Annotated in this window: 63 protein-coding genes; 10 read left to right on the forward strand and 53 right to left on the reverse strand. The window is 72.3% G+C overall.

What is annotated here, in order from left to right:
• Window positions 1-1,485 precede the first annotated feature (1,485 nt).
• The 3 genes from ACFU7Y_RS02790 to ACFU7Y_RS02800 all read right to left on the reverse strand — a co-directional run bounded on the left by ACFU7Y_RS02790 (window position 1,486) and on the right by ACFU7Y_RS02800 (window position 4,866).
• Window positions 1,486-1,626: a hypothetical protein gene (locus ACFU7Y_RS02790; protein ID WP_153471551.1), complete on the reverse strand. Its 141-nt coding sequence runs from the start codon at window positions 1,624-1,626 to the stop codon at window positions 1,486-1,488.
• 485 nt (window positions 1,627-2,111) lie between these two features.
• A complete protein-coding gene (locus ACFU7Y_RS02795; protein WP_380766233.1) occupies window positions 2,112-3,269 on the reverse strand; it encodes a replication-relaxation family protein in 1,158 nt (385 codons plus the stop codon).
• Between the two features lie 34 nt (window positions 3,270-3,303).
• The gene (locus tag ACFU7Y_RS02800; protein ID WP_380766235.1) at window positions 3,304-4,866 is read right to left on the reverse strand and encodes a hypothetical protein; all 1,563 of its coding nucleotides are present in this window, start codon (window positions 4,864-4,866) and stop codon (window positions 3,304-3,306) included.
• Between the two features lie 140 nt (window positions 4,867-5,006).
• On the opposite strand from ACFU7Y_RS02800, the gene ACFU7Y_RS02805 reads away from it, so the two are divergent.
• Window positions 5,007-5,324 carry a hypothetical protein gene (locus tag ACFU7Y_RS02805; protein ID WP_380766237.1) on the forward strand — a complete coding sequence of 106 codons (318 nt, stop codon included), beginning with the start codon at window positions 5,007-5,009 and terminating at the stop codon, window positions 5,322-5,324.
• Window positions 5,325-5,398: 74 nt separating this feature from the next.
• On the opposite strand, the gene ACFU7Y_RS02810 is transcribed toward ACFU7Y_RS02805, so the two are convergent.
• The 7 genes from ACFU7Y_RS02810 to ACFU7Y_RS02840 all read right to left on the reverse strand — a co-directional run bounded on the left by ACFU7Y_RS02810 (window position 5,399) and on the right by ACFU7Y_RS02840 (window position 13,350).
• Window positions 5,399-6,322 (reverse strand): hypothetical protein, encoded by a 924-nt coding sequence (locus ACFU7Y_RS02810; RefSeq protein ID WP_380766238.1) that lies wholly within the window; start codon window positions 6,320-6,322, stop codon window positions 5,399-5,401.
• A 76-nt stretch (window positions 6,323-6,398) separates the two neighbouring features.
• Window positions 6,399-6,893, reverse strand: coding sequence for a hypothetical protein (locus ACFU7Y_RS02815; RefSeq protein WP_380766240.1), 495 nt, complete (start codon window positions 6,891-6,893; stop codon window positions 6,399-6,401).
• Complete coding sequence (locus tag ACFU7Y_RS02820) at window positions 6,890-7,312, reverse strand: hypothetical protein (protein WP_380766241.1); 423 nt, start codon at window positions 7,310-7,312, stop codon at window positions 6,890-6,892. The genes ACFU7Y_RS02815 and ACFU7Y_RS02820 overlap by 4 nt, the downstream gene beginning before the upstream one ends.
• A gap of 59 nt (window positions 7,313-7,371) precedes the next feature.
• On the reverse strand, window positions 7,372-9,735 hold the full coding sequence (locus ACFU7Y_RS02825) for a Helicase associated domain protein (protein WP_380766242.1): 2,364 nt from the start codon (window positions 9,733-9,735) through the stop codon (window positions 7,372-7,374).
• 123 nt (window positions 9,736-9,858) lie between these two features.
• Window positions 9,859-10,557 (reverse strand): helix-turn-helix domain containing protein, encoded by a 699-nt coding sequence (locus ACFU7Y_RS02830; protein ID WP_380766243.1) that lies wholly within the window; start codon window positions 10,555-10,557, stop codon window positions 9,859-9,861.
• Window positions 10,554-12,764 (reverse strand): hypothetical protein, encoded by a 2,211-nt coding sequence (locus tag ACFU7Y_RS02835; RefSeq protein WP_380766244.1) that lies wholly within the window; start codon window positions 12,762-12,764, stop codon window positions 10,554-10,556. The genes ACFU7Y_RS02830 and ACFU7Y_RS02835 overlap by 4 nt, the downstream gene beginning before the upstream one ends.
• A gap of 7 nt (window positions 12,765-12,771) precedes the next feature.
• Complete coding sequence (locus ACFU7Y_RS02840) at window positions 12,772-13,350, reverse strand: DNA-binding protein (protein ID WP_380766245.1); 579 nt, start codon at window positions 13,348-13,350, stop codon at window positions 12,772-12,774.
• Window positions 13,351-13,610: 260 nt separating this feature from the next.
• Between ACFU7Y_RS02840 and ACFU7Y_RS02845 the strand changes: the two genes are divergently transcribed.
• Entirely contained in the window at window positions 13,611-13,751 is a 141-nt protein-coding gene (locus ACFU7Y_RS02845; RefSeq protein WP_380766246.1) for a hypothetical protein, read from the forward strand.
• A 75-nt stretch (window positions 13,752-13,826) separates the two neighbouring features.
• Window positions 13,827-14,456, forward strand: coding sequence for a hypothetical protein (locus ACFU7Y_RS02850; RefSeq protein WP_380766247.1), 630 nt, complete (start codon window positions 13,827-13,829; stop codon window positions 14,454-14,456).
• A gap of 73 nt (window positions 14,457-14,529) precedes the next feature.
• On the opposite strand, the gene ACFU7Y_RS02855 is transcribed toward ACFU7Y_RS02850, so the two are convergent.
• A complete protein-coding gene (locus ACFU7Y_RS02855; RefSeq protein ID WP_380766248.1) occupies window positions 14,530-14,706 on the reverse strand; it encodes a hypothetical protein in 177 nt (58 codons plus the stop codon).
• Between the two features lie 320 nt (window positions 14,707-15,026).
• Between ACFU7Y_RS02855 and ACFU7Y_RS02860 the strand changes: the two genes are divergently transcribed.
• Entirely contained in the window at window positions 15,027-15,548 is a 522-nt protein-coding gene (locus ACFU7Y_RS02860) for a hypothetical protein (RefSeq protein WP_380766249.1), read from the forward strand.
• A gap of 6 nt (window positions 15,549-15,554) precedes the next feature.
• On the opposite strand, the gene ACFU7Y_RS02865 is transcribed toward ACFU7Y_RS02860, so the two are convergent.
• The gene (locus ACFU7Y_RS02865; RefSeq protein WP_380766250.1) at window positions 15,555-16,256 is read right to left on the reverse strand and encodes a hypothetical protein; all 702 of its coding nucleotides are present in this window, start codon (window positions 16,254-16,256) and stop codon (window positions 15,555-15,557) included.
• Between the two features lie 87 nt (window positions 16,257-16,343).
• On the reverse strand, window positions 16,344-17,018 hold the full coding sequence (locus ACFU7Y_RS02870) for a hypothetical protein (protein ID WP_380766252.1): 675 nt from the start codon (window positions 17,016-17,018) through the stop codon (window positions 16,344-16,346).
• A 161-nt stretch (window positions 17,019-17,179) separates the two neighbouring features.
• Between ACFU7Y_RS02870 and ACFU7Y_RS02875 the strand changes: the two genes are divergently transcribed.
• Window positions 17,180-18,010 carry a hypothetical protein gene (locus ACFU7Y_RS02875; RefSeq protein ID WP_380766253.1) on the forward strand — a complete coding sequence of 277 codons (831 nt, stop codon included), beginning with the start codon at window positions 17,180-17,182 and terminating at the stop codon, window positions 18,008-18,010.
• A 147-nt stretch (window positions 18,011-18,157) separates the two neighbouring features.
• On the opposite strand, the gene ACFU7Y_RS02880 is transcribed toward ACFU7Y_RS02875, so the two are convergent.
• Both ACFU7Y_RS02880 and ACFU7Y_RS02885 read right to left on the reverse strand, forming a co-directional pair.
• Window positions 18,158-18,904 carry a hypothetical protein gene (locus ACFU7Y_RS02880; protein WP_380766255.1) on the reverse strand — a complete coding sequence of 249 codons (747 nt, stop codon included), beginning with the start codon at window positions 18,902-18,904 and terminating at the stop codon, window positions 18,158-18,160.
• Window positions 18,901-19,557, reverse strand: a complete 657-nt coding sequence (locus ACFU7Y_RS02885) for a hypothetical protein (protein WP_380766256.1) — start codon at window positions 19,555-19,557, stop codon at window positions 18,901-18,903. The genes ACFU7Y_RS02880 and ACFU7Y_RS02885 overlap by 4 nt, the downstream gene beginning before the upstream one ends.
• Window positions 19,558-19,704: 147 nt before the next feature.
• Here ACFU7Y_RS02885 and ACFU7Y_RS02890 point away from each other — a divergent pair, with 147 nt between their 5' ends.
• From ACFU7Y_RS02890 to ACFU7Y_RS02900, 3 genes are all read left to right on the forward strand, one after another.
• Window positions 19,705-20,628 (forward strand): Ku protein, encoded by a 924-nt coding sequence (locus ACFU7Y_RS02890; protein WP_380766258.1) that lies wholly within the window; start codon window positions 19,705-19,707, stop codon window positions 20,626-20,628.
• A 135-nt stretch (window positions 20,629-20,763) separates the two neighbouring features.
• Window positions 20,764-21,150, forward strand: coding sequence for a hypothetical protein (locus tag ACFU7Y_RS02895; RefSeq protein ID WP_380766259.1), 387 nt, complete (start codon window positions 20,764-20,766; stop codon window positions 21,148-21,150).
• A 189-nt stretch (window positions 21,151-21,339) separates the two neighbouring features.
• Window positions 21,340-22,590 (forward strand): MFS transporter, encoded by a 1,251-nt coding sequence (locus ACFU7Y_RS02900; protein ID WP_380766260.1) that lies wholly within the window; start codon window positions 21,340-21,342, stop codon window positions 22,588-22,590.
• A 67-nt stretch (window positions 22,591-22,657) separates the two neighbouring features.
• Here ACFU7Y_RS02900 and ACFU7Y_RS02905 read toward each other — a convergent pair whose 3' ends face one another.
• The 6 genes from ACFU7Y_RS02905 to ACFU7Y_RS02930 form a co-directional block, all read right to left on the reverse strand.
• Entirely contained in the window at window positions 22,658-23,083 is a 426-nt protein-coding gene (locus ACFU7Y_RS02905) for a hypothetical protein (RefSeq protein ID WP_380766262.1), read from the reverse strand.
• A 32-nt stretch (window positions 23,084-23,115) separates the two neighbouring features.
• Window positions 23,116-23,802 carry a phytanoyl-CoA dioxygenase family protein gene (locus ACFU7Y_RS02910; protein ID WP_380766263.1) on the reverse strand — a complete coding sequence of 229 codons (687 nt, stop codon included), beginning with the start codon at window positions 23,800-23,802 and terminating at the stop codon, window positions 23,116-23,118.
• Window positions 23,803-24,293: 491 nt separating this feature from the next.
• Window positions 24,294-25,145, reverse strand: a complete 852-nt coding sequence (locus ACFU7Y_RS02915; protein ID WP_380766264.1) for a helix-turn-helix domain-containing protein — start codon at window positions 25,143-25,145, stop codon at window positions 24,294-24,296.
• A gap of 30 nt (window positions 25,146-25,175) precedes the next feature.
• On the reverse strand, window positions 25,176-25,691 hold the full coding sequence (locus ACFU7Y_RS02920) for a DUF6879 family protein (protein ID WP_380766265.1): 516 nt from the start codon (window positions 25,689-25,691) through the stop codon (window positions 25,176-25,178).
• On the reverse strand, window positions 25,672-25,938 hold the full coding sequence (locus ACFU7Y_RS02925; RefSeq protein ID WP_380766267.1) for a hypothetical protein: 267 nt from the start codon (window positions 25,936-25,938) through the stop codon (window positions 25,672-25,674). Before ACFU7Y_RS02925 ends, ACFU7Y_RS02920 begins: the two co-directional genes overlap by 20 nt.
• A 175-nt stretch (window positions 25,939-26,113) precedes the next feature.
• Window positions 26,114-26,854, reverse strand: a complete 741-nt coding sequence (locus ACFU7Y_RS02930) for a hypothetical protein (protein WP_380766268.1) — start codon at window positions 26,852-26,854, stop codon at window positions 26,114-26,116.
• A gap of 679 nt (window positions 26,855-27,533) precedes the next feature.
• Here ACFU7Y_RS02930 and ACFU7Y_RS02935 point away from each other — a divergent pair.
• Both ACFU7Y_RS02935 and ACFU7Y_RS02940 read left to right on the forward strand, forming a co-directional pair.
• Window positions 27,534-28,250: an AAA family ATPase gene (locus tag ACFU7Y_RS02935; RefSeq protein ID WP_380766269.1), complete on the forward strand. Its 717-nt coding sequence runs from the start codon at window positions 27,534-27,536 to the stop codon at window positions 28,248-28,250.
• Window positions 28,247-29,305 carry a ParB/RepB/Spo0J family partition protein gene (locus ACFU7Y_RS02940; protein ID WP_380766270.1) on the forward strand — a complete coding sequence of 353 codons (1,059 nt, stop codon included), beginning with the start codon at window positions 28,247-28,249 and terminating at the stop codon, window positions 29,303-29,305. The genes ACFU7Y_RS02935 and ACFU7Y_RS02940 overlap by 4 nt, the downstream gene beginning before the upstream one ends.
• 404 nt (window positions 29,306-29,709) lie before the next feature.
• On the opposite strand, the gene ACFU7Y_RS02945 is transcribed toward ACFU7Y_RS02940, so the two are convergent.
• From ACFU7Y_RS02945 to ACFU7Y_RS03100, 32 genes are all read right to left on the reverse strand, one after another.
• Window positions 29,710-30,156: a hypothetical protein gene (locus ACFU7Y_RS02945; RefSeq protein ID WP_380766271.1), complete on the reverse strand. Its 447-nt coding sequence runs from the start codon at window positions 30,154-30,156 to the stop codon at window positions 29,710-29,712.
• A gap of 27 nt (window positions 30,157-30,183) precedes the next feature.
• The gene (locus ACFU7Y_RS02950; RefSeq protein ID WP_380766272.1) at window positions 30,184-30,720 is read right to left on the reverse strand and encodes a hypothetical protein; all 537 of its coding nucleotides are present in this window, start codon (window positions 30,718-30,720) and stop codon (window positions 30,184-30,186) included.
• Between the two features lie 71 nt (window positions 30,721-30,791).
• Window positions 30,792-31,049, reverse strand: a complete 258-nt coding sequence (locus tag ACFU7Y_RS02955) for a hypothetical protein (protein ID WP_380766273.1) — start codon at window positions 31,047-31,049, stop codon at window positions 30,792-30,794.
• Between the two features lie 96 nt (window positions 31,050-31,145).
• The gene (locus tag ACFU7Y_RS02960) at window positions 31,146-31,919 is read right to left on the reverse strand and encodes a hypothetical protein (RefSeq protein ID WP_380766274.1); all 774 of its coding nucleotides are present in this window, start codon (window positions 31,917-31,919) and stop codon (window positions 31,146-31,148) included.
• Between the two features lie 122 nt (window positions 31,920-32,041).
• Complete coding sequence (locus ACFU7Y_RS02965; protein WP_380766276.1) at window positions 32,042-32,551, reverse strand: AAA family ATPase; 510 nt, start codon at window positions 32,549-32,551, stop codon at window positions 32,042-32,044.
• 31 nt (window positions 32,552-32,582) lie between these two features.
• Window positions 32,583-33,146: a nucleoside 2-deoxyribosyltransferase domain-containing protein gene (locus ACFU7Y_RS02970; protein ID WP_380766278.1), complete on the reverse strand. Its 564-nt coding sequence runs from the start codon at window positions 33,144-33,146 to the stop codon at window positions 32,583-32,585.
• Window positions 33,143-33,514 carry an HIT family protein gene (locus ACFU7Y_RS02975; protein ID WP_380766279.1) on the reverse strand — a complete coding sequence of 124 codons (372 nt, stop codon included), beginning with the start codon at window positions 33,512-33,514 and terminating at the stop codon, window positions 33,143-33,145. Before ACFU7Y_RS02975 ends, ACFU7Y_RS02970 begins: the two co-directional genes overlap by 4 nt.
• A 129-nt stretch (window positions 33,515-33,643) precedes the next feature.
• Window positions 33,644-34,129, reverse strand: a complete 486-nt coding sequence (locus ACFU7Y_RS02980; protein WP_380766281.1) for a hypothetical protein — start codon at window positions 34,127-34,129, stop codon at window positions 33,644-33,646.
• Between the two features lie 212 nt (window positions 34,130-34,341).
• The gene (locus ACFU7Y_RS02985; protein ID WP_380766282.1) at window positions 34,342-34,662 is read right to left on the reverse strand and encodes a hypothetical protein; all 321 of its coding nucleotides are present in this window, start codon (window positions 34,660-34,662) and stop codon (window positions 34,342-34,344) included.
• A 103-nt stretch (window positions 34,663-34,765) separates the two neighbouring features.
• Window positions 34,766-35,011, reverse strand: coding sequence for a hypothetical protein (locus ACFU7Y_RS02990; RefSeq protein ID WP_380497566.1), 246 nt, complete (start codon window positions 35,009-35,011; stop codon window positions 34,766-34,768).
• 98 nt (window positions 35,012-35,109) lie between these two features.
• On the reverse strand, window positions 35,110-35,418 hold the full coding sequence (locus tag ACFU7Y_RS02995) for a hypothetical protein (protein ID WP_380766283.1): 309 nt from the start codon (window positions 35,416-35,418) through the stop codon (window positions 35,110-35,112).
• Between the two features lie 167 nt (window positions 35,419-35,585).
• Window positions 35,586-36,191, reverse strand: a complete 606-nt coding sequence (locus ACFU7Y_RS03000; RefSeq protein ID WP_380766284.1) for a hypothetical protein — start codon at window positions 36,189-36,191, stop codon at window positions 35,586-35,588.
• 38 nt (window positions 36,192-36,229) lie between these two features.
• Window positions 36,230-36,736 (reverse strand): hypothetical protein, encoded by a 507-nt coding sequence (locus ACFU7Y_RS03005; protein ID WP_380766286.1) that lies wholly within the window; start codon window positions 36,734-36,736, stop codon window positions 36,230-36,232.
• A gap of 117 nt (window positions 36,737-36,853) precedes the next feature.
• Window positions 36,854-37,093, reverse strand: coding sequence for a hypothetical protein (locus tag ACFU7Y_RS03010; RefSeq protein ID WP_380766287.1), 240 nt, complete (start codon window positions 37,091-37,093; stop codon window positions 36,854-36,856).
• 83 nt (window positions 37,094-37,176) lie between these two features.
• The gene (locus ACFU7Y_RS03015; RefSeq protein WP_380766288.1) at window positions 37,177-37,905 is read right to left on the reverse strand and encodes a hypothetical protein; all 729 of its coding nucleotides are present in this window, start codon (window positions 37,903-37,905) and stop codon (window positions 37,177-37,179) included.
• A gap of 87 nt (window positions 37,906-37,992) precedes the next feature.
• Entirely contained in the window at window positions 37,993-39,165 is a 1,173-nt protein-coding gene (gene dnaN, locus ACFU7Y_RS03020; RefSeq protein WP_380766289.1) for a DNA polymerase III subunit beta, read from the reverse strand.
• Window positions 39,166-39,199: 34 nt separating this feature from the next.
• The gene (locus tag ACFU7Y_RS03025; RefSeq protein WP_380766290.1) at window positions 39,200-39,592 is read right to left on the reverse strand and encodes an RRQRL motif-containing zinc-binding protein; all 393 of its coding nucleotides are present in this window, start codon (window positions 39,590-39,592) and stop codon (window positions 39,200-39,202) included.
• Between the two features lie 136 nt (window positions 39,593-39,728).
• On the reverse strand, window positions 39,729-40,379 hold the full coding sequence (locus tag ACFU7Y_RS03030) for a hypothetical protein (protein WP_380766291.1): 651 nt from the start codon (window positions 40,377-40,379) through the stop codon (window positions 39,729-39,731).
• Window positions 40,380-40,517: 138 nt separating this feature from the next.
• Window positions 40,518-40,889, reverse strand: a complete 372-nt coding sequence (locus tag ACFU7Y_RS03035) for a hypothetical protein (protein ID WP_380766293.1) — start codon at window positions 40,887-40,889, stop codon at window positions 40,518-40,520.
• A 28-nt stretch (window positions 40,890-40,917) separates the two neighbouring features.
• The gene (locus ACFU7Y_RS03040) at window positions 40,918-41,112 is read right to left on the reverse strand and encodes a hypothetical protein (RefSeq protein ID WP_380766295.1); all 195 of its coding nucleotides are present in this window, start codon (window positions 41,110-41,112) and stop codon (window positions 40,918-40,920) included.
• A gap of 302 nt (window positions 41,113-41,414) precedes the next feature.
• The gene (locus ACFU7Y_RS03045; protein ID WP_380766296.1) at window positions 41,415-42,866 is read right to left on the reverse strand and encodes a transfer protein; all 1,452 of its coding nucleotides are present in this window, start codon (window positions 42,864-42,866) and stop codon (window positions 41,415-41,417) included.
• Between the two features lies 1 nt (window position 42,867).
• The gene (locus ACFU7Y_RS03050) at window positions 42,868-43,695 is read right to left on the reverse strand and encodes a hypothetical protein (protein ID WP_380766297.1); all 828 of its coding nucleotides are present in this window, start codon (window positions 43,693-43,695) and stop codon (window positions 42,868-42,870) included.
• A 110-nt stretch (window positions 43,696-43,805) separates the two neighbouring features.
• Window positions 43,806-44,318 (reverse strand): hypothetical protein, encoded by a 513-nt coding sequence (locus ACFU7Y_RS03055; protein WP_380766298.1) that lies wholly within the window; start codon window positions 44,316-44,318, stop codon window positions 43,806-43,808.
• Between the two features lie 17 nt (window positions 44,319-44,335).
• The gene (locus ACFU7Y_RS03060; RefSeq protein ID WP_380766299.1) at window positions 44,336-46,522 is read right to left on the reverse strand and encodes a hypothetical protein; all 2,187 of its coding nucleotides are present in this window, start codon (window positions 46,520-46,522) and stop codon (window positions 44,336-44,338) included.
• A 144-nt stretch (window positions 46,523-46,666) separates the two neighbouring features.
• Window positions 46,667-46,849, reverse strand: coding sequence for a hypothetical protein (locus ACFU7Y_RS03065; protein ID WP_380766300.1), 183 nt, complete (start codon window positions 46,847-46,849; stop codon window positions 46,667-46,669).
• A 4-nt stretch (window positions 46,850-46,853) separates the two neighbouring features.
• Window positions 46,854-47,369 (reverse strand): hypothetical protein, encoded by a 516-nt coding sequence (locus ACFU7Y_RS03070; protein WP_380766301.1) that lies wholly within the window; start codon window positions 47,367-47,369, stop codon window positions 46,854-46,856.
• Window positions 47,370-47,536: 167 nt separating this feature from the next.
• On the reverse strand, window positions 47,537-47,686 hold the full coding sequence (locus tag ACFU7Y_RS03075; protein ID WP_380766302.1) for a hypothetical protein: 150 nt from the start codon (window positions 47,684-47,686) through the stop codon (window positions 47,537-47,539).
• Between the two features lie 216 nt (window positions 47,687-47,902).
• Window positions 47,903-49,630, reverse strand: a complete 1,728-nt coding sequence (locus ACFU7Y_RS03080) for a DUF2637 domain-containing protein (protein ID WP_380766303.1) — start codon at window positions 49,628-49,630, stop codon at window positions 47,903-47,905.
• Between the two features lie 247 nt (window positions 49,631-49,877).
• Entirely contained in the window at window positions 49,878-50,471 is a 594-nt protein-coding gene (locus tag ACFU7Y_RS03085; protein ID WP_380766304.1) for a hypothetical protein, read from the reverse strand.
• A 116-nt stretch (window positions 50,472-50,587) separates the two neighbouring features.
• Window positions 50,588-50,842, reverse strand: a complete 255-nt coding sequence (locus ACFU7Y_RS03090; protein WP_380766305.1) for a hypothetical protein — start codon at window positions 50,840-50,842, stop codon at window positions 50,588-50,590.
• Window positions 50,843-50,994: 152 nt separating this feature from the next.
• On the reverse strand, window positions 50,995-51,228 hold the full coding sequence (locus tag ACFU7Y_RS03095) for a hypothetical protein (protein ID WP_380766306.1): 234 nt from the start codon (window positions 51,226-51,228) through the stop codon (window positions 50,995-50,997).
• A gap of 5 nt (window positions 51,229-51,233) precedes the next feature.
• On the reverse strand, window positions 51,234-51,659 hold the full coding sequence (locus tag ACFU7Y_RS03100; protein ID WP_380766307.1) for a hypothetical protein: 426 nt from the start codon (window positions 51,657-51,659) through the stop codon (window positions 51,234-51,236).
• Between the last annotated feature and the right edge of the window lie 136 nt (window positions 51,660-51,795).

The following is a 51,795-nucleotide window of genomic DNA, read 5'->3' on the forward strand; positions in this document are numbered from 1 at the left end:
GCGTTGACGATGTGACGCGGAATTCGGGTAGTAGGCCATCCCTCCGATCGGGCGGGGGTGCCGGCCGGGGCCTGCGGCCCTCGGCGTTGACGATGTGTCGCGGACTTCGGGTATCAGTCACAACCCCACCCCCGGAGCCCCTCCCCGGTCCCGGCCGGTGGGGTGCTCGGGGGCGGTTCCGCCTTGTGGTTGCTGGGCTGGCGGCCCATCCTCCGCCCCCGGGGCGGGGCCTGCGGCCCTCGGGAGGCGGGCCCGGGGCCACCGGTCCGGCTCGGGCCTGCCCGGCCCCGGCGGCGGGCCCTCACAGGCGCCCCGGACGGCGGCCCCTGACAGGCCCTCAACCGCAGACTCCGGACCGGAATCCGAAGCGTATCCGGCGGCGTTTCACCGGCTTCCGAACAGCTCTATCCTACCGATCCCCGAACGGGCACGGGACGCGAACCGGCAACCTCGCGGCAACCGTCCATCCCGGTTCTGTCAGGCCGCACTTGCGGCTGGAATGCGAATTCCCTTCCTCTCCCTTTCAGACGGCAATCCTTACCCCTTCCGGGGCGCAGCGGTGAGGAATCGAATTCGGGCACGCCGAAAATGGGCCTACGGCTCTCCACACCGACACGGAGACCGCCCTTCCAGGCCGCCCAGGAAATCCCGCCAAGCGTCAACCGAGCAATTCTCAGGACGGCGGCACCAAACCGAACACCGGACCAGGACGGCGGCCAGGACGGCCACCAGGGCGGGGCGCGGCACCGAGCGGCCAGGGCGGGCACGGGCACAGCGGGACGGCCTGGCGGCCGACCAGGACGGCGGCCAGGGCCCCGGCAACGGACCGGCAGGGCGCGGCACCGGGCGCCAGGGCGGAGACAGCGCGGGCGGGCAGCGGGGAGGATCCGAGGCCGGCGGACCGGCGCAGCCCGCTGCAACACGAAGTGCAACACGCCCACCCGCCCCCGCTCCCGGCCACATAACACCAGGTCAGACCCGCAACACGGCCCCGTGTTGCACCCCCGCGCAACCCCGCGTTGCACCCCGCGTTGCACCCCCCACCCGCCACCAAGCCACCGGCCGCCCCGCCGCCGAGCACCACCACCAGGACGAGGCCGCCGAGAAGGCCGGCCCCGACAACGGCCACCGTCCCGGCCACCCCGGACGGCGGACCCGGGACGGCGTCGGCGACCCCGGACGGCGGCCAGGACAACCGGCACCTGGCGGTCGCCGGCACCGGCAGCAGCCACCACCCGAACAACAGCCGCGGCCCCACCCCGGCCCCCTGTCGCACCCACCTGTCACACCCCCACCACACACACGGGTTGAGGGGTATCCGCCCACGCCACAACACGCGACAGCACCCCACGCGACAGCAGGCGCGACAGCCCCCACCCACCCCTGGACGACCACCAGAACAGCCCCCCGGGGGCGGCCTGACGGCCACCCAGCCACCCAGCCGGAACGGCGGCCGGCCAGGACGACCGGGTCAGCCTCGGGAGCTCATAGTGGCCAGTCGCTGGCCTCCTGCCGGGCGATGTCACACCCTGCGGCGTGCCCCCAGTTCCGCCCGCACTCGATGCAGCGCGGGAGCGGCCGGTCGTCGTCGGGGTCCAGGTACTCGTCCCACTCGTCCTCATCCATGCCACGGTCAACGACCAAAACGACGAGAGGTGCCCGCCCGGCGCCGAACGGCGGCCCAGCGAGGCGGGCACGGGCACCGGGGACGGCGGGCCCGGCCCGGACAACGGCCCCGGCCTGGACGGCGGTGACCGGAGTCGGGCGCAGCAGGCCCGGACGACGCGGAGGCCCGACCCCCACCAAACCGAACACCAACCCCCGCCACCACCCCCGCACCCCACAATTCCGACCCGAATTCAGGCAACCGCCGGAAAACCAGTCAACAAAAACAGCCGTGCGGAATTCACGCCCGAATCACCGGCGAAACACCCACCAACCGGCCAAGCGGGCCGACAGCACCCCCGACAGCACCCCGACCCCGCCAACCACCACACACAGTCACCAAACCAACCACCACCCACCACCCACCGACCGCCCCCAACAGGACCAACCAAAGGTCCAGACAACACGGCGAGAGAGGCCAAAACACCCCCACCACCACCAGCAGGTCACACCCGGCGGCCCCTCGCCGGGTAGAGCTTGGCGTGCAGCACCCGGTCCTCCCACCACAGATCGTCCGGAGCGGACACCAGCGCGGCCACCAGCTCGCGCTTGGTCGGGGCGGGCAGCACGAGCGGGCCCAAGTCCTTTGCGGCGCGAGCCTGTACGCACTCGGGGCACTCCAGCCGGTCCGGCCGGGCCTTCTCCCGCAGCTCCAGCCTCGAGCCCTCCTTCCCCCCGATCGAGCCCCGGCACGTCCAGCACGGGCGCAGCGCGGCATTCGCTGCCCGGGCGGCTTCCAGCTGTTCTTCGGCCTCCCGTTCCAGGCGCTCCGTGTGTTCCTGGTGGCAGGGCCAGCAGCGGCCGCCGGGGCGACGGGTCCACTGGCGGCTGCCATGCACCCAGGTGCTCTCCTCCTTGGGGACGTTGCCGCAGTCGGCGCAGGCGAGGGTCTGCATCAGCTCGCGGTGGTCCTGCTTGGCCTTCTTCTCCCGGGCGGCCTGGCGCTGGTCGTAGGCGGCGCGGTTGTTCGGGTTGTCCAGCGCGTCGATCAGGGAGTGCCGTCCGTCGCGGCCGTAGCGCCACCACACCGGCCCGAGCGGCCCGTGCTCGGCCAGGGCCTCCAGGCTGGTGGCGATGATGGGCACCGCGTCGTCGTACTCGCGCCAGCCGTCGTCGTTGTAGTCGCGGACCACCTTGCACCACCGGCCGAGCCAGCAGTCGGCGGACAGGTCCGCGACGGCCTGCTGCCGGTTGGCCAGGGCCACCGGTCCGGCGTCGGTGACGACCAGGGCGACCGGCGGGTACCCAGCGCGGGTGTGGCCGGGCCAGGTACGGCGCCACCAGTGCACCGTCCGGTCGGCCGGCTCCCGGTCGGCGAGGGCCGGGTCGGTGTCGCGGACCTTGGTGCAGAACAGCTCGCGGTACCGGGGGAACTTCGCGGCGACGTCGGCCGGGGCCATGGTCGAGCGGTCCACCTCCACCATCAACACCGGCACCCCGATCTCCGGGGCCTGCCACACGCCGTCCGGGCGCACCTTGCGCTTGCCGCCGGGCAGCGGGAACTCGGTCTCGGTCGACCAGGAGCGCACCGTGCCGACCCCGCCCGCGGCCCCGGGCGCGCTGCCGCCCAGGACGAACGCGGCGATCGTCTCGTTGACCGCCATCGCATGCCGGGCACCGGAACGCCCGGCTTCCTCGTTACTCGAGCATGATGCGCTCACTCCGCTTGTCGCTGTTTGGAATCGACAGGAGGTCTCGTCGGTCAACAACCAAGGCTCGGAACGCATCGACAGCCACACTCACTGCCTGATCACGAAGCCGATGGACCTCGTCGATCTTCACTTCGCTGGTTCCATGAACGATCTTGCTGCGCGCGTTGTAGACCTTCTTGGCGCTTTTCAGAAACTCGGTTCGTTCATCCACACTTGTGTGGAGCAGACGTGCCAGCGATGCGCAGACGCGGAATGTGATCTCGGTGCTCGTGCCGAATATCGCTTCCCACGCGATCACAGCGTCGACCAGCGCGTCGACCGGGTCCTGCCGCTCGGTAATCGCCCGGAGCAGCCGCCGAGGTGCCTGCCCCAGGTTGTCGAGCGGAAGGCCGTTCAGCAGGTCGATCCACTGCTCCCAGTCCTTGGCCTGCTCAGTGGTCAGGCGTGTCGGAGTGCGCTGGCGAAATGCAGCGAGCTGTGTGAGGGAGTAGGTGGTCATCGCGGAGAGCGGGTCTTCGAGGTGCAGCCAGGTTGGAAGCAGAACGGGGACCTGTTCTCCTCCTATGGCCAACGCGAGGGCCAAGCGCGTCTCCTCAAGCCGTCGTTCGAGGACGGCGTACCCGGTTGAGGGCTTGCTCGGTGGGAGGTCGTCGGCACTGGGCAAGGCAGTGATCTCGGCCGACCAGGGTGCGGTGGTTTCGACAGTCAAGTCCCCGCTGTCCGAGCTCACGAGCTGTGTGCCGTCCTCCATGGCAAGTGTGAGGGCCTGCCTACTGGCCATTGGGTTGTCGCTATCGTGAGCAACGCGCACCCGTCCCCAGGGAGCTGTGAGTTCGGACATGCCTTCAGGGAGGAGAACGCCCGTCAGGCCTGCGAGCGCCAGCGTCTCGACGGTCCTCCCCGCACACACCTCGCGGGCTGCGTCCAGGGCCTTCGGGAGTTCTGCGAAAACGTCACCGATCTGAGGTGTCGGCTCGGCGGCTGCGGCCCGCCGATAGGCGGCTTGAGCAACGGCCGGGCCCACGACGGCGGATTGCAGTCCGCTACCTCCGCCCAACGAGTTCGCCAGGTAGAGCACGTCCTCAGGAGAGGAGTTCACGTCGAAGGGCAACGCAGGGTCAGCTGCAACGGCCCGGGCCAGACGGTTCATCGACGGGGTACCCCAGCCGATCCCAGCGCCGTGGCTTCCAAGGAGCAACGCACCGAAGTTCTCGGCCGTCCAAGCGTGCAGTGCGTCCAGCACCGGGTCTCCCGACGGTTCCGGCAAGACGGTATCCGTTCCTCCGGCGAGGCTGCGCAGTTGCAGCAGGATCGGCTTCTGTGTCTGCTGGTCCAGCCCCTGCAGATGTAGAAGGCGCAGGTACGCGGGCACCTGTGTTCCCGGGGGAATAGCTGCGTTGGACTCACGGTGGAGGATGACCGCTACCTCCTCTTGTGAGGAGGTGAGCGGGGTGTTCTCGTCCGTCGCAAGGATCCAGTCAACGAAGCCGTTTCCGAAGGTGCGGCGAAGAGCCGTCTCAGTGGAATCCGCGTTTAGCTGAGGAGTCATCGGCCAACGGTAGATGCCTGCGCAAGGCGGTGGCCAGGGGGTTTGAGCATCGCGAATAGGGATTTCACCCCCGACCATCCCGCCGCCGACGACGAGGCGCAGCTCGGCGCGGGATTGGGTCACACGTACGATTGCCTGCCGTGGGTGACAAGAAGAAGACGTACAAGTACCCGGACCGGCTGATCAAGGCGCAGCGGTCGCTGGCGGCCGTGCAGGCCGAGCGCCGCACCTACCTGGCGTCGTTGCCGTCGTGGAGCGGTGATCTGGAAGCGGCCCGGCAGGGGTTGAGCGAGGAGCAGCTGGCCGAGTCCGCCCGGTTCGAGGAGGCCGAGCGGCAGGCTTCCCACGCCGTGTGGGCCGACGAGCACTGGGCCTCGTTGTCCGGCGAGGACCGTGTGGCTGCCCGCAGCCAGCTCAAGCACATCGACGACCCGGCCGAGGAGCAGTCGGCAGCGTAGGGGCGAACCTGGCGTAGCGGGGAAGCGGAAAGCGCCGGCCACCGAACAGTGGACCGGCGCTTCGTTCGTTTCGTTCAGCGCGCCACAGGCCGGGGCGGCTCGCCGAGGTGGTGCACCGGTTTGGCGGTGGCCATCCGACGCAGCAGATAGAGGAGGCGGTCTGCGGTGCCGGGCGGAGTGGGGGTGCGGGGGTGGCCGGTGGCGGGGTCGATGTCGGCCCGCCACAGGGCGGCGAGCGTCTGCAGGCGGTGGACGCGGTCGTGCCCGGACGGCAGGAAGTTGCCGGTGTTCAACTTGAGGTGGCGCAGGGCGTCGTACAGGGGTTTGAGGTCGGTCTCCGTCCAGAGCAGAACGGTGTGCTCGGCGAGGAGGGCGGTCAGGTCGGCGAGGGCCGGGCCGGCGTCAACGGCGTCGGCGGGGGCGCCCGGGGTACGGGGGCCGGTCAAGCGCAGCGTCCGGTCGTAGGGCGGCAGGGCGTTGCGGGGGTCGAGGACGGTGATGCGGGCGGCGGCCGGCGGGCGGGGCACGCCGGAGTCGGTGGGCGGGCGGCGGGTGTAGTCGACGGCGAGGACGACCAGGCGCTCGTCGTCGCAGATGCGGGCGGCCTGCTCCGCGACGACCTGGGCGCGCTCGGTGGCTTCCTTCTGGCGGGCGCGCAGGCGGTGGATGTGGGCGCACGCGGTGCACAGCAGCCAGCCGTCGGAGGTCTGGGTGCAGGGGGCCTCGGGACGGGCTCCGCACTCCTCGCAGGTGCGGGAGCCGGTGGTGCGGCGGGCGGCGGCCGCGGCGAGCTGGGCGGCCGTGGCCGACGTCGGCACGGACTCCCGCACGTCGTACAGGTCGAAGACGGCCTTGCGGCCGATGGCGTTGCGGGTGGCGATGGTGGCGCGGGCCGGGCCGCCGGGCTGGCGGGGCAAGTCGAGGTCGGCGAGGCGGGTCTTGGTGGTGAGGTGGGCGGGAACCTCGCCCCACCAGGTGTACTCGGGCAGGTGGTTCACGGGCTCTGCTTCCCTTCTGACGGTGCCACGGGGTTCAACGGCGGCTGCCGCCTGGTGGTGGCGGCTGTGGGGGTGGTCAGCGCTCCGGCGCCGGGGCCAGCGGCAGGGCGGGGGTGAGCGACTGGTCGGCGGTCCGCTCGATCTGGAGGTCGCGCACGCCGCACTCGGGGCCGCGGTCGAACGCGACGACGTACGGGAACGGGGTCGGGTAGCTGCGGACCTGGGTGATGACGCCGAGGGTGCCAGCCGGGACGTCCACGCGGACGCGGGCGTCCTCCTCCCAGTACTCCTCGACGGCCAGGTCCTCGTCGATCCACGAAGTGCGCACTGGTTCCAACAGCCGCACCCGGTCGCCCTCCTCCAGGCGCACGTGGCTGGTGAGGACCTGGGACTGGTAGCGGAGCAGCTGCGCGAACGCCCGCTCGCGCTCCACCGGATCAGTCAGCGTGCCGGGGGCCAGGACCAGCACCGACGGGGAACTGAGTGCGCCCGGAGCGGCAGGGGAGCGCTGGGCACCCAGCCCGGCACCGGCTGGACGCTGGTCGGGGACGGTGGTTGTGTCGGCGGTCATGGCCGGCCTTTCGGGTCGTCGGAATGCGGGGACGGTCGGCGCGGCACGGGCTTCATGCCGTCGGCCAGGTCTCGCAGGTGGTGGACCGCGTCGTCCCAGCCCTCGCCGTACCAGTACGGTCCGGTCAGGGCGGTCGGGTTGTGCGGGACGGCCTCCAGCAGATCCGCCGCCCGGTACCAGGACGCGGCCAGCGCCGCCCGCATCCGCTCGAACTCCTCCACCACGGCGTCCAGGTCCACGCCGGGCAGCAGATCCGGGCCGGCCTCCTCAGCCAGGACACGCAGCTGGTGGACGGCCTGGCGCGCCCGGTGAGTGGTCTCCATCTCCTCCCGCCAGTCGCGGCCGACCGGCTCGCCCGGTCCCTCGGCGACGGTGACCGGCGCTTCGGGTGGCTGCTGGGTGGTCTCGCTGTCAGTCACGTACTTCCTCCGGGTCGAGCCGCCCCAGGCCAGGCCGGGACGGCGGATCTCGGGTACGGTCAGCCGGCAACGGTCTCGGCGTGCCGGTGGAGCGCGTTCAGAAGCGCGGTCTGCTGGTCGGTCAACTTGCCCTCAGTGCGGGCCTTGTCCTGCTTGCGCAGCCAGGTGCCGGGCCGGAATGCCGGGTCCGCTTCACCACCGGTGCGGTTCGCCGGGCCGGTGAGGGTGCCGCCGGCTGCGAGGTAGGCGAGCAGGCGGCGGTAGGAGCGGTTCCAGTCCGGCTCCAGGCGCCACAGCTCGTCCAGCGCGTCGAGCTTGGCGACCTGGTCGGGGTTGAGGTTGTCGGCCTTGCGCTGGCGGCGCATCCACGCGCCGACCGCGTAGTCGTCGAGCTTCGCGGTCGCGGGGATCGCGAGGTGGCCGTGCTGGCGGTGGAACGCGGCGGCGTAGGCGTAGCCGCGTTCCCAGGCGTTGGCGTTCTTCGACCAGATCATGCCGAGCGCGTCCAGCTCCGAGACGCGGGCCGGGTCGAGCAGGCCCTGGCCGCCCAGGTGGCGCTGGCGGGTGAGCCAGGAGATCAGGTCGGCGTGCTTCGTCTTGTCGGTGGGGTCGAGGTGGCCGTGCTGGAGGTGGAAGACCGCCGCGACGGCGTGCATCCGCTGCCACTCGACCGCTCGCGGGTTGAACGCGCGCAGCTTCACGGTCTGCAGAATCTGCGCCGCGTGGTGCCGGGCGTTGATCTTCAGCCACTCGATCGGCGACTCCACCGGCGCCGGCTGTTCGCTCGCCCCGGCCTCGGCGGCCTCGCCCTCGGCCGGCTTGGCCGCGGTGGTGTGTGCGGTGCCCTGGGACCGCTTGCTGCGCAGCTCGGTGATCCGGCCGACCACCCGGGCGTCGTGGGCCGCCAGGGCGCGCAGGACCCGCCAGATCGTGCGGAACGAGCTGGCCTCGATCTCGGCGTCGGCCTCGGCCTTCACCGCCTCGCCGGCGTCGTGGACCTCGGCCGGGTCGGCGGTGGCGGTGTCGTCGCCCACCTCCGGCGTCGGCAGGTAGACCGGGATGATGACCCAGGACACCTTGCCCTCGCGGTAGGACTGCCGCAGCGCCCGGCCCACGGCCTGGACGATGTCGATGACCGACGACTTCGGGTCCGCGAAGCAGACCGCGTCCACGGCGGCGACATCGATCCCTTCCGTCAGGAGGCGGCTGTTGCAGAGGATGCCGCACTCCTCGCCTTCCTCACCGGGCCGCTCACCGGTGTGGGCCTTGAACTCGGCGAACGCGGCCCGGCGGTCCTTGAGCCGGTCGGTGCCAGCCACGGCCTTCGCCCAGATCCGCTCGGGGCGCTCCGCGTCCTCCAGCAGCTCCGAGGCGTCCAGCAGGGTGTTCGCGAACTCCCGTGCCGCGGACACCCTGGAGTGGAAGGTGATCACGCGACGCAGTTCCAGGTCGTTGACGGCGCGCAGCACCGCGATCTGCAAGGCCAGGCGCAGCAGTTCCTCGTTGCTGCGCTGGGAGCGCAGGTCGGCGACGGCGGGGAGACGGAGAAGCTCGCGCAGGTCCTCGTCGGTGACGACGGGGACCAGGACGCGGTAGTCGGCGAGGTAGCCGTGCTCGATGCCCTGTCCGAGGGTCCAGGTGAAACAGGTCTTGCCGTAGATCGTCTCGTCGCTCATGGAGCAGAGCGCGGGCAGCTTCTCCGCCTCGCTGTCGGCGTCGGCGAGGTCGGCCAGGCCGTCCTTCGCCCGCCGGTCGTCGGCGATCCGCGGGGTGGCGGTGAAGTACAGGCGGCGCTTCGTCGGGACCTGGTCGTCGGCGTGGATCGCGGCCCACGCCTTGCCCTCCGAACCAGCCGTGCGGTGCGCCTCGTCGATGACCACCAGGTCCCAGGCAGGCAGGCCGCACAGCTGATGGGCCTGGACGATGCGCTCCAGCGAGGCGTAGGTGGCGTATACGGTGACCGGCTCGTCGGCCTTCTCCTTGGCGACCAGGTCGGCGATCCGCGGGGCCTTCGTGGTCACCTGGGCGTGGACGCGGCCGCCGGCCTCCGCACTCTCCAGCGCCTCCTCCCGCGAACACGCCGCCACCGCCAGCCCCCGGCGGCCGCCGCGCAGCGACCAGGCTTCGGCGGTCTGCTCCAGCAGCTCGATCGTCGGCACCAGCACCAGCACCCGGCCCTTCGCCGCGAGACGGCGGGCGCAGCCGGCCGCGATGAGGGTCTTGCCGGAGCCGGTCGCGGCCACGACGGTCGCCCGACCGCCGTCCTTCACCTCGCGCACCGCGGCTGCGACGGCGTCCTTCTGGAACCAGTGCAGCGGCAACGGGTTGGCCGTGCCGAGCGGCTGTGCCGGGAGCGGTGGTACGGCCTGGGCGCGCAGACCGGTCGGCACGTCCTGCTCGGCGGTGGCGGTGGTGGTCTCCACGGCGGTGCTTCTCCTTCGGATGCTGAGACGGCGGGGCGGGGCGGGCGGGGCTGTGGGAGGGTCGGGGCGGTCGGCCACTCCCCGGGGCCAGGTCATGGATGGGGAGAGGCCGACCAAGCCCTGTTACTCGGGGATCCAGCCGCGGACCTCGAGGTAGGCGATGTCGGCGTCCTCGACTGCGCGGCCGGTCTCCACCAGCCACTCCCGCATCGCCTCGGTGACGTCGCCATGGTGGTCCGCGACCCGCTGGGACCACTCGGCGGCGTCGAACCCGCCGGTGGACGCGGAGCCGTAGGTGCGCTCCTCGGTGCCGTCGGCGCGCGGGAGGAAGCCGCGCCGGATGCCGCCGGAGTCCTGCTCCGAGCCGGCCGAGTAGACGTACTGGTTGGCCTTCATCCGGACCGTGAACGCCAGGCGGCCGCCAGCCTGGCCGGTCTCGTGCACCACGGGCGCGAGGTGGGAGGCGCCGGACTTGATGGCCTGCTTCCCCGCGCGGCCGGCCATCGACCCGCCCGCCTCGCCGACCGTGTCCTTGCCCCGCACCCGGGCCTTCTGCCCGGTCTTCGTGCGGCGGCGCTCCACGTTCTCCTGGGCGACGGCGCCGAGCGCCTCGGTGTCGCGCTCGCCGCCGCGCACCGCGCGGACGACCTGACGCAGCGCTCCGACGAACGCTTTGCCCTTGCCCTTGGTGAAGAACTGGGAGACGAGCGAGGCGTCGCGGCCCAGCATCTTCGCGACCTGGCGCTTGGTGTAGCCCTGGTCGATCAGCTCCTGGGTCAACCTCGCGGCCTCGTTCGGGTTGTTCGGGTCGGCCGGGCTCACTGGTCGGTCCCCTTCGCGGCGAGTTCGGCGCGGCCCAGGCCGCGCAGCTTGAGGTACTGCTCCTGGCTGGTCGGGTGCTCGACGGGGCCGGTCAGGTGGCCCTTGAGCAGGTAGTCACCGGGCTCGCCCCGGTACGGCCAGGGCTGGCGCTCGGTCAGGGCGATGCCGTCCGTGCCGAAGTACACGACGCTCCCGGGCTTGGCGTGCAGGGCACCGGCGTAACCGATGACCTCCTTGCCCTGCCGGTACTTCATGTCCAACAGCGCCGCCCGGGCGCCGGACCAGACGTAGGCGGCCCACTCGGGGTGGGCGTACGGGTCGCGGGAGAAGCCGGCCTGCCGCTGCCAGGTCACGACCTCGTTGTCCTGGCCGAGGATCTCCACCCCGGCCGGGAGCGCCTCGCCGACCGGGGTGGTGCCGGAGACCAAGCGCGGGCGCTGGGCGAAGCCGCCCAGGCCGAACAGCAGCACCGACCGGACGGCACGGGATGCGAGGTAGGCGGCGGTGCGCTGGCGCTCGTCGCCGTGGAGCTTCGACAGGTTGGTCAGGTCCGCCCAGGCGGCCTTGAGGCGCTTGCCCCACTCGTCGAGCGGCTTGCCGTCCTCGAACAGCAGCCCGCCGAGGATCTCGATCCGCCACGGCATCAGGTGGTTCGACAGCGCGAGGTGGACCTCCGCACCGCCCGCCCACGTGGTGAACGTGGCGCCCGGCTCGGAGGGGTAGATCCAGGCGCGGTCGCCAGTGACCGGGGCGGGCAGCAGGCCGACGTGGTTCCAGCCCTGGGGGACGGTTACCCGGATGTTCCAGTGCGAGCAGGACATCAGGGCCTTGGTCTGCTCTTGCTCGGTCATCGCGGCGAACGCGGCGGCGGTGATGCGGCGCGGCGTGCCGACCGGGGACTTCCACAGGTGCTTCGCGTAGGCGAAGGTGCGGTCGTACTCGACCAGTGCCGGGAGCTGCTCCGGGACTCGGGGCGGCAGGATCAGCTCGGTGCGGCCCTGGCCGCCGGTGGCGTGCAGCAGGCCGCGTAGCTCCTCGGACAGGACCGGGTAGCCGCCGGCCCACTTGCCGGTGGTCGGGATGGTACGCGACCACAGGTCCCGGCCGGTCTGCGACGGCGAGCCCATGAGCACGGCGTCGTCCCAGTGGCGGCGCAGCGCCTGCCACAGCAGGGTGAATGCCTGGCGGCAGGTGACGACGTCGGCGCCGTCCGGGTCGAACCACTCCCCCATGCTGCGGATCTCGGTGGTGCCGCTGTCCGGGGCGGCAGCGGGGGCGTAGCGGCCGACGGGCTGGCGCTGGTGGACGAAGTGCCCGGCGAGCTTGTCCCTGCCGGAGCCGACCGCGGTCGTCCACCTCTCGCTCGGGGTGTTCAGCCAGGCGGCGACCGCGTCCTTGAGGGTGGAGTAGCGCTCGGCGCCGTCGTGCCAGGGGGCGCCGGCGGTGATGTAGATGCGCTCGGTGCCGGGCGCGGTGGCGAGGACGGCGTCCAGGATCTCCCCGGGGGTGCGGGCACCGAGGTCGAGCCGCACGACGCGGTCGCGCACCGCGAGGTCGCCGGTCGCGGCGTCCAGGAACACCGTCGAGCGGGCCTGCTGCGTGAAGTTCGGGCGCTTGGAGACCAAGCCGGTGGTCACGGCCTCGAACCGCGCGCCCGCCGGGCCCTCGGGCATGGTGGGCAGCTCACGCGGTCCGGCCTCGAGCACCGGACGCGGCGCGGCAGCGACCGGAGCGACCGAGGCTGCCGACTCGACCGGCGCAGCAACGGGGGCGGCGGCGGGGACAGGCTGCTCGGCAACGACGGCCTGGTCCTCGACCTCGGCCGCCGCCGGCTGCTCGACTACGAGAGCGGGGCGAGTCAGCACCGGGGCCACGGTGACGGGGGGCTCGGCGACAGAGGCGGACTCCGCCACGGGCACCGGGGCGGGCGCGGCGGCGTCGGCTTTGGTGGCGCGGACGGCGGCCGGGGTGGGGTCCAGCAGCGGGGCGATCCGCACGACGTCGCCGACCGACAGTCCGGAGGCCTTCGCGATGGCCGGCGCCTGGGCGCCCTCGTACCCCGCCAGCCCGGCCACGCGGCGCGAGCGCTGCTGGTTGAGCTTGTCCAGCTCCTTCTGCGCGGTGGCGACGACCTTCTCGGCGGTCGTGATCTCGGTGCGCAGCTCGCGCAGACCGGCGAGCTCGGCGGTGTACGTCTTGCGGTCCATCAGCGGGTCACTCCCCCTCGGTGGCGGGCTGGTCAGCGGTGGTCGGGCTGGTGGTGACATAGGCGATCGGGCCGCCGGACACCGACGGAAGGCGGGTGCCGAGCAGCAGGCCCGCCAGGCGGGCGTCCTCAGCGTCGGCCGGGTCGGCGGCGTTCGCGGGGGCGGTGAGATCGGTCAGGTAGCCGGCCAGACGCGCCTTCGGGAACCGGTAGCGCCCCGTGGTACCGGAGGTGCCGTCGGACTCCCACTCGGTGAGGGCGGTCAGCACCGCGACGACGAACCCGGCCACCGTCACCGGTAGCACCCCGCCGGCTGCGACGCGGGCCGGGTCGCACCGCCACCAGCCGGACAGTGCGGCCAGCAGCTGCGCCTGGTCCAGCACGGTGCCGAAGCCGATCCAGTCGCGGTCCGGCTCGTTGACACGGGCCGGGGCGTCCGAGCGCAGCACCGCGACCTCGACCGTGCCGAGTACGGTCAGGTCCGCAGAGGGCCGGTCCTGGAGCGCCTGGAGAGCGGCCAGTGGGAACACCTGCCGGCCCTGCTCGCGTACGCCGGGGACCACGCCGGTGGCCATGAGCTTCTTCACTGTCGGGATCGAGCACCCCAGTGCCGTCCCGGCTTGACCGGTCGTCACGAACACATTCACAACCCCCATGCCTATTCATCTAACTTGAAACGCTAGGGCGACTCTACGCCTCGCTTCCGACACTGTCCATGCCTTTTTAGTAAGTCGTACAAGCATGCCGGGGGGCGGTCCGCCCTCCGCTGTCGGTGCCGGGTGAGACCGTGATCGGTTACCAACACCGGAAGGGGGTGCAAGAGGTGACTTCTCGGCAGCAAAAGGCCGTGGTAATCCTCGGCGCGGCCCTGGTCGGCACCTATGCGCTCGGCAACATCGCCAAGAGCCAGGCTCGCGCGCTCGGCCTCAACGCGGCCCAGCTCGCCGCGCTGACCGCAGGCGTCGCGCTCAACCTGCGCAACGCCTGAGCGAACCCCTTCCGGCCCCGGCCGTCTTTCCTGCGGCCAGGTCCATCCACATCCCCCATCACCTCAAGGAGACGCGTGACCGCCATACCGTGGCTCAGCGGGGCCGGACCGGCCCAGAGCGAAGAGCTCGTCCACTTCACTGGCCGCCCGGCTGGCAGGCCTCCCACACCCGACGTGCCGCCGGAGATCCGTGGCATGAGCGCGCCAGAGCGCCTGGACAGCATCCTGACCAGCGAGATCATTCGGGCTTTCCCTCCGTTCGGCGCCACCAAGCCGGTCATCAGCTTCTCCGAGAGCCCCCCGAGCCACCTGGCGTACCTGATCCGGGACAAGGGGTTCCCGCCCTGGGGTGTCGTCGTCCAACGCGGGGCGGTTCTGCGTCACGGCGGCGGGTCCGTGGCCTACCTGCCGGAGAAGGAACGCGACAGATTCCCCGCAAACCTTCGCCACTGGGTAGTCCCCTTCAGGACCGACGGAGAGCCCGGCGACTGGTCTCACGAACGGGAGTGGCGACTGCCAGCCGATCGGGAGGGTTACGACTTCAGCAAGGCGAAACTCCGCGCCATCCTCATCGGCGACCGCGAGTGGCTCCCTTCGACGGTCGGCAGTCCGGCCAGACTGCCCAGGCTGTGGCGCGAAGCCGAACAAATCTGGCTGTGGGACGGAAAGAAGATCGAGAGGCGCGACCCAAGTCTGCTGGCCTGAGAACGGCCCGGTTCGCCATGACACCCGGCCCGGTCACCATCACGGTGGCCGGGCCGGCCCGCGCAGTTCGGCCCTACTCGACGCCGGGCCGCGGGCAGTAGGCCGGGCACGTGCCATCGCAGCCCGGGACGGACAGGGCCTCCGGGGCCTTGGGGGTGCGCAGCTTGCGGACAGCGCCCACGGCGTTCGCGACGACCCGGACGGTGGAGAGGGCGGAGACGACGTTGCCAGCCCCGCCGGCCGAGCTCAAGCGCTGTCGCCCGCCCAGTCCCAGCGGCGCGGGTCAGCCGGACGCGGCTTGTAGTGGCCACGACCGCCCCGGTCCGCACCGGCCGAACTCGGTGAGCAGTGCGGCTCCTTCACCGAGTTGCTCGTCATCCCAGCCCGTGACGTCCAGCAGGAGACCGCCCAAGGGGCCGGCGCAGCGAATCGGCCCCGCCTGGTGGGCCACCGCCGATAGCGTGGCTCTGAAGCGACGCAGGGCGGACAGTCTGCCCGGGCGCGCGCTAAGCGGGGCACCGACTGCTGCCCGCGGCGGCGGCGCCGGCATGAGGGGAGCAGCAGGGCCACGTGAAGGTGACGATCCAGTTCGATACCGAGCAGGACAGCTACACGGCAATCGACCGTATGGTGAGGGAGGCGTTCGGGCTGGCCCCCTCCCCGGTCCGGGTCAAGCCCGTGCCGTTGGCGGAAGGTGAGGTCTGGCGCGATCCGGACGACAACTTCAACGGGCCGTGGACCGAGGACGATGTGCGCCGCTGGGTCCACGAGCTGCCGGAGGTCCTGGACGTCGTGGTCGTCCTCCACCGGCTCTGCAGCACTCCGGGCGTGTGGACAACTTCGACCGCGCTCGGTGCCTCGCTCTTCCCGGACGAGCCGAAGCCGGGCCACCGCGTCGGCGTGGCGATCCGCAGGACCGTCAAGGCCGGCCATCGAATCGACCGCAGGAGCGGGCCCTTCGAGCGTGACACCAAGGGATTTCGCAGCAGAGTCCCGTCCGAGGTCGCACGCATCGTCCTGGACGAGCTCCAACGCCACCCCCTGCACGCCCAGGCGCTCGCGAACACCGCACAACACCGCACCACGGCCTGAGGCGGGTCAGCCCGCTGTGGCGAAATGGCCGGGGTCCATGGCGGCGATCGTGTGGGCCAGGCCCATGACGGAGTCCAGGACGTCCTGGGACTCCCTCTCGGTCTCGACGCCTGGGGCGCGAAGCAGGCCGATCGTGCGGGCCAGCGCTTCGGAGAACGGGAGGCTCCGCAGCCGCCAGTCCGGCAGGGTCGACGCCATGGACCGGGCGATCGCCTCGGCGCCGGGTTCGCCGTGTTCGCCGAGTACGAGACCGTTGGCCAGCTGCTGATCGGCTGGGGTGGGAGTCCACAGGCCGGCGTGGAACTCGTTGCGGATGTTCCCGATTGTGTCGCTCACCCTGGTGCCCGGGGCGACCCCGGACTGGACGATGATCTGCTTCAGCAACGCGCGGCTGGCTTGCGCGCCGTCGTCGCCGGGGCCGGCCCATTGGTCGTGCCAGTCCGTACCGCATCGGGTGCAGATCAGGGTGAGCTCGTCGCCCCAGCGCCCCTGCACGATGTGGCCCTTCGTCGACGGGCACCGGACGCACCCCAGCGGGACGAGGGCCTCCGAGGCGTAGAAGTCGCCGTCGGGGGTCGAATGGTCGGAGACGAGTCCTTCCGGCAGCGGGGCCAGCCAGTCCACCGTCCGCACCCTGATCTCGCCGGCGACCCTGAGCTGCCACAGATGGTCCGCGGTGGCGCCCGGGGGCAGTGCGTATTCGATCATCGGTCGTCCCCGTCTGGTAGGTAAGGATGCCGGGCAACCGGGTGCTCCCCAGTACTCCGGCGTCGGGATCGTGGGCCTTCGGGGCCGTCAGGCCGAGGCCGTCGGCGCGGGGCGGGCTGGCAGGTCATCGGGGTGCACCGCGGTGATCGTGCGGGCGAGCTCGGTCAGCAGGGCGAGCATGCGCCGACCGTAGGAGCCGTCGAGGCCCGGGGCGACGAGGACGCCGATCGTCCTCGCCAGCGCCTCGCCGAACTGCTCGCTCCGCGAGCCGTACGGCAGGGTGGCGCGCATGCACCCGCTGATGACGGACTCGGTGACCTCTTCGGGCGGGAGCTCGCTCAGCAGTTGAGTCGCGGTCAGGCGGTCCGCGTCGGTGGGGGTCCACTCCCCCGCCGTGAGGCCATCCAGAAGGACCTGGAGGATATCCGTCGCACCGGCGCCCGAGCCGGCCTTCGTTTCCGCCTCCGCGATGGCCTGTTCCAGCAGCGTCTGGTTCGCCTCGGCGGCGTCACCACCGCCGCGCCACTCGGGTGTCCACACCTGGCCGCACCACCGGCAGACGAGGGTGATCTCCTCTCCCGGCCGGCCTTGGACGATGTGCTGCTCGTCCGACTGGCAGCGGGCGCACGCCAACGGCCGCACGACGTCCTGGGCGGGGAGGTCGGCCACTGAGCTTGCGTCCTCGGCCAGCCGGTCGGCCAGCCGCTCCATCCTGTCGTCGGTCGAGCGGGTCAGGATCCGCCCGACCTTGATCTGCCTCATCACGGGGGCCTTCCTGCCTGCTCGATTCCAGTACTTCTGCATACCACGAGCGCCGCCCTCCGCGGACCGGGACCGGCACATCCCGACACCGCACCGGCCTCCAACGCCGGTCCAAATCCGGCCCCCTCACGCACCGTCCGATGCCCCGGTAGCGTGCGCCCATGCTGACCGTGATGAGCCAGAACATCCAGTACGGCCCGACACCTTCCCGGTGGGCAGGGATAGTCGAGGTCGTACGCGCGACCGGCCCCCACCTCCTGCTGCTCCAGGAAGCCGATCACCTCACCGGCCCCGACCAGGCCGACGCCGCCGCCCGGGCACTCGGCATGGAACTGCGCGTCGCACCCTCGCGCAGCGGCCGGCCGGTCGCCATCGCCTGGGACCCCACACACCTGCGGGTCGAAGACCTCGAGACCCGGTACGTCGCCGACCTCCACCACGGCTACGCCGCCGCCCGGATCGCCCCCTGGGGCCTCGCCGCAGGCCTGCCCACCCCGCTCGTCGCCATCAGCGCCCACCTCATCCCCTACTCCGCACAGCAAGCCGCCATCGAGGCCCAGATCCTCGCCGCCCGGGTCTACCGCCACGGCGGGATCGGACTGATCGGCGGCGACATCAACCACCCCACCGCCACCGACCCCGAGATCGACTGGACCCTGGTGAAGCCGTACAACCGGGCCTCCCGCTGCGAGAGGCGCGAGCACCCCGGCGACCCGTGGGTCAGCAACCGCATCGTCGGCCAGACCCTGCGCGACGCCGACCTCACCGACGTCGCCGCCCACCTCAGCGACCGACGCCAAGACCCCGCGCTGCGCCGGGCCACCGGCAAGCACGGCGGCCTGCGGGTCGACCAGATCCACACCACCCCGGCACTCACCCCGGCGATCGCGGACTACCGGACGGTCGAACACGACTACTCCGACCACCTCGGCATCGTGGCCGACCTCGACCTGGCGCTCGTCGACGCCGCCCGGCTCCACGACTTCACCTGACACACCGCCAGCGCCTCCGGCCGCCGTCCCCGCGAACCGTCCGAGGCGGCCGGGCCGGACGACTGTCGCCCGGCCGTTCGGCCCCGGCGGCCCGGTCCGGGGCGGCTGCCCTCCCGTAAATGTGCGCAGTCGGCTGGGCATCCGCGGCTACGCCAGGGCGGCCACCACCGCGACGGTGCCCTCGACACCGGGCCGCGACGCCCCGGACACAGGGACCGCCACGCTCACACCGCCGCGCTCGTCCGGCAGCTGCAGATACGCCTCACGCGGCCGGGCTGCACGGCCCCGGCCCATGCAGCGGGCAGTGACCGTACGACACCGCAGGGCCCCGTGCCCGTCGCCCACCCCATCCCAGACCGCGTCCCCAACCGTCAGGCGCAGTTCGGCAGTGCCTGGCCACGCGACCGGGGTGAGCAGGGTGGCACCTGTCGTCCGCAGGCGCTGTTCGAGGCGAGCGAGCTGGCGCGGAACGGGCGCTCCGATGGGGCGCAGGATGATCGTCTCGCACGCGTCAGCGAGCACGGAAGCCACCTCAGCCCAGTGGTCTCCAGGGTCATCGGCCAGCAGAGTGCGCTCCCACGGCAGGCCGTAATCCCTGGCCGCGGCCAACCCCGCCTCGGGCCAGCCGATGATCGCCGTCCACACACTGGTCGATGCGGCGGCCGGCCCCGCCACCAACGCAAGGAGCAGGCTCGCGTCCAGAACCTCGACGACCACGCCCTTCGGCAACCGCCCGTCCGGCAACAGCGACTCCAACGGGGGCAGGACCGGCCGGGTCGCCGCCTCGACCCGGGCGAGACGGGCCTGCGGGCTGGTCTCCTCCAGCAGCTCTGCCAGGCGCTCACCGCGCGTCGACGCCGCCGGGTCGGGTACGGCGGCAATCCGGGCGCTCACCGCTCTCCCCCGGCGCCGGTGCCCTCCGTCGTCCCGGCCGGGCCGCCGGTATCCGCGAAGGTGCCCGGGCTGGAGACCGTCTCCCCTGTGGCGGTGACCGGGCGCAGGGTGATGGGGTCGGCGACCAGCCAGGCCGCCGCCTTGTCCTCGCCCCAGCGGGCGTGCACGATCCACGGCAGCGCGGGCCCGGGCCGACGCTGGGCGGTCACCAGGGCGGAACGCCACCGGCCGCCCGCGCGGACCCAGGCCAGGCGCCAGCAGTCGTCGGCCCCGTCCCGGGCGGGCTGGCCCGCGAGCTCGGCCGGGACGACGGTGGCGTCGCGCCATCGCCCGAAGTACGGCGGCCTGGCCGGGGGCTCGTCCGGCGGCTCGGGCAGCGGCCTGACCACGCGTTCGTCGAACAGGAACCACCCCCAGAAGTCGCCGGGGCCCCAGGTGACGTGCACCACCCAAACCGCGCTGCCCGGCGGGCGCCGCCACACGGTCAGCATGGCCGGCCGCCAGCCGCCTCCCACCCGGATCTCCACCAGGCGCCACCGCCGCGTGTCCCGGTAATACCCGGGCAGCGTCATCAGCTCCCTGGGCGCCCGCTCGGCATCGCCCGGCAGAGCATCGGGGCGGGCGGCAAGGGAGAACGGAACGTCGGCGGTCACACCCCAAACCTAAGTCGAACAAATTTGCGATTCAAGTCACCGGCCCCTGAGACTCCCCAGGTCAGAGCCACCTCTCCCCCAGCCCCAGGCACCACGGGCCACGATGGGATGGAGAGGGCGCAGCAGGACCGGACCCCGGAGGTGGCGATGCCGAAGACGATCGCCCGCTTGTCGATCAGCTTCTCGCTCGTGTCGATCCCGGTGAACGTCTACGCGGCGACCGAGCGACATGCCGTGCCGCTGCACCAGGTCCACGCCGCCGACGGCGGCCGGATCAGGAACAGGCGCGTCTGCGAGCTGGACGGCACGGAGGTGCCGTACGAGGAGGTGGCCCGCGGATACGAGGCCCCGGACGGACGCACCGTCGTCCTGACCCACGACGACCTCGCCGACCTCCCGCTCGCCACCACCCGGGAAATCAAGGTCCTGGGCTTCCTGGACGCCGCCCGGGTCGATCCGGTCAACTACGACAAGGCCTACTACCTCGGCCCCTCAAATCCAGCCGGCGCCCGCCCGTACGCACTGCTGCGCCACGCCATGCTGGAGGCCAGCCAGGTCGCCGTCGCCCGCGTCGCGATCCGGACCCGCGAGTGCCTGGCCGTCCTGCGGGTCCGCGAGAACGTCATCGTGCTCCAGACCCTGCTCTGGCCGGACGAGATCCGCTCCGCCGCCGACATCGCCCCCAAAGGCGTCCAGCTACGCCCCACGGAAGTACAACTCGCCCGGACCCTCATGGACGCCATCACCGAGGACTTCCACATCGAGGCCGAGCACGACGAGTACACCCACGCCCTGGAGCAAGTCGTCGAAGCCCGCCTCGCCGGGACCGAACCCCCACACGCCCCCGAGTCGCGAGTCCTGCCGCCCGGCGGCACCGCCCTGGACCTCATCGCCGTCCTGGAACGAGCCCTCACCGACGCCCAGGAACGGCACCCGAAGACCAGCAATGCCGTGAAGAGCACCAGCACCACCAAGCAAGCCGGCAAGAAGACCCGCAAAAGCACCAGCAAGGCCCTGCCGGGGACGGCCAACGGAGCTGCCCGAGGCAAGGGGCCGACCGGCCGGGCATGAGGCCCCCGCCGTCCCTGGCTGTCCCCGCGCGGCCACGGCCGCACAGGCGGGAAGGCCCAGGCTCAGGTCAGGAAGTCGGACACCGCGGCCTCCACCATCTGGGCAGCTGTCACCGCCCCGGTGGAAGATCACGGCATGAACGACGAAGAGCCGCTGCCCCTGTCCGACCAGCTCGGTCTCTCACTGGAGACCGCGAAGGCAACCATGAGCCCAGAGGAGTTCACCACTCTCGGCAAGATCCTGGAGGGGGTGGTGTCCGTGACCACGTCCGAGTCGGACTCCGTCGATGTCGACGTCGACGCTCCCCAGATTACGGAGGCGGTGACCAACGAGGTCCTCTCCATCCTGGCGACGATGGCGACCGGCCGGATGGACATGCAGGTCATCGACCTCGGGAACGGAATCGCCACCGTGAAGCGGCCCGAGGACCCGGACCCGACACCCGAAGAGATCCAGGAGTGGAACGACTTCGCTGAGCGCCTGAACCACCGGCACGCCGCAGAGAGCGACGAACAGCCCTGAACGCCAACCGATCAGCAGCAGGCCCCGACCACTACGACGATCAGACCTTTCACCGGCCACTGCGTAGCGAACCAAGCCGGGTCCGTGGGGCGATCGGGGAGTCTGCGACGGGCGATCTTCAACTTGCCCTAGGGTTACGGGAGTTCCCGGTGGCGAGCCTGCTGCCGGGGCTTCGTGCTTTCCGGACGGGTGTGGATCTTGCGATACCTGCGGTTGCTGCGGCGAGGCCCGGTTCTTCTCCTATGGGGCGCGCAGACGGCGTCGGTGTTCGGTGACCGGCTGTACGCCTTGGCGGTGATGTGGCTCGCCTGGCAGAGATCCGGCGGCGCGGCGATGGGGCTGGTGGCCATTGCCGAGTCGGTGCCGTACATCGTGCTCGGCACCATCGGCCGACGGGTGATGGAGCGGTTCACCACGCTGCGCTCGCTCGCCGTGGTGGACCTCATCCGTATGGTGCTGGTCGCGGCGCTGCCGTGGACGTGGGAGATGTCCGGCACGCCGGGGCTGCTGGTGTCGGCCGCACTGCTCGGGGTCGGCGGGGCGCTCTTCGATCCGAACCTCGGTGCGCTCGTCCCGGACCTCGTACGGCCGCACGAGGTGCAGGCCGTCAACGGACTGATGGACTCGACCAACCGGATCGCCCGGGTCGCCGGCCCCGGCTCCGCCGGCGTGCTGCTGGCCGTGATGCCGATGGCCGGGCTGTTCTGGCTGGACGCGGCAACGTTCGCGCTCTCCGCTGTCGCCCTGGCTGTGCTGGGCGCGCGTGCTGGTCTCCACCGGCCCGCACCTGCGGGTGCCGCCGCCGTCCCCGAGGCCGGTCTGCGGGCCCGAGTTCTGGTGCGCACGCACCCGGAGACCGGGGTGGTGCTGGCCGTGCACGGAGTCGCGATCTTCGCGGGGGCGGTGTCGATCGTGATGCCGGCGCTGGTGGCGGTGCGGCTCGGCGGCGGTGTCGGCACATACGGCGTGATGCTGGCCGCGACGGGGGCCGGGTCGATCGTCGGCAACGCCATCGCGGGCAACATCCGCCTCCCGAACTCCCTTCCGCTGTTCTACTGCGCTGCCTGGAGCGTGTCCGGGTTGCTGATGGCCGTGACCGGGTCGGTCAGCACGGTGACCGAGCTGGTGGTGGTGTCAGCCGCGTACGGGGCTGTGTCGCCGTTCCTGGCGGTGTCGCTGTCCACGCACTTCGCGCAGTTCCCGCCGGCCGCCCGCAGGCGGCTGCTGACACTCGACCAGACGGTCATCCGGACCATGGGCACGCTGGCGATGGCGGGGATCCCCGCGCTGGCGGCGGCCCACCCTCGGGCCGGGTTCACCGCGGGCGGTGTCGCCACCGCGGTAGTGGGCATCGTCGGGTCCGCGGTCGTGGTGTGGTGGGCGAGGACCCGCACGCCGCTGCCGGGCGTGGAGCCTGTGCTGGAGAGCGTCAGCGGCTGAGGACGTACAGCGGGGCCGGGCTCCCTGGTGGTGCGGGAGTCCGGCCCTTCGTGCGGTCGGTCTCAGATCACGCGATCAGGGACCAGTGGGTGACGGTGATGTCCTCCAGCGGGATGCCCAGCTGCTGGTAGATCCGCTGGTGCATTGCGCCGAACCAGGCGTCGCGACGGTCGGCGAAGAACGCCGGGTCGTACCAGGCCACGCCCAGCAGCACGGTGCCGCCGCCGTTCGGGTTGCCCGGCTCGGCCTCCCAGTAGGTGCACTGCCAGTCCCAGAGCATCAGCTCCTCCGGCCGCTGGCGCAGGCGCTCGTCGGACTCGCGCAGGGCCTCGATGCACCGCTCGGCGGTCGCCGCGTCGGGGCAGTAGTAGGTGCAGTCGGACTTGCCGATCGGGGTCTTGTCGGCGCGGCGGGCCGCGTCGGCGTCCTCCCCGGTCAGGACGCGCACGCGGGTCACCGCGGTCGTCAGGTCGAGCGTGTCGAGGATGGTCACAGTGGTGCTCTCCTCTCCCTTGTCCTGGCGGACTACCAGCCCGTACCGCTGATCGGCACGACGCTGGGACTCGTGGCATCGCGCCGCACAATGCCGTCCGGCGCGGTGTAGCGGACGTTCAACCCGATACGGGCTCCGTCGCTGGTGTTGGTACCGGAGCGGTGCACGAGGCGGCTGTCCATGAGGACGGCGCAGCCGGCGCGCAGCGGCACGGGGGTGGTGGTGTCGGGGGTGAAGCCGTGGGCCTGGTCGGCCTGGCCGCGCTCCGCGCCGGTGCTGGCCTCCTTCTTCACCGGCAGGTAGCCGAGCCGTTGGGAGCCGGGGGCGACGTGCAGGCATCCGTTGGCCACGGTGGCGTCGGTGATGGCCAGCCACGCGGACAGCGACCGATCGGGGTGCAGCTCCAGACGGGCGTCGATGCCGTCCTGGTGCCAGGGGATCTCGAAGGATCGGCCTGGCCACTTCATGACGAGGAAGGTGTTCTCCACCGCAATGTCCGGCCCGAGGACGGCCTGGACGGCGGCAAGCAGGTTCGGGGTGCGGACGGCGAAGTTGGCCCAGTCCTCGGCGAGGTGTGGGTTCCTGACGATCTCCTGGCCGCTCGCGCGGTGCTCGGCGACCAGGAGTGCGGCCCGGCCGCGCGCCGCACTGGGCATCGACCACTCGATGGGTGAGCTCATGCCGCGTCGGCTGAGGATGCCGTCAAGCTGAGTGAGCACGGTCTCCTCCGTGGGCGGGGCATGGGCAGGTCGGCCAGGTGGTTGACGGGTGGTGAGCGTGGGGGCTCACGTCGTCGGGGTCGAGGGTGATCTGGCCGGTGTCGTGGGACCGGGTGCCGTCGGGGCCGAGGCTGTAGGTGCGGATGGTCAGGCCCCGTCGGCGTTTGGCCAGGGGGACGAAGTCGGCGCTGGTCACCGCGGCCCCCGGCTGTGCAGGTCGCGGAACAGCCGGGCCCGACAGTAGGCGGCGCTGTGGCTGGCGGTATGGACTGCCGTCCTGCTGCCGATCGTCGCCACCAGGTCGCCGCCGGGTCGCCGGAGATTCGATCTGCTCGCGGGCATGGTGGTACTCCAGGGTGCCGGGGGATGGGGCGCCGCCCGGCGTCCGCGGTGCCGAGGCGGATCGGTTGAGTCTTTGCACCGGGCGGCGTCAACGACGGTAGGGAGTAACGGAAGACTCACTCAACGAAGTTGCACGGGATTACACGGATTCATCCGAGCGCGTCGATCGCCGCTGTGATCAGCGCCCGCGCCTGCACGCCGCGTACCGCCAGATCGGACAGCTCGGAAAACACCTTCTCGTACATGGCGATCTCGCTGGGCTGGGTGATCGTCAGGTACCCGGACACCAGCTCCACGTTGACCTGGGCCTGGTCGTAGACCCAGAACCCTTCCACCGGCCAGCCGTTGTCCCGGTCAGGCCGCATGGGCACCACGCCCATGCTGACGTTGGGCAGCCGTCCGACGGTGAGCAGGTGGCGCAGCTGCTCCAGCATCACCGGTCGGCCTCCGAGTCCGTTGTGCAGGACGCTCTCCTCGATGAGCAGGGCGAAGCGGTGCCGGCCTTCGTAGAGGATGTGTTGGCGGTCCATCCGCTCGTCGACGGCGGCTTCGACGTCGTCGGCCAGGCCGCGGCGGTCGCGGATCGCGGTGAGGATCGCGGTGGTGTAGGCGCGGGTCTGGACGATGCCCGGGATGATCCAGGGGGCGTAGGCGCGGAAGGCACGGGTGCGCTCATACAGGGGCCGGACGGATTCCTGGGCCTGGCGAAGGCCGGTGCGCTCCATGCGGCGCCACTCCAGGAACATCGCGTCGGCTTGGCGGCTCTGGGCGATGAGGTCGTCCGCCTGGCCGTGGGCGCCGCATGCCGCGCACCAGGCGCGGATGTCGGCGTCGGATGGCGGGGTCTTGGCGTTGATGATGCGGGAGGTCTTGGCGGGGGTCCACCCGCACCGGACGGCCAGTTGCTTGCCGTTCAGCCCGGCGTCCAGCATGAGTTCGCGCAGGCGCTCCGCGACGGCCTTGCGGGCGGCCTGTGCGCTGGACGACGGGGAGGTTGGCATGGTGACCGGCTGCCGGTGCGGGTGCTCGGGTCAGACCGTGTACCGGTCGTGCGGGACGGCGCGCTCCCACACCGCCTCGAACGCCGCCGCGCAGTGCTTCACGAGCGCCTGGTCGTGGAGGATCTCCTCGCCGTTCTCGGCGAGCTGCCCGTCGCCGGTGAAGTGGTGGTAGTGCACCACCTGGTCGTCGAAGACCCAGAAGTCCAGGCCCGGCAGGCACAGGTCCTTCGTGTTCCGCCTCGGCAGCCAGCGGACCTGCTCGCCGGCGGCGAGGTTGCCGAAGGTCAGGTCGTGCTCGTAGCGGATGTAGTCGGTGACCGGCTCGGAGATGATCCGCGCCCGCCGCACCACCACCCCACGACCAACCGCCTCGGCCACCGCGTCGTGCCACCCGTGCCACCACGAACCACGAGCGGCCGGGTCCAAGCGCTTGCCCCGCTGGAAAGCGATGAACTCCGGATCGTCCAGCATGTAGGAGTCACGCATCTCCAGATGCACCGCCGAACGCTGCGCCCGGGCGAGCGCCTTACGAACCGGTGTTGCCATGTGGCGCCTCTCCGTCGGGACGCGGGATGAATTGCAGCATGTTGGCGGGCAGCCGGATCACGGTCTCGTGCTCCGGGACGTCCGTCGTGTGACCGGGCACCGAGCCGACCTCCTGCGCCTGCCGGATCGTGGCCTCATCCGCTTTCCAGGACTGAATGATCAGGTCCCCGGTCTCTTCCTCCAGCCAGATCGTCGGGGACTGGTCGGATGGGGTGTTCGGCCAGATCCCCAGAAAACGTAGCGTCACGGCAGCCTCCCGTACCAAGTCGGTTACACGGACTTGCACGACGCTCCCCCACAGGTGACGGCACGTCAAGGGCACACTGCGAGCATGACGGGCGTCTGAGCTTCTGGTCCTCGAGGAACTCGCGGGCATGCCCATCAACACAACGAACAGCGCTACCGGGGGATAGCTGCGGAGTTCACGAGAAGGCGGCTTCGTTGTACTCCGCGACCATCTGCCCACGCCGTTCCGTGTCGGTGCGGTCGGGCCTGTCCCATCCCAGGTCACGTAGCAATAGGCGCTGCGTGCCGTCAGCAGTGGTCAGCATGATTCTGCAGCCCTCTCCTTTTCTCGAGGCGGAGCACCAGCACCATCTGTCCTGCAGATGGAGGCCGGACCCGAGCACGGGATCCGTCAGCAGGCTGAGCAGCTGATCGTGGTCCGGCCCTCGGAGCATTTCCAGCACCCAACTCGTGTGGCCGTCGTGGCATGGATCTGACCACATGTCCGTGCCGCCGTAGCCGTCGGGGCAGGTGGTGAGGCGGATCCGGCGCAGCAGCGTGCTGCCAACGTGCGGATCTAGGCGTCGCCTGGTCCGCCACGTTTGGAGTTGCTGTTCCGCGGGTGTCCATCGGTCGGGTTGGAGGAAGCAGGGTTCGGCTCGGTGACGGTGGGCGTTGGCGATGATGGCGTCGACTGCTTGATGCCACCAGCGGGTGGGGAAGCCGGTCAGGCGTACGGAGGTGTTGAGACCAGGCTGGGAGAGCAGCACGTGGTGGTAGGTGGTGCGGAACCGGAGGCCGCAGATGCCGTGAATCTCATCGGGAGCGGTGGGATCGACAGGCAGCAGTCGCTCGGCCCAGTGGCGGACGACGAACGGCTGGGCATCGAGCCTGATGGTCAGGCCGTGCGGTCCCGGGTGAACGGCGTGGATACCCATGGGATGAGCGCTGAGCAGGCCCAGGCCTCGTCCACGTTCGGCGATGTGTGTCTCGAGGAATGCTTGGGAGCCTGAAGCAGCACGGGGAATGAGCGCTTCGCCCGGCGCCCGCTGGGCAAGGAGGTCGCAGACGGCGGCGTATGGCTCGCCGGTGCATGCCCTGCGCTTGCGAGCGGCGTAACGGAGGCCGGCTTCGCCGACCCAGGGGCGGTGGTGTTGGGACACGGATGCCACTTCCGCGCGCGACCCGACCCCCTGTGGCTGCGCGCTGTTGTGCTTCCGGTCAACCTGCCTGCTGTCCGTGTCCTGCCCAGGGTGTGTGCCGCTTGCTTTTGGCCGTATGCGTGCCGCCGCGGGGGTCTCTTGGCGGCTGCCGGCCGGGCGCCCTGTCGCTGCCCGCTCCCTGTCTACCGCAACATCCGCACCCGCGAGCAGCGACTCGCCTGGGAGCACCACGTATTGGAGAGCCGTATCACTCTGCCACTACAAGTGCGTCCCGCCCTCCCGAACTACCGTCCCGGCCGCACCAGGCTGCCGGTTCCCTCAGCATCAGATCAGGCGACTTGCAGCGGCATTCGCCACGCCCGCACATCCACCCATATGTGCCCTGAACTGGATCTTCTGACATTCTGTGTCGGTCCGCAGTACCAGCCCCAACTGGGAATCACACGGAGCTTCCATGGCACACGTGCATGTCCTTCTGAACCAGAAGGGCGGCGTCGGAAAGTCGACGCTGACCGTCAACCTCGCCGCCGTCACCGCCGAGGTCATCGGCCGTAAGGCCGGCGAACAGCCTCCCGTTCTCGCCGTCTCCGTCGACCCACAGGGGTCGACCGCGTGGTGGTCCAACCGCGTCGGCGACGAACTCCCCTTCCTCTTCACCCAGGCACACAACGACCTCGGGTCGCTGCGCAAGCTGCGCGCCGTCAAGAGTGTCCGGCACATCTTCGTTGACACCCCGGGCTGGCTCGACCTGTCCGACGACGACACCACCGCCGACCCGCTCGGCGACGGCAAGGCCGCCGACATCCTCCGTGCCGTCCTGGACAACGCAGACAGCGTGATCCTGCCGATCGAGCCGGAGCCCCTGGGCTTCAAGCCGACCGTCCGTACGGTCCGCCAGATCGTCGAGCCGCGCGGCCTGCCCTACACGGTCGTCATCAACAACTGGGACCCGCGCGACGGCGACGTCGATCTGAAGCAGACCCGGGAGTTTGTCGAGAAGAACGGCTTCCCGCTGGCGAAGACCGTCGTCCGGCACTACAAGGTCCACTCCCGCGCGGCGGCCGAAGGCCTCGTCGTCACTCAGTACAAGCCCAACCGCGCTAGCTTCGAAGCTCGCGAGGACTTCTTCAAGCTGGCCCTTGAGCTCAACCTGAACGGAACCGCCCGATGAGCCGCCGCGTCAACCTGGCCGACATGCTCGACGGCGAGCCCCTCGACGAGCCCACCCACGCCGCACCCCGGCCGCCGATCGTCGGGATCGAAGAGATCGCCCCCAATCCGGGTAACCCCCGCGGGCAGATCGACGAGACGGACCAGGAGTTCCTCGACCTTGCCGGCAGCATTGAGACCGTGGGCGTCATCACGCCCCTGACGCTGTGCAGCGCATCGGCGTTCCTCAAGCACAACCCGGAGTACGCGCCGCAGGTCGGCGGCCGTCTGTACGTCGTTGTCGCGGGTCACCGGCGCCTCGCCGCAGCCGTGCGTGCCGGGCTGCGGGAAGTCCCGGCCTACGTGAACGACGAGGCCGCACCCGACCCGCTGGTGTGGGCCGTTGCCGAGAATCTGCTTCGGGTTGCGTTGAACCCGATCCAGGAGGCCGAGGCGCTGCGAATCCTCACCGATCCGCCGCCGAAGGGCCGCGGAATGGCCCAGACCAAGGCCGCCAAGGGCATCGGGAAGACCCAGGGGTTCGTGTCCCAGCGCATCGCCCTGCTGAACCTCGTTCCTGAGCTCCAGGCAAAGGTGGCGTCTGGCGAGCTTGGACTGAAGGCGGCTCGCGCGTTCGTTGCACAGCCGAAGGACAACCAACTGGCCGCGTACTCGGCCAGTGTGAATCCGGTCGAGGACCGCGTCGACAATGCGCCGCAGAACAAGTCGGCGGGGCCCAGCCCGTCGACGCCCCAACCGCGGGCCGCTGAGCCTGCCGGGGCAGCCCAGCTCCCGCGGCCTTCCGCGAAGCCCAGCACGACCTCACCGGCCGAGGGCTATTACCCGGTAATGGATGACGAGGCTCCTGCGGCCGTCGGTGCTCAGCAGGTCTCCGCACCTGCCACCGCTCTGGCTTCGGCAACTTTGCCCGAGCCTCGCGAGCCTCTCGCTTCTCCCGACCCGCTCGACGTCGACTGGCATGACGTCACGGCCTTCGCGACCGCGATCACGGAGGTCCTCGACAAGCGAGAGGCCTACGCTCTCGCGGAGGCTCTCATCGAGAACCTGCGGGACTGAGTCCCGCAATCTGAGGCCTCAGCGCCTCTCCCCTATTACCGGGTAATAGGTGGCGGTGGTCCGACCCAGTTCGGGGCGGACCACCGCCACCTTCATGTTCGGCCTCATCCGACCTGGGGGGTCCGCAGGAGGGGCTTCCAAGCCGAGTTGATCGTAGCTACCTGCCTCGGCCGCGTATGGGGGCATGCTCAATCGCACCAGCGGCCCCAACCCGCTATGCCGGCTCGGCTATTACCGGGTAATACCGGGCCGTGTCCATCGCACTGCCAGCCCGATCAGCACCTTCGGCCCAGCGCCAGGGACAAGCTGCTCATGAGCCCGTCTGCATCTCTCCAGAAACGCAAAAAGGCCCGCCTCCTCCGGCGAAGAAGCCGAGGGAGGCGAGCCCTTCACTGTGCTGGTGATCAGGCCGGGACGAGAACGCCAGCGCGGTCCAGGCCGATCGCACGGCTGACGGTGGCGAGGGTGTCGGTCCAGTTGCCGGCGTGGTGGACCGCGCGGTCGTCCACGTACACGGCCGCGCCCAGCTTGGTGCTGGTGACCAGGATGGGGCCGCCCACGACCTGCCAGTACGCCCGCTCCGGCGACGGGTCGACAAACGCCGGGATGCCCGAGTACCAGGTGATCCAGTCGGCGACCTCAGGCAGCCAGATCCTCGGCCTCGCGGTGAAAACGAACACGGCGCGGTGGCGCGCGAGGAGGCGCAGCGCGTCCATGGCGCCGGGCTGGGGCAGGCCGATCTGGCCGCCCATCCATCCGGCCGAGGCGTCGGCAAGCGTGCCGTCCAGGTCTAGGCCCACGGCCTGGCTGGCGGGGCTGTCGGGGCGGGGGGTGATGACGGGTCGGTGCATGTGGTCCTCCGTCGGGTGGGCTGGGGTCTACAGGAGGGGGAGCTGGTTTTCGTCCGGCTGCTCGGGGGTGTCCTCGGTGTGGGCCTGGGCGCGGGCGTTGTCGTGGGCGTCGTCGGTGCGGTCGCAGACCAGTCGCCCGTCGGGGAGCTCGTCCCATTCGCGGCTGCCGACGGCGTCGTCGGCAGCGCTCTCGGGGGTGTCGTGGTGGGGGATGAACTCGTCCTCGACGACGTCGCCGCAGATGCTGCACTTGGCGGTCCAGCACAGCGAGGGGACGGCGATGCCGGCGCCCGAGCGGGCCGCGCCCTGGCGGCGCCAGGCGTAGCCGTGGTGGAGGACCAGGGCGTAGCTGACGGGCTGGAGCGGGGAGCCGTCGTCGAGGTCGGCGGCCAGGGCGTTGTGCTCGGCGGCGGCCATCAGCGCGGTGGCGAGGTCGGGCATCTCCAGCAGGTTGTCCGGGCCGGTGAGCCACAGCTCCCAGGCTTTGTCCGGGGTGCCAGGGCGCAGCCGCTCGTCGGGGTTGGTGGTGTAGAGGCCGCGGCGGGGGATCGGCGTGATCGTCATGGTGTGTCTCCTTCGACGGGTCGGCTTGGTCCGCTGGGGTGCGAGGGTCGGGCCGGGGTGCTGGCGGGTGGTCAGGCGTGGCTGGCGGCGGGGCGGTGCAGGAGGAGCTGGAGGGCGGCGGTGATGTTGGGGTGCTCGCTGGTGGCTGGCCTTCCGCAGTTGAAGCAGTCCTGTTCTCCGCCGGCCCAGGAGGTCTCGCAGGGCGTGCAGGTGTAGTGGCGGCGGCCGGCGGGTCCGGCGTACGGGTCGGCGAAGACGGTGGGGAGGGCGATCAGGACCGGCTTGTGGTCGGCGGCCGGGGCGGTGCGGCAGGTGGCGGTACGGGCCATGGCTGTGGTCTCCCTGATCTGAGCGGCGGGGTGGGGGAGGGAGCGGCAGGCCGGTCCTTGGTGGAGGCCGGCCCGCTGCCGAGGGCTGCTGTCGAACTACAGGAGGCCGGCCGCGTGGGCCTCGGCCTCCTGGTCGCGGTTGGCGTCCTTGTCGTCCTCGTCGTCCTGGTCCTCGCCGTCGAGCGGTTCGGCGGGGCAAAGCTCGGCGATGGCGAGTTCCTCGCCGAGGGTGGCCCACGGGTCGTCGGCCTGGTCCTCGTCGGCGGCGGGCTGCGCCGCGTCGGCCGTGGGGCTGTCCAGGAGCGCGACCAGCTCGCTGATGCTGCTCACCTGGATCTGGTGCTCGCCGTCGCGCACGAGCAGGTAGGTGCGGGTGCTGTAGCCGTGCTGGTCGGCGGGGGAGGGGACGCACAGCAGGTGCGCGCCGCCGGGCAGCTCGCACGTCGCGGTGCCGTCCTCCGCGCCGGCCCAGTTGGCGGCCTCGGTCAGGCTGCCGCCGCTGCGGTCGAGGCCGTGGGCTCCGGTGGCCGCGCGGTGTGCGGCGTCGGCAGCGACCTCCTCGGCGAGCTGCTCCAGCGAGGGCGCCGGGGCGGGCACAGCGGCGACAGCGGGGGCGGGGGCGTAGCCGTAGGCGGGGATGCCGAGGCGGTGGCGCAGCGGTCGGCGGAGCTGGGTGGTGGCCTGGTCGGCGAGGCAGGCGGCGAGGCCGGCGGCGGCCACGGCGAGGGTGAAGCGGGTCTCGGACGGGCGGGCGGCGAGGGTGCGGTAGGTGGTGAGGCCGGCGGCGGCGGCCGCAGCGGCGATGGCGATGTTGTCGGCGGTGTCGAGGGCGTTGCTCAGCAGGCGGGCGCGGGTCGTCTGCTCGGTCATCAGGTGCCTCCGAGGGGGTGCGGGGTTGGGCCGGGCGGCCGCGCCGCGCACCACGGCGCCCGGCCGCCCGGGCCTGGCTGGCCGGTGGGCGGGGCGTGGTGGTGGGCGGCGTGGTGGTCCGGTCAGGCGGTGCGCAGGTGGCGGATCTCGTCCCAGCCTTCGCGGGGGAGGAGCTCGCGGACTGAGCGGGCCATGCGGTGCTGCCAGCGGAGCGCGTCCTCCGGTACCCGCTGCTGCGGCGGGCGCGCCGCGTTCCGGGCGAGGCATTCGGCAAGTGGGGCGTCGACCAGGATCGCGACGGCGCGGCGGCCGTGCTGGTGGGCCAGCTCGACCAGCTGGAGCCGGTGCTGCGCCTCGACCGAGGTGTTGTCCACGTAGGTGGTGACGCCCCGGCGCGCCCGGTTCAGGAGGATGTGGTGCTGGAGCAGGACGGCGTCGGCGGTGGCGTCCTGGTCGCCGGGCTCGGAGACGATCGCGCGCAGGGTGTCCAGGCTGACGATCTGGTGGGGCGGGACGGTGTGCAGGGCCGAGGACTTGCCGCTGGCCGCACACCCGATCATGGCGACCAGGTCGCCGGGCTGGACCGGGGCGAGGGCGCGGGAGCGGGCGGCGGCGGGGGTGGTGGTCGTCATCGCGGGGGCCTCCGGGTGGTGTGGTGGGTGGTCAGAGCCAGGCGCCGGTGGGGTCGTCGGGCACCGGGTTGTCGGCGGGGCCGGGCTGGCAAGTGGTGGCCTGGCCGGGCGTGCGGCTGGAGGCGAGGGCGAGTGCGGCGGCGACGGTGTCGCTGAGGGTGTCGCGCACGGGGGCGCCGTGGCGGTGTGCGACCCAGATCAGGTAGCAGTTGCGCTCGGGGGCGGCGCAGTCGGGCGGGCAGCCGAGGACCACGCGGCCGGTCGGGATGTCCAACCCGAACTCGACGTTGGTGGTGAAGCCGGGCATGTGCTCGAGGTCGCGGGGGATCCAGAAGAGGATCGCGTCGGCACTGGCCCGGGCGGCGGTCTCCCAGTCGACCTGGTCGTCGTAGTGCGCGGCGCGGCGACCGCCCCGGGACTCGGGGGAGAGCACGGTCAGCGGGCCGGGGCCGGTCCATTGGGCGCCCAGCTCCGCGTAGGCGGCCGGCCTCCAGGAGTCGACGGGGCCGCCGAGCCTGGGGGTGGGTCCGGCAAGGAACACGGACGGGCCGTGGGTGGGCAGGGGCTCGCGGGCCATGACGAGGTGGAGGTTCACGCGGTGGCTCCGTTCCGGGCGGCGTGCTGCGGGGTCCAGGGCAGGGGCAGGCCGTCCCCGTCGGTGCGGGGGACGACGTGTAGGTGCAGGTGGAAGACCGTCTGCGTGGCCACGGCGCCTCGGCTCGTGAGGACGTTGGCGGCGGGCAGGTCGGCGGCGAGTTCGGCGGCGCGCGCCATGGTGGCCGCGGAGACGAGCGGGTCGGTGCCGACGTCCGCCACGTGCTGGCGGGGGATCACCAGCAGGTGCCCGTCGGCGACACCGCCGCTGCGCGGGCGGATCGCGATGGCGTCGCTCCACTCGCGGACGACGTCGGCGGGCGCCTGGCCCTTGACGATGGCGCAGAAGGCGCAGTTCGAGACCGACACGGTGATCGGTTCCCTTCTCGGCGTTGGGTCCGGCCGGACGGCCGCGCCGCGCACCACAGCGCTGCGACCGTCCGGCTTGGGTGGCCGGGGGCGGAGCGTCGTGGTGGGCAGCGTGGGCGCCCGGCGCGGTCAGCGGGCCAGGAGCAGGGCGGCTGCGGTTTCCCAGCCGTGGTGCCAGGCCTGGTCGAGCTCGAAGGACCCGCACACCGGGGCCAGGCGCTCGTAGAAGGCGCCCTTGCCGGTGGCGTTGGCCAGGCGGGCCAAGGGCTGGCGCCTGTCCGCGATGTAGTGGGTCGCGAAGGACAGGGCCAGCGCGGCGGCGACGCGGCCGGGCCTCAAGCGCAGGCCCAGCAGGCGCGAGCCGATCAGAAGGGCGCCGGCCTGCGTGGCCGAGTAAGTCAGGCAGTGGTGGGCACAGGCGAGCTGGCCCTCGCGGGTTCCGTGCACGGTCTCGGTGCCGGTCTCCTCGTCGCGGTCGACGACGGGGTTGGTGTCGGTGGCGCCCTTGATCCGGGCGCAGGTGTCCGTCTGGACCCACATGTCACCGATCGCTCCGGCGGCCCGCAGGAGGGCGTAGGAGGTGGCGAAGCGGGCGGCGCGGTCGGTGGCGGTCACGGATTCCTCCGGGTGGTTGTGGTGTGGGTGTGGGCTGGGCGCCCGCCGTCTGGGCAGGCGTGCGGGTGCCACGGGCGGGCTGCAGAGGGGTCCGCGCTCGGGCGCGGTGGGGTGACCGGCCGTCGGGTGCGCGGCCGGTGGTGCCGGAAGGGGGTGGTGCGCGTCCGGGTCGTGAGCCCGCGCCGGCCGGGTGCCGGGGACGCGCTGGCGGGTCAGCTGGTGGGCTTGGGCATCGAGCGGCATTCGTTGGCGTGGGCGTTGGCGTCCAGGTGGGCGTCCTGGCGCTCGTTCGGCAGGTAGGGGTCGCCGTAGACGCCGACGCTGCCGGTGGTGCCGCAGCCGTTGCACTTCCAGGTGAAGCCGTCGACCTCGTGGTAGGTGTCGCCGACGTAGGGGCGGCCCTTCGGGAGGAACCTGGTGCGGAAGCGGACGCTCATCAGGTCGACGTGGGCGCCGCCGACGGTGAGGTAGCGGGCGAGGACGTTCTCGGGCCAGGCGGCGGTCCACACGGTGCTGGTGGTGGTGCTGCTCATCGGGTTTCCCTCCCCGAGCTGCTCCGGGACGCGGTGTCCCGGATGGTGCGCGCCTGGGTCGTGAACCCTCGCCGGCCGGTGCCGGGGGCGCGCTGGCGGCCGGTCAGCCGCCGGAGCTGTAGCGCTTGGTCTGCTTGAGAACGTGGTCGCGGGTGAAGCCGGTCTCGGCGGCGGCGTCGGCCTGGAGGACCTGGCCGGTGCGGATCAGCTCCGCGATGGCGGCCCACATCTCGGCGTCCGCGTCGGTCTTTGCCTTCTCGGCATCGGCGTGGATCTTGTCGCGCCTCTTCTTGAGCGCGGCGATGTGGGCGCGGCCCTCGGTACGGGTGGTCTGGTCAGGACGGGGCATGGCGGGCTCCTGGCGTGCGGGCGGCTGCTGGTCTGCATTCACGGAGAATGCAGACTCGCAGTCTGCCCTGTGTGCGGCCGGAGCGGGCCTCGCGGAGGTCACTCGATGGTCCAGCCGCCGCTGCGCCAGGCGCGCTCGGCGTCGTTGGCCAGGATCCGGGCCAGGCGGGCCCAGCCGGGGAGGGCGAACCAGCGCATCCGGTCCGCGGCCCAGCGCAGCGCGAACATGATCTGCTGGGCCTGGTCCGCGGTGAGGACGAGTTCACCGCGGTAGTCGCCGTCCAGGGCGGTGAGGAACGTGCGGATGGTGGCGCTGTCGCCGATGCGGGCCCACCGCAGCCTGCGGGCGAGGCGCTGGGTGGTGAGGCAGCTGCGGTGTCCGGTGCTCTCGCCCCAGTAGATGCCCATGGCAGTTCCTTCCCGGTTGGGCGGGAGTGGTTCCCGCCCAACCAAGTATGCAGACTCCGACTATGCATGTCCAGAGTATGCATTCCCGGAGTTGGGGCCGGTCCTCGCGCACCACCGGGCCCCGCCCGCTGTCTGGCACCAGGGGCGGGGCGCGGTGGTGGGCAGGGTCAGCGCCCGGACTCGTGGCACTCGCACTTCGGGACGGACTGCCAGCCGCTGGGGGTGCGCGTGCGGATGGACCCGGCACCGGGGATGCCGCTGCCGCCGCAGGTGGTGCAGGAGGCGTCGGCCCCGGGGTCGAGGGCCCATTCGATCCCGCAGGAGCGACAGCGGGCACAGTCCGCGAAGTCGTCGCTGTTCCAGGCCGGCTCGCCGTACTCCTCGGCACCGGGCGTCTGGCAGCGCGGGCAGGTGATCGTGTACTGCCGGGTGCGAACGGCGTGGCCGAGGGGGTCGGCGATCACACCGAGCAGCACCTGGTGGTTGACGGCCTCGCACTCGGCGACCCGGTCAGCAAGAGCCAGCGCCTCCTCGCGGGTGTGCTTGTAGGCGGCGGCGCGGCCGATGTCCCAGACGGGCCGCCAGCCGCCGTTCTCACCCTCGGTCCAGGCCCGCAGGCCGACCAGGGCACCGTCGGTCACCGCCCAGCCGGTGCCGGTCTCGTCGCGGCGCACGACGACCTCGCCGTATCCGCCGACCGGGCCCTGGGGGATCGGGACGCGGAACTCGACGGCGAGCGCCAGCTGCTCCTCCGCGGACAGGGTGCTGTTCATCCTTCTCCTTCGTTCGTGCGTGGGGTTCGTGTCTCTGGTCAGCCGGCGGTGGTCGGGCGGCCGGGGCGGCCGCCGCGCAGGGGCGAGAAGGCCTGCGGCTTCCGGGACCAGCGGACGTAGTCGACGCTGCTCGCGGCGTAGGTGTTGGTCAGGAGGCTGCCGGAGTGGTCGAGGCAGTCGTGCAGGCGGTCCAGGCGGTGCCAGGCGAGACGCAGCTGGCCGAACAGCCAGGCGCGGTCCTCGCCGGTGAGTGCCTGGCCGGCGGCGATGGCGTCCAGGCGGTGGACGTCCTGGATGCCCGCCGCGAGGAAGACGTCGACCCGTGCGGCTTCCTCGGCGGTGAACTCCTCACCGATCCGCCGGGCCTCGTCGGCGTGCGGGTCGTCGGCGTAGGCGGCGGAGCTGCGCCGGTCGAGCGCGATGCGGGCCAGCTCCCAGTCGGTGGCCTCGGGCAGGGCGCTTTCCGGGCGGTAGCTGCGGTCGGGTCGGGCGAACGGCTCGTAGGCGGTGGCGGCCGGGATGGACGGGGTGGTGTCGGTGGTCACGGGGTCCTCCTTCGGGGTGCCGACCGGGCGGCCGCGCCGCGCACCACCGCGCCCGCCGTCCCGGCCTGGATGGCGGGGGCGGCGGGCGCGGTGGTGGGCAGCGCCAGCGCCCGGACGTCAGTGGACGGCGCTCCAGATGAGCAGCAGGATCACGGCCAGCCCGATGAGGACGGCCTTCGGCGAGATGCTGGTGGTGGACTCCAGGCGCCGTATCTCGGCGTGGATGGCGTCGCATTCGGCCTGGATCCCGGTGTGGGCTTTGCTGCCGGGGGTGAGGCCGGACAGGATCGCCGAGCGGTGGTAGAGCTTCTCGTACAGGGCCGCGATCTGCGCGTCGCGGGATATGGCCAGGGCCACGGCGGGTGCCTCTCGGTCGACTGCGCGGTGAACGGTGCGGAGCGGGCGGGCCTGTGCTCGGTGCACCGGCCCGCCCGGGAGGATCAGCGCTGGTCGAAGAGCGAGGTGGGCGCCGGGACGGCCGGCCGGGGGCGGGCCGTCTTGGGCTCCGGGGCCTGGATGGTGATCTGCGGCTGCACGTCGGTGCGGTTGATCACCATCGGGCGCAGCGAGAAGGTCAGGCCGCGAAGGGCGAACAGGGAGACGATCGCGATGGCCGCGGCGGTCAGGCCGACGGCGACCGGGCGCCCGGCCTCGGGGGCGGCGGACCAGACCATGGCGAGGGTGGCGCAGGACCAGGCCGTCCAGCTGGCGCGCGCGATGGCGCCCTTGGTGATGAAGGCGACCAGCGCGGCGACCAGGCCCAGCGTCTTCCACACGCCGTAGGCGGCGGCCGCGGTGAGCGGGTAGGCCTGGTGGGCGATGAGGTAGGCGTGGATGGGGCCGGTGACGGCGACGCGCAGGCCGTCGCCGCCGGCGGGCAGGTCCTGTGGCAGGTGCACGGCGCCGATCACGGCGCCGGCGGCGTTGAACAGGATGCCGCCGACGGTGCCGAGCACCAGGATGGCGAGGGCGATCGCGATCAGGTAGGCCAGGGCGCGTACCCACGGTTCGGCGCCGGAGAAGTCGTCCAGGCCGGCGGCGAGTTCGCGGCGGCGCCGGTCGAGCCAGCCGCCGGGTGCGGTCAGGATACGGACCCGGCGCCGGGCCGACTCGCGGACGCTGACGTTCGGCTGCTCCTGGGGGGCGGTGGGCTCGGTGTGCTGGGTCACGGGGTGCTGCTCCTTGTTCGCGTGTGGTGTGCCGGGATGGTGCCGGGGCCCGCCCCGGCGGTGCGGGGCGGGTGGGGTGATGCGGGGTCAGCCGTTGAGGCGGATCGGCATCAGCAGGTGCTGGTAGTCGGTGTCGGCGAGTTCGCCGGAGTGCCCGGTGAGCAGGGCGGGCTTGGTGGCCGAGGTGGCGTGCAGGCGGGCCTCGGGCGCGGCGAGCGCCTTGAGGGCGTCGGCGAGGTAGCCGGGGTTGAACGCGATCGTGCCGCCGTCGAGGTGGCCGGTGGTGTTGCAGGGGATGCGGTCCACGGCGTGGGCGTCGTCGCCGTGCCCGGCCTCCAGGAGCAGCTGCCTGCCGTCGTCGGTGACGGTCAGGCGGACCGGGGTCTTGTCGGAGGCGACCAGGGCGACGCGCTTGAGCGCTGCCAGCGCCTCGTCGGTGGGGACGGTGACGGTCAGCTCGGCGTCGGCGGGGATGGGGAACACGCCGCGGTGGCGCGGGAAGTCGCCGTCGATGAGCCGGGTGCCGATGCTGCTGCCGGCGGTGGTGAGGGTGAGCTGGCCGTCCGACCAGCCAACGGCGACCGGGTGCTCGCCGGTCATCGCGCGGGTGGCCTCGGCGAGGAACTTCGCCGGGATCAGGACGGCGCCGTCGTCGGCCTTGTCCTTCTTCTTGCCGGTCTTGGGCGTCACGGCCGGGAGGGTGCCGGTGGGCTGGACGGTCAGCTCACGTACGGCGAAGCGGTAGCGGTCGGTGGCGGCCAGGGTGATCCGGTCGTCCTCGAGGAGCAGCTGCATGGCGGTCAGCACCGGCAGGCTCTCCTCGGTGGAGGCGGCGACGGCGACCTGGGCGACGGCGTCGGCGAGGGCGTCGGCCTGGACGGTGAGCACGGTGTCCGGTACGCCGGGCAGCTGCGGGTACTCCTCGGCCGGCAGGGTGGGCAGGGTGAACTTCGCCGAGCCGGAGGTGACGAGCAGGCGGGAGCCGGACAGCTCGATGTCGACCTCGGCCGCCTTCGGCAGGGTCTTGCAGATCTCGTTGAGGAGGCGGCCGGAGACCAGCGCGGTGCCGTCGTCGGCGATCTCCGCGTCCACGCGGGTGGTCGCCGCGGTCTCGTAGTCGAACGCGGCCAGGTGCAGGCCGCGCTCGTCGGTGCGCAGCAGGATGCCGGCCAGGACCGGGACGGGGGCGCGGGTGGGCAGGGCGCGGGCGGCGAAGGCGACGGCCTCGGCGAGCATGTTGGCGAAGACGCGGAGCTTCAAGGTGTCCTCCAGTGACGGTGACGGTGGTGGTGGGTCAGGCAGCGGTGAGGGCGGCGAGCTGGTCGCGCTCGTCGTCGGACAGCTCCGAGCACGGCAGGCAGGAGCCGAGGGTCTTGAGCGGGAGGCAGGCGTCGTAGCGGACGAGACACAGGGGGCAGGTCTGGCGGGCGGCCATCGCCCGGTCCAGGGCGGCGGCCCGGCCCGGCGTCATCGACCGCACGGGCTTGGCGGCGTCGATCCGGTAGAGGTAGCCGTGGCGGCGGCCGCGGCGGCAGACCACCTGGGCGGCGGGCTCCTGGGCCGCCGGGCGCAGGCCCATGGCGCGCAGCTGGCGGCGGGTGGCCAGGCCCTCGGGCCCGAACTTCCAGGGGTAGGTGGGCAGGCCGCCGTGGTGGCGGCCGTCGGGGTCGAGGTCGATCGCGCGCACGCTGCTGCTCTCCGTTCCGGTGTGGTCGGGTGGTGCGGGCCGGTCGGCCGGTCCCGGCCCCGGAAGCGCGGCCGCCCACCCGGCCGGCGTTCGGCGAGGTGGGCGGGCGTGGCCGGGGGCGAGGCCGGTCGGCCGGTCAGCCGTTGTTGTTGGTGATGCCGCCGCGGCCCCACGCGGTCTGCTTGCCGATGTGGGTCTGGTGGGTGCGGTGGACCAGGGCCAGCACGGTGCCGGTCGCGTTCGAGCCGTCGCCGCTGGCGGTCGCGGACGCCCCGGCGCCTGCCCCGGTGGCGATGGTGCGGAGCTTGCCGAGCAGTGCGGCGACGCCGATCACCACGGCGGCCACGGTGGCGGCCGCCCACATCAGCACCCTGCCGATCTGATCCGCGTACGGGGCGACCTCGCCGACCCCGGCGCCGACCATCCACGTCAGGCCGCCAACGGCGAGCGCGCCGGCGCAGCCGTAGAGAATGCCCTGACGGAGGGCCAGTGGCAGGCCCGGGTCTGCGGCCGGCTGCGCCTGGGCGGCCGGGGCCGGGGCGGGCTGCGGCTGCGCGGCGGCGGCCTCCGTGGCGGCGGCGAGCGGGTTGTGCACGGGGACGGCGATGACCTTGCCGTCGACCAGGGCGGGGATCAGGGCCGGGGTGGTGGGGGAGGGCTGGAGCGGGACGGCGACGACCTGGCCGTCGAGCGAGGCCGGGACGAAGCCTTCCTGGAGGAGGTAGGCGTTGAGGTCGACCGCCGTGTCGGCGGCGGTGGCGGTGGGGCGGGTGTGGGTGCTGTCCACGGGGTCCTCCAAGGGGTGGCGGGGAAGAGCTTGCTGGGGTCTGGGGGCGCCGGGCGCCTTCTGGGGCCGCCGGGTCCGCGCCGCGGGGGTGGGCGGGTCCGGCGGCCCCCGGAGAGGCCGGGTGCGGGTGGCTGGTGGTCAGCCGTGGATCCGGGTGGTGCGGCCGAGGGCGATGAGCTCGCGGATCAGGCGGGCCGTCTCCGGGGACTGCTTGCCGCTGCGCGACTGCCCGAGCAGGTACGCGGCCTCGTCCAGGACGACCACGTCGGCGCGGGTCGGGCCGGGCGGCAGCTCGGAGCGCCGGGGCGCGGCGGGCAGCGCCCTGCGGGAGCGCGGGTCCATCAGGGCCTGGTGGGCGGCGAGCGCGGTGCCGGCGTCCTCGAAGGTGCCCGTGCAGGGCTGGAACCGCATGCGCGGGTCGAGGGAGGCCTCGGCGAGGAGCAGGTCGACGGTGCTGACCTGGCCGGAGATGCGCAGGCGCGCGGGACGAGCGGGGCGGCTGGGGTTCATGGGCGGGTCCTTCCGGAAGGGTGGCGGGTCAGGAGGCGGCGTTGCTGAGCGCGGTGACCAGGTTGGTGAGCAGCTGGTTGACGGTGGGGCCGGCGCCGGTGGAGGCGAGGGTGAAGCCGAACAGCACGAGGGCCAGGGCGGGCCAGAAGCCGACCGCGCGGCTCCGGTAGAGGACGGCGGTGATGATGCCGAGGAGGACGGCGAGGGAGACGGTGACGGCCACGGCTGCTCCTGGCGGGTCGTTGGTGGGTTGGGCGGACAGGCGGGCCGGATCGGGTGTTTGCTGGCCAGGCCTGGTGGTACGTCAGGTTCGGGCTGCGCCCCGCACCGGGCGGTGCGGGGCTTGGAGACGAGGGGGCGCGATGGCGCACGTGCACTACAGCTGTTGGAACTGCGGTGCGGACAACCGTGTGCATGGCGAGGGCTGCGACTGCTGCGATGTCGTGGAGATCCCCGAGTCGTGGTTCTGCTGGGAATGCGACGCAGAGAACTTCTCCTTCGACTGACCGTCGCCGGTCCTCGTCGTCAGCCGCGCAGGCCCGTGAGAGCGTTGCGGACGCCGCCGAGGCTGATCTTGCGGCCGCCGTCGGCGTTGACGGCGGCGAGGATTTCCAGGTCGTCCAGGTCCTCGCCGTCGGTGTTCTCCAGGACGGCCAGGACGCGGTCGGTGAGGTTGAGGCGGGAGGCGGTCCGCGGCTCGGGGGCGGAGGCGGGGATGGCGGGGACTGGCGCGGTGCGCGCGCCCCGGCCTCCGCCCCGGTTTCCGCCGGTGCCGCCCCGGCCCCGGCCGCCACCGCCACCGCTGGCCTCGGGTTCCTCGAACTTCTCCGGGCACGCGGCCTGGTAGGCCTCCATCCCGTCCAGCTTCCCGGTGTAGGCCTCGCCCGCGTCCTCCCAGGAGTCCTTCTCCAGGACGGCGTGCGGGCCGTCGCCGTACAGGGCGAGCATCTCGGGGTCCAGGCCTTCGGTCGGCACCTCGGAGCCGACCTTGAAGAAGCGCATGCGGGCGGTGGGGTGCAGGCCGGAGAGGTGGTAGCCGCTGCCCTGGGTGCCGGGCCGGTCCTCGTCCGCCTCGGTGTCGTCGAACTGCGACACGAGCTCGACGGCGCCGGCGTACTTGGGGATCGCCGCGAGCTTCTGCCCAGCCGGGAGCAGGCCGTCGCTGACGAGCTGGCGCATCAGATTCGAGGTCCAGCGCAGCAGGATCACCTCGCCCTCCTTGAGCATGGAGCGCAGGGTGTCGGAGCCGCCGAGCTCCTCCAGGTGGCCCGCCTGGGCGAACAGGCCGATACCCATCCCCAGCGAGCGGCCGGTGCGGCCGATGTCCTTGATGTAGAACGTCGCCTCGTCGCGGTACGGGGCGCCCTTCTCCAGCAGCCGGTTCGCCTCGTCCACCACCTGGTACATCAGCGGGTCCGGGCGGTCCATCAGGAACTTGGAGCGCCCGGCCGCCGCGTACCTGATCTCGCGGGCCTTCATGACGTTCCAGAAGGTCCGCAGCTGGGCGATGGCGCCTTCCTGCGTGTAGACCGCCCAGTCGACGTTGCCACGCGCCTCCGGGGCGGACTGACCGCCCTTGAGGTCGGCGTAGAACACGCCGACCCCGGAGCGCTTCATCCCGGCAAGGATGATCTGCCCGCCGGTGGACTTGCCGGCGCCGGTGGTCCCGAACAACAGCATCCGCTGCGCGCTGCCGGCCTTCGGGTCGTACAGGCGCAGCCGGGTGCGGCGTCCGTTGTGGTGACGGCCGACCCAGATCCGGCCGGTGGAGTCCATGGCCAGGTGCTCGGGGTCGGGCAGGAGGACGTCGGCGAGTGGGTCTTCGGGGTAGATGGTGACCAGGCCCTTGCTGCCGTGGGTCTCGACGGCGAGGCGGGCGGGGTCCTTGATGTCCATGGCGTCGGCGAGGCGGGCCATGTCGTAGCCGATGACGTCGCCGGGCGGGGCCTGGACGGTCAGCTCGTAGACGAGGCCCACGTCAGTGCAGTTCCTTCGTGTCGGTGTCGATGATGCGCACGCCGGTGATGACCGTGCCGGGCATGCCCTTGGGCGCGATGTTCTTGATCCAGTGCGTGTAGGGGTCCACGGCCTGGTCGGCTGTGCCCACGGTCAGGCGCCGCACCCCGGCGCCGCGGCCGGCGACCTTCGCGACGCTGATCTCCTCCTCGTCCCAGTCCAGGAGCGCGGACAGGGCGGTGATGGAGATCGTGGGCACCGGCGTGCCCGGGACGGTGGCGCGGATCAGCCCGGACATCCCCTTCTCGCCGGTGCGCTCGACGTCGGTCAGCACGGTGCCGGGGGCGACGCCGCCCTCGACGGCGACCCGCTGCGCCCACCAGATGGACATCGGGTGAGTGGAGCCGGCCGGGACGAGGGCGGCGGCCTGCTGTTCCTGGACCTGCTGGACGGCCTCGGGGGTGAGGGAGCGCTCACGGCCGGCCAGGACACGGGCCATGCGGGCCGGGCGGACCTTCCAGGTAGCCGCCGCCCACGCGGCGTCCAGTGCGAGCTCCCACCAGTGCAGGCCGTGGACCAGGCGCTCGGTGACGAGCAGTCCGGCCGCGCTGACGGGGGCCACGAGGTAGAGGGCGGTGGCGGCGTCGCGGATGCGGCCCTTGGGTAGGGTCGCGGACCAGATCAGGCCCCAGGCGGTGGCGGCCCCGGCGCTGCTGAGCGTGACGATGAAGGGCAGGGGAGCGTCAGTGAGCGCGCCGGCCGCAAGTCCTGCCGTGCCGGCGAGGGTGGCGGTGCGGCCGGCGTAGCCGCGGGCGACGGCGATGCGCCCGCGCAGCGGGCCGAGGGACATCAACGTGGGGCTCCTTCGCGGGTGCCGCCGGGGAAGCGGCGGGGGTTCGTGGGGTTGCGAAGGGGCGGCCGGCCCGGCCCGTCGGGGCGGCACCGGCCGCCCCAAGGGGGTCAGCGGTTGGCGTAGAACTCGCGGTCGGCCAGCTCGCCTTCCTTGGCGGCGATCGCGTCGTCGACCGGCCCGTAGTCGGCCTCGTGCGCGTCGGCGGTCTGCTGGAACAGGGTGGAGAGCTCGGCGGTGGCGGTGGCCATGGCCTGGGCCTCGGCGAGGACGGAGAGCATGACGGCGGCGGCGTCGCGGTGCTCGGCAACGGTGTCCCGGTCGACGTTCATCCCGGCGGCCTGGTCCGCGAGGCGCTGCACCGACTCGGCGCAGCCCTCGACGTACTCGTAGGTGCCGGTGACCTTCTCGGACAGGTAGGCCAGGCGCACCGCGGCGATGGCGAGCTGGGCGACGACGATGCCGTAGCTGACGGCGTCGCGGATCACCTCGCCGGCAAAGGCCAGCGCCCCGCCGGTGGTGGAGGAGGCCTCGGCGCCGCTGGGGGCGGGCCGGTCGGTGGGGGCGTCGTGGACGGTGGCCGGGGCGCTGCTGGTGACCGGCGCGAGGTCGGGGTCGGACATCGGTGTGTGCTCCCTTCCTACTTGTCGTGGTAGTCGCGCTCGGCGGGCGCGGCGTGGCCCAGGTCGCGCACGGTGTCGGCGACCTGCTTGTCGCGGCGGGCCGCGTTGGTCCCGGCGACGGCGATGGCCTCGGCGGCGGCCGGAATGGTCTCGGCGACCGCGTCGGCCTTCGCCTTGACCTCCTCGGCCTTTTCGATGAGGGAGGCGACCATGCCCTCCAGGACGCCGGGCACCTTGAGGTCGAGGACCTTGGCGTGCAGGGCCTCCAGGCGGCCGAGCAGCTTCTCGCAGCCCTCCGCCGCCTCGCGCGCGTCGTCGGCGCCGGCCAGGATCTCCTCCGCCATGTCGGCATCCGCCTCGATGACGTCGTAGATCGTCAGCTCCGAGTCACCCTGGTACTGGGTTCCGGATGCCGCTCTGGGCACGGGAATGGTCACGGGTCGTCCTCCAGGAGCGGGCGGAGCGGGGGGCATCGGGATCGGGCGGGTGGTTCCGGGCCGGACGTGCGGGCTGTTGTAGGGAGCACGGGGAAGCGCGGCCTGGCCCCGGCCGATCGCGGGCGCGTCCACGTCGGAGTCGGGCCGGTCGGCGCGGCGCACCTTGACGCCCGGGCTGTGGACCCAGCCCGGCGGCGGCCCGAAATTGTCGCCGGGCCGGGTGCAGTCATCGCACCCGCAGAGCCACGAATGCCGCTCCTCATGCCTTCCCGACCAGTCCGTGTCCTCCTCGTCGAATCCGTCGTCGCCGAACGGCCGGGCCTTCTCGGCACGGCGGGTACTCGCCCGCTGCGCCCGTTCGCGGGCCCGGCGCGTACGTTGCTCCTGCTTGGCCTGACGCTTTTTGCGTTTCTTGTCCTCGGCGCTGCCCGGGGCGGTGGTGCCCGGCTTGCGCACCCGCCAGGGCCTGGAGCCGGTCTCCCCGCCCGGGGTGAACACCCGTCGGGTGCGGCTGCCGGACGCCGCCGACGCGGTGCCCGTCTCGTCCGTCCCGCCTCCGGCCGCCCCGGGCCGCACGGCAAGCTCGGTACTCGGCGCCGACGGCTTCGACGTATCCGCCGTACCGTCCTTCGCCGTCTTCGTCGTGTCCTTGGTCTTCTTGCCGTTGAGGATCCGGTCGACAGCCCGCTTGCGGACCGCGCCGCGGATGGTCGTCGGGGTGGCGCCGTCGCCGCTGTGGGCGCCGGTGGGCTTCCAGGTGCCGGTGGTGATCCGGTCGGCGGCCCGGCGACGGGCCGCGCCGCGGATCGTGTCCGGCCCGGCCGGCTGCCGCCCGGGGCGGTCCTTCCGGTCCGGCTTGTTGTTCCGGTCGGCGGGGTCCTTCGGGCCGGGGCCCGGCTGCTTGTCTTTCGGACCGTTCAGGATCCGGTCGGCGGCACGCCGGCGGGCCGCTCCCCGGATCGTGTCCGCCCCGGCCGGCTGCCGCCCGGGGCGGTCCCGGCCGGCGTCCGACGGGCCGTTTCCGCCGCCGTTCAGGCGGCCTTTCCGGTCATCGGAATTGCCCTCCGGACGGCGCTTTCGGCCGGAGTCCTCCAGGGCCCCCCTGCGGGCCTCCCGGACCCGACCGGGCCCGGTGCTGCCCGCAGCACCGGGACGGCCGTCCTGGCCGCCTCCACGGCCCGCATCGGGCTTCTTCGGCTGGGGACCGACCGGCCCGGTGGGCGAGGTGGAGCGGAACGTCGAAGGCGCCGAGCCATTCGGCCGGGCCGAATTCTGGGAGGAATTCAGACCCGAACTCCGGGCGGTCCGGCCAAATTCCGGACCGGACTGCACACGCCCCCGCTGCTGCGCCGCGAGGGCGGCCGCACGGGCCTTTTCAAGTTCGGTATTCGCTTTTCCCGTGACCGCGCTCTGCTGGTCGCGGACGGCCTTGTGGTGCTCCGCGCGGGCCTTCAGATATTCGACCGCGTGATAGGCGCCGCGCAGGGCGGCGACCGTGATTCCCGCCATCATCACGGTGGACATCGAGGCGACCCCGGCAAGCGAGCCGGGCCCGGTCGCCGGGGCGGCCTCCATTCCGTGAGCGGCGGTTTCCGCATTCCCGCCGAGGGCGGGCCCTTCGGCAACGGACAGAGACGCGGGCGGGCCGAATTCGGTGGTCAGCGGGGCCAGGGTCGGCAGGCCGCCGTCGGGGCCGTCCTCGCCCACGACCCCCGGCAGGGTCAGGCCGGGGAAGCCGAGCACGGTCCCCGTGGTGTCGTCGGCCATCCGGCCGCCTCCAATCGTTCGTCACTGTCAGTCACCAATCCGGGGCCCCTCGCGTGCGCGCACAGTGCGCGCACGTGGAGACCCCGGATCGCGGCATCGCGGCGGATTCGGTGAGCGCGAAGAGTCACCCCGCCGCCCGGCCCCTCAGGAGCCGGCCCGGGCCTGCGTCCACGCCGTGAGCATCCGCACCAGGTCCGCCCACGCCGCCTCGTCCCGGCCGGCCATCGTGCGGGCCAGATCCCACAGCGCCTGCGCACGGTCGGAATTCGTCGCGGTCGCCGCGATGCGCCGATTCCAGTGGGCAGCCTGCCCCGGTGTGAGCGGCACGGATTCACGCCTCCTTCAGGAAATCCAGGAACGTCGAGGCGGGCTTCTCCTGGGTGTTTCCGTCGCCGTTTCCGTTCCGGTTCTCAGAGAATCCGGCGGCGATTCCGTGCAGGCTCGCCGCCGTGTTCACCGCCTGCATTCCCTGCCCGTTCTTGATTCCGGCCTTGTGGGCCTTCTGAAGCTCCTTCGCCTTCGCGCGCTCCTCACGCTTCTTCGGGAGTTCCACGTAGAAGCGGTTGTAGGAGGCGTCGATCTTTCCGGACGCGTTCACCGCGTCGCGCAGGTGCTTTTCCAGAGCGGCCATCGGCCGGGTCGCACGGAATGCGCGGATCTTCGGCTCCAGCGGCTTGTCGCCGTCGATTCGGATGTTCTCCAGGGCCGCGCGGTACTCGCTCAGCAGCCCCTGGACCTCGTTGGCGATCTGCCGCAGCCGCTCGCGCTGCTGAGCGGCGTACAGGTTGGTGCCCTGCGGCTTGAGCAGGTGCTCCGAGGTCCACGGGATCTTGTTGTTCTGGGACATGCGGGTCCTCCAGGGGGATGTTGGTCGACCCGGGCTCCGGCCGGATGTCCGGGTCGCTGCGGTGGTGCTCGGCGCCGGGGCCGGACGCCTTCGCCGGCCTCCGGAAGCCCCGTGAGGGGCCCGGCGACCAGCCGAGATGCCCGGATCTCGGTGGGTGGGACGGTCGGTCAGCGGCGGCGCAGCCGGGGGTGGCACCACCAGCAGGCGGGGCCGTGGTCGCGCTCGCGGGCGTGGACCAGGAACAGTGGGGTGGCCACGGTCGCGGCGACGACCAGGGCGACCAGCACGAGGCCGATCAGGTACTCCAGGACGCTCATCGAAGGACTCCTCACGTAGGCGGGATGGACGGGCGAACAGCCGCCTGACCTGGGGTGATGGGATGTGTTTCTCGGCGAGTCGAGCCCGGGCGGGCGTAGGGTGGTGCTCGGCGCCGCTGGCGCCTCGGTGCCTCGGCACCTTCGCGGGCCACCAGGGCGTTAGCCGCGCCCTGGTGGCCGTCGCAGAGGCCGGGATCCGGTGGTGCTGAGGGACGGTCAGGCCGCGAGGGGCTCGCCGTCCTGGCCGGCCTGCTGGGTGCGGCGCGCGGTGACGATCTCCCGGGCGCGGTCGCGGCGGTCCTGGCGGGTGCCGCCGGTGATGCCGAATGCCCGCTCGATGTAGCGGAGCGTCACGACCTCTTCGCCGAACTTCTCGATCATGTCGGCGATGGCCAGGGCCTGGCGTTCGGCCGGGCTACGGCTGGCGTTCTCGTGGGCTACGGCCGCGGCCTCCAGGGCTACGGCCATCTCCTGCTCCAACCGGGCCGACTCGGCCTGGGCGGCGGTCGCGCGCTGCTTCTCCTCGGCCTCGCGGCGTTCGGCCTCGGCCTGGGTCACGGCCGCCTTCGCGCGGGTTACGGCTGCCTCCTGGTCGGCTACGGCCTTCTCCTTCTCGGCCACGGCCTTCTTACGGGCGGCCTCGGCGGCGGCCTGGGCGGCCTCCTCGCGCTGCTGGTTCAGCCGGACAAGCTCGGCGTCGCGGGCGGCCGCAACCTTGGCCATCTCGGCCTGGGCCGCCTCCGTCTTCCGGGTCGCCTCCAGCTTGGCCAGGCGCTCGTCCTCGGCCGCCTGACGCTCCAGTTTCTCCCGCTCGATCCGGGCCTTGAGCTGCGCTTCCTCTGCGCTGCGGCGGATTTCGGCGGCGTCGGCCTCGGCCTGCGCGGTGGCCTTCAGGGCCGCAGCCTCGGCTTCGGCAGCGGCCTTCGCCGCCTCCGCGTCGGCCTGCGCGGTGGCGACCTGCAGGGCCAGTTCGTGCTTCCGTACCACCGCGTCGGCGGCCGTACGGGCCTCCTCGGCGGCGGCCTTCCGCTCGGCCTCGGCGAGCAGGCGCTTGGCGTCGGCGGCGGACTTCGCGGCGGCGATGTCCGCCTCCCGCTCGACAGCGCGGAGGGCTTCCGTAGCCTGCTCCTCCTGCATCCGTAGGGCCAGCGCCCGGTTCCGTACCTCGGCCTCGTGGCTCCGTACCGCGTCCTGCTCGGCCCGCTGCGACGGAACGTTCAGCGCGTCCTCGACCGTGATGCCGTACGGCGCGAGCGTGAGGGGCAGCATCTCCTCCCGTGAGGCCGCCTTCCGCCACTTCTTGCCGTGACGCTGGGTGAGCAGCTCGCGGTAGACGATCCGCTCCTGGTTCAGGCGCAGCGCGGTCTCATAGGAGCGGATCTCCCACAGCTTCATCTGCCGGGCGATGCGGGCGGTGGAAATGGGGGAGAGGAGCCAGCGGGAGGGGCGGACGCCTTCCATGCGCTGGCGGCCGCGCAGGCGGCCGATGTGGCCGGCGTACAGGTGGGCGGCGATCTCGCTGAAGACGACCCAGAGGGCGGCGAGGCCGGCGTGTCCGGCGGCGGCGGTGCCGGAGGTGCCGGCCTGCCAGTTCAGCCAGATGGTCAGCCCGGTCAGGGCGCGCGGCACCCACTTGACCCAGGCGGCCTCCCGCTCCCAGCGGACGAGCAGCAGGTTGACGATGCTGAACGCGAGGATCGCCAGGTCCACCGCGACCGGCAGCATCCACGGCTCCTCCCAGCCCCAGCCGCCCTCCTTCACCGGCAGCGCGGCCTTGGCCTCGACCGCCTGGTAGGAGGCGACCAGGCCGATGGTGGACACCCCGACCGCCAGCGCAGCCCCGATGCCGGCCAGCCACTTCTCCCACCGCGCCAGCACGATCCGCTGCTCGACCGGTGCCGGCTCTTCCTGCTGCTCGCGGGCCACGTACACGCTGTCCGTCACCTGCTCGCCTCCTTCTTCGTGGTGGTGCCGGTCTTGATGATGGTCAGCACGGGTTCCTCCGGTTCAGGTTCTGGACGGTGGTGCGTCTGGCGCCGGCGGGACGCTGCCGCCCCGGGCCCGGTGATGCTGGACGCGGGGTCACGGCGAACGGCAGCACCCGGTCAAGGGCGGGCGGCGCTGTCGACTGCCGCCGGCCGTGGTGGCCCGGCGGCAGCGGGCGGCGCCAGTCAGGCGCGGGTGGAGGCGGTCAGGCGCGGGTGGAGGCGGTCTGGACGACGGCCAGTGCGAACTCGATCGCCTCGGCCCAGCCGCTCAGGACGGCGGGCTCGCCGGTGGCCTCGACCGCCAGGCGGCGGCTGGTGAGCTCGGTGAGCGCGGCCTCCGCATTGCGGTGTACCTCGTCGGGGTAGACGAAGTCGGCCTCCAGGTCGGCTAGCAGCTGCTGGGTGCCGGTGCTGATTCGCGTCGCTAGCAGGCGCAGCTTCTGCGGGTCGGGCGCGTGCTGGTGGCCGGGCTGCAGCACCGTGGCGGTGGCACGCAGCCGGGTCTGCTCAGCGAGTTCCTCGACCAGGAGGAGCAGGCCGGCACGCCCCCGGGCCAGGTCCAGCTGCTCGTGCAGGTCCGCGATCCGAGCGGCCGGGGTCTGCTGACTGGGCCGGCGGGCGTCGTCGTAGGCGCGGTCGGCGTCGATCGCGGCCGCCTCACGGGCCTTGCGGGCGGTGCGCCAGGCGAGGCGCCGGGCCGGGTCCTCCAGCCAGCGGCCCAGCTCCAGCAGCTGCGCCAGCGAGTCGGGGGAGTGTTCCACACCGAAGTACGCGGCCATCTGGTCCAGCTTGCTCACGGTGTCCTCCTATATAGGGGGGAAGGGGCGGTGCGTCGGGCACCGTCGAACGTCTCCGCCCCGCGCCCGGTGGTCCGGGGCGGGGCGGCGGCGAACGACAACCGACCGACGGGTGGTCAGGCCAGGGCGGCGAGGCGCCGCAGCGCCTCGACCTGGTCCGGGTGGGCGGCCTCGTGCAGGACGTGCCGCTGCTCCAGGAGCGCGCCGTCGGTGGCCGGCTGCTCCAGGACCGGGTCGGCCCAGCGCGCGACGTCGCGGGCGCCGAGCTCGTCCATGTAGGCCACGTACTCGGCCTGGTCGGCCTCCTCGTAGGCGCGGTTCATCTGCTCCAGCCCGGCCTGCCAGGCGTCGTACTCCTCGGTCGTCCTCACGGGCGGTCCCCTCTCGTGTCGTGGCTGGTGGTCGGGCTACTGCTGCTGGCCGGCGCCGGCCTTCTTGGCCTTCGCCTTCGCGTGCATCTCACGGGCCCGGCGCAGCAGCTCGTCCATCTGCCGCTGGGTCCAGGCCTGGTCCTCGGGGCTGCTCACCGGCCACCGCCGGCGGGGGTGGGGGAGGGCGGGGCCGGCGGGGTGGGGGGCTTGGGGGTGCCGCCGCCGGCGTACGAGCGGCAGACGACGAAGTCGGTGACGGTCACTGCGAACCCTCCCTGCTGCTGTCGCAGCTGCTCGGCGAGCTGCCGCTCGGCGGCGGCCTGGGCTTCGAGTCGGGCGATCTGTTCCTGGACCTGGCGCTCCAGCTGCGCGGCCTGGTCGTCCATGGCGGTCAGCCGGCCAGGGGGAGCGTGCGGAGGGCGGCGACGGCGGCGGAGACCGCGGCCGGGACCGGCCGGGCGGTCGGGATCGCGGTGACCGGGGCGGTGTCGGCGAGGTCGTCCAGGTCGATGACGACCTCGCGGATCGCGCTGGTGGCGGCCGCCGCCCGGGCGCGGACCCGGCGGACCTTGTCGCGCAGCATGAGCAGCAGGCCGTCCAGGCCGCGGGTGCCGGTGGGGTAGAGGCCAGCGGCGACGTCGTCCCAAACGGCGTCGGCCAGGTCCTCGTCCAGGTCGGCGGCGGCCGGGCTGATCTCGGCGAGCTGCTCGGCGGCGGCCACGCGCAGCGCGGTGGAGTAACGGCCGTACAGGTCGTCGAAGTCGGCGGTGCCGGTGGTCTCCGCGGTGTCGACGGAGAGTGCCATCATGGTGTCCACGGTCGTGTTCCTCTCGTCTACTGCTGGTGGGTGGTGCGACCGACAACGGCCTCGGGGCCGCAATCCCCGAGGCCGTTCTTGTTGTGCGCTGGCTGCTGTACGAGCAGCCATGGCCGCCGCCCACCCCGTCGTGCTC

This window comes from Kitasatospora sp. NPDC057542 (genome assembly GCF_042801945.1).
In the GTDB taxonomy this organism is placed as follows: Bacteria; Actinomycetota; Actinomycetes; order Streptomycetales; family Streptomycetaceae; genus Kitasatospora.

Excerpts from the sequence above, each read along its gene's own strand:
- ACFU7Y_RS02795 (WP_380766233.1), bottom strand. The coding sequence starts at position 3,269 with ATGGCGGTCAACGAGACGATCGCCGCGTTCGTCCTGGGCGGCAGCGCG.
- ACFU7Y_RS02895 (WP_380766259.1), top strand. The coding sequence starts at position 20,764 with ATGAACGACGAAGAGCCGCTGCCCCTGTCCGACCAGCTCGGTCTCTCA.
- ACFU7Y_RS02995 (WP_380766283.1), bottom strand. The coding sequence starts at position 35,418 with ATGGGCATCTACTGGGGCGAGAGCACCGGACACCGCAGCTGCCTCACC.
- ACFU7Y_RS02940 (WP_380766270.1), top strand. The coding sequence starts at position 28,247 with ATGAGCCGCCGCGTCAACCTGGCCGACATGCTCGACGGCGAGCCCCTC.
- ACFU7Y_RS02950 (WP_380766272.1), bottom strand. The coding sequence starts at position 30,720 with ATGACGATCACGCCGATCCCCCGCCGCGGCCTCTACACCACCAACCCC.
- ACFU7Y_RS03050 (WP_380766297.1), bottom strand. The coding sequence starts at position 43,695 with ATGTCCCTCGGCCCGCTGCGCGGGCGCATCGCCGTCGCCCGCGGCTAC.
- ACFU7Y_RS02865 (WP_380766250.1), bottom strand. The coding sequence starts at position 16,256 with ATGATCGAATACGCACTGCCCCCGGGCGCCACCGCGGACCATCTGTGG.
- ACFU7Y_RS03055 (WP_380766298.1), bottom strand. The coding sequence starts at position 44,318 with ATGTCCGACCCCGACCTCGCGCCGGTCACCAGCAGCGCCCCGGCCACC.
- ACFU7Y_RS02930 (WP_380766268.1), bottom strand. The coding sequence starts at position 26,854 with ATGGGTATCCACGCCGTTCACCCGGGACCGCACGGCCTGACCATCAGG.
- ACFU7Y_RS02990 (WP_380497566.1), bottom strand. The coding sequence starts at position 35,011 with ATGCCCCGTCCTGACCAGACCACCCGTACCGAGGGCCGCGCCCACATC.
- ACFU7Y_RS02920 (WP_380766265.1), bottom strand. The coding sequence starts at position 25,691 with ATGGCAACACCGGTTCGTAAGGCGCTCGCCCGGGCGCAGCGTTCGGCG.
- ACFU7Y_RS03000 (WP_380766284.1), bottom strand. The coding sequence starts at position 36,191 with ATGAACAGCACCCTGTCCGCGGAGGAGCAGCTGGCGCTCGCCGTCGAG.
- ACFU7Y_RS02890 (WP_380766258.1), top strand. The coding sequence starts at position 19,705 with ATGCCGAAGACGATCGCCCGCTTGTCGATCAGCTTCTCGCTCGTGTCG.
- ACFU7Y_RS02965 (WP_380766276.1), bottom strand. The coding sequence starts at position 32,551 with ATGACGACCACCACCCCCGCCGCCGCCCGCTCCCGCGCCCTCGCCCCG.
- ACFU7Y_RS02790 (WP_153471551.1), bottom strand. The coding sequence starts at position 1,626 with ATGGATGAGGACGAGTGGGACGAGTACCTGGACCCCGACGACGACCGG.
- ACFU7Y_RS03060 (WP_380766299.1), bottom strand. The coding sequence starts at position 46,522 with ATGGCCGACGACACCACGGGGACCGTGCTCGGCTTCCCCGGCCTGACC.
- ACFU7Y_RS02835 (WP_380766244.1), bottom strand. The coding sequence starts at position 12,764 with ATGGACCGCAAGACGTACACCGCCGAGCTCGCCGGTCTGCGCGAGCTG.
- ACFU7Y_RS02875 (WP_380766253.1), top strand. The coding sequence starts at position 17,180 with ATGCTGACCGTGATGAGCCAGAACATCCAGTACGGCCCGACACCTTCC.
- ACFU7Y_RS02945 (WP_380766271.1), bottom strand. The coding sequence starts at position 30,156 with ATGCACCGACCCGTCATCACCCCCCGCCCCGACAGCCCCGCCAGCCAG.
- ACFU7Y_RS03070 (WP_380766301.1), bottom strand. The coding sequence starts at position 47,369 with ATGTCCCAGAACAACAAGATCCCGTGGACCTCGGAGCACCTGCTCAAG.
- ACFU7Y_RS03075 (WP_380766302.1), bottom strand. The coding sequence starts at position 47,686 with ATGAGCGTCCTGGAGTACCTGATCGGCCTCGTGCTGGTCGCCCTGGTC.
- ACFU7Y_RS03095 (WP_380766306.1), bottom strand. The coding sequence starts at position 51,228 with ATGGACGACCAGGCCGCGCAGCTGGAGCGCCAGGTCCAGGAACAGATC.
- ACFU7Y_RS02870 (WP_380766252.1), bottom strand. The coding sequence starts at position 17,018 with ATGAGGCAGATCAAGGTCGGGCGGATCCTGACCCGCTCGACCGACGAC.
- ACFU7Y_RS02985 (WP_380766282.1), bottom strand. The coding sequence starts at position 34,662 with ATGAGCAGCACCACCACCAGCACCGTGTGGACCGCCGCCTGGCCCGAG.
- ACFU7Y_RS02915 (WP_380766264.1), bottom strand. The coding sequence starts at position 25,145 with ATGCCAACCTCCCCGTCGTCCAGCGCACAGGCCGCCCGCAAGGCCGTC.
- ACFU7Y_RS02955 (WP_380766273.1), bottom strand. The coding sequence starts at position 31,049 with ATGGCCCGTACCGCCACCTGCCGCACCGCCCCGGCCGCCGACCACAAG.
- ACFU7Y_RS02935 (WP_380766269.1), top strand. The coding sequence starts at position 27,534 with ATGGCACACGTGCATGTCCTTCTGAACCAGAAGGGCGGCGTCGGAAAG.
- ACFU7Y_RS03035 (WP_380766293.1), bottom strand. The coding sequence starts at position 40,889 with ATGAACCCCAGCCGCCCCGCTCGTCCCGCGCGCCTGCGCATCTCCGGC.
- ACFU7Y_RS02960 (WP_380766274.1), bottom strand. The coding sequence starts at position 31,919 with ATGACCGAGCAGACGACCCGCGCCCGCCTGCTGAGCAACGCCCTCGAC.
- ACFU7Y_RS02815 (WP_380766240.1), bottom strand. The coding sequence starts at position 6,893 with ATGACCGCCGACACAACCACCGTCCCCGACCAGCGTCCAGCCGGTGCC.
- ACFU7Y_RS02800 (WP_380766235.1), bottom strand. The coding sequence starts at position 4,866 with ATGACTCCTCAGCTAAACGCGGATTCCACTGAGACGGCTCTTCGCCGC.